Consider the following 57,400-nt stretch of genomic DNA (forward strand, 5'->3'; position numbering starts at 1 on the left):
GGAACATGGTGATGGTCCGCTTGACCGAGTCCCAGAGCTTGGGGTCGTTGGGTTCGAACACGACCCAGTTGGTGCCCTGCAGAATCGACTCTTCGACGTAGTTGAAGAGTCGGCGGACGCTGAGGTACCGCCACTCGGGGTCGCTGCTGAGCGTCCGGGCTCCCCACACGCGGATACCCTGGCCGGGGAAGACCCGGATGCAGTTGACGCCGAGTGGGTTGAGGTGGTCATGCTCCCGGCGGGTGATGGCGAGTTCGAGGGCGATGGGGCCGCGCAGCGTCTCGTTCGCCGGGGCCTTGTGGACGCCTCGAGTCTCGTCACTGCGCGCCCACACGCCCGCGACGTGCCCGCTGGGCGGGACCATGCGCGGCTTTCCGGTGGCCGGATCCATGACCTTGAGCCACGGCCAGTAGAGGGCCGCGTACTTGGAGTCGAATCCCGTCTCGGTGACCCGCCAGGCGCGGACCTCGCTGGCGTTCAGGGCGGGCGGGGTGTCGAGGATGGCGATCCGGTCGGACATCAGCTCGGCGTGCGCGATCATCGCCTGCTGGACGGCCCGTACGCCGTCCCGGTCGAGCAGCCCGCGCTCCAGCGCGGACATGACGTCGGGCACGGCCAGCATGGTGACGGCGTCGACGGCCTCCAGCCCGGACAGGCCGGTGCGCTCCAGGGCGTCGCCGACGAAGTGCTGGGGCCCGAAGTCACCGGTGCCCGAGTCGGCGCCGCTCTCCAGAGAAGTGAAGCCCGGTGCGGGAAGGCGGGGCCCGCCCGCGTCTGTGGCACCGGCGGATTCGAGGGTGATGAGCCGCGACTTCCGGCCGATGACGTCGGCCGCGGTGTCGGCAGTCAGGCGATCGTGTGTCTCGGCGGGCCGGCCGTCTCGCAGGACGACCAGCCTGAAGGTGCCGGGGGCGTCCTCGGCACCCACTTCGACCTTCACGCCGAGCGCGTTGCCGGCGGCACCGGGCTGGACGGCGCGGACGGTCCACAGTGGCGTACCGTCGGCGTCGGCGAGGGCCCGGGTGGCGTGGGTCGGCCCGTCGCCGGGTTCCGGCACACGGACCACGTAAGCGCTGCCGCCGCCGTTGAGGAAGTAGGCGTACACGGCATGGGCAAGGAGGCGTCCCTCACTGAACTCGCCGAACAGCTGGCCGAACTGGGTCCAGTTCGTGACGAGGCTCGGCTCGTTCAGGGGGCCCTTCTCGGCGAAGCCGACGAAGGCGGCGACGGCGGTACCGACGCCCTCGATGGGCCTGGAGCCGGAGGAGACCTCCTCCACGTAGACGCCAGGTGACAGGTAGCTGGGCATGGGTCCTCCGGAACGTCGTGGGCGGTGATTCCACCGTCCGCCTGCCCGGCCCGGCGCGACAGGGCGGTACGGCCAACCCCACGGCTCCAGCCGACTACCCGGCCGACTGCCCTTCCGGCCCTCCCCGGAAGGGCAGTCGGGCCCCAGCATCAGTGGGCATGGTCCTTTACGACACCACCGCCTCGTTGCGGCGCTTCCTCGGGTCGGTTCCGGCACCGGCGGACGGCATCGCGGTCTTCGCGGGTCCACCCACGCAGTGGGACACGTTCCGTGCCGTGAACCCGCGCGGTCTGGGGTTGTTCCTGCACGACGTGCGGGAGAGCCCGCTGGGCGTGCCCGGCGACTGGAGCGATGTCCGGAGCGCCGACGGAAGGGTGGTGGCGCGTCGGGCACCGGTGCGCCGGTACGAGCTTTCCTTCGCCCTGTGGGCGTGGGCGGACGACGACCCGATGGACGAATGCGCGCTGCTCAGCGCCGTCCTCGCCGCGGCGTCGGGCCGGCCGTGCCTGCCGGAGTGGTGTATGGAGGGCGCCCCCGCGGAGTACGGTCACCCGCCCCGGCTGCGGGTCGCCCCCGCCGAACGGGTGCCGCGCAGCCCTCTGTGGGAGGTGGCGGGGCTGCCCCCGCGCACCGTACTGGAACTCGTGGTCACCGCCGACCTGTGGCCGGACGCCACGACCGCGACCGATCCGGTGGTCCGCGAGCGCCGCGTCCGACTCGCCGACCGCCGCGCACCCCGTGGAGGCACGCCATGACGACCGAGGCTGAGGCGATCCACTCCGCACTGAAGTCATACAATGCGATCATTGACCGGAACGGGGGATACCAGCCCTGGTGGGAAAGCCTGAACGAGTTCAGACACGTGCTCAGGAGGGACGGGCTGCTGGCCTACTGCCCCGTCACGACGCAACTCACTGGTAGCGCGGACGAACTGCTGGCGGTGGCCACCGAGTCGGGTGGCTTCGTCCTTGAAACGTGCAGGGATCTCCTGTACGTCCCTCAGGCCTCGCTCTCGCGAGAGCGAGACCGCTTCGACGAAATGGTCCGCACGATGGTGCGGCTTACGAACCGGTTCACCGCGGAGCTGGAACAGTGCGGGACGGATGACTTCTGGCAGACGGTAGGGGAGACGGCGAAGACCACCCACCCTACACCGTCGGTACCTGACGCCTTGCAGGACTTTCATGCCGCCTTCGTCACCGTGTGGGCCGGCGCAACTGAGTGCATCCGCGACTTGGGAGGCGTCCCACGGTTCTTCGATGATCTCGAAGAACCGTGGAACGTGGAGGAGCTGCTGGAACCCCACCCGCAGCTGCCCATCTATACCCGCTCCCTCGCGGACAAGATGCTTTCGGATCTGAACCGGATACCGAAAATGGACGCGGCGCCCTCGCGGCCCCGGCCGGCTCTCGATCGACCGCATGCGGCGACCGGAGCCGTGGGCACGGGCACCTCACGCAACCGCGTCCGGCCCGCCGGCCGGACGGGGCGACCGGGCGCCGGGAACACCGCCCGGACCGCCGCCTCAGCCCGGCGCGATGCCGGGAAAGGCGGGGGAACCGATTCGGCTGCCAGACCGACCGGGGGCAGACGTAAGACCGCCCGCGTGTACAGAGACGGTCCGACCGGCGCGGTGGCCGTCTTCAAGGGGGTCCTCAGGTCCCTGAAGCGCGAGGCCCAACTGCTGAGCCCGGAGGAGGAAGAGCACGCCGCGGCTGTGGACGAGATCCACGCATACCTGACGGCTGCGGTCCTGTTGACCCAGTCAGCCACGGACGACACGCCTCTGGCCGAGTACGTCGGCTGGATCCGGAGCCGCTGCCACACGTGGTTCGACACGGACGCGTATGTGGACGGGCTCCGGAACGCCTACAACGACACGACGGCATCCTTCACGCCGCTCGAGAAGGAGGTACGCACCATCAAGGCGCTCCTCCGCACGACGCCTCCCGGCGAGGAATCCGACGCCGGAAACTTCCTGCACTCGATCGACACCCTGAACAGGCGGTTGCAGCGGGCCAACGAGGTGATGGCGGCCGGAATCGTCGAGGCACTTCGGATCGACGGCCTTCCGTTGAGCGCTGTGCGCAGTGGGCATGTCGAGCCGCGCCCCCAGTTGGTGCTGGGGCTCGCCGAACGGTACAAGACGGTGCTCGACTCGTACGCGACGCTGGCGCGGCGAATCGACCGGCTCACCGGCCACACCAGCGCGCCGCGTCTACGCGAGCGTTGCACAGCTTCCCCCGAACTGACGGTGGACTTCTCCGAGTACCGGGGACCGGTCATACAGCCCCTGGTCGCGTACGTGATGAAGGTTCCGAACGTGCCCACTGCCAGGTGGTGATCCGGGGCACGGCCCCAGGTAACGGTGATGGTGCCCCGGCATCGCCGGGCGGAGAGGAATGCCGGCCGGCGGCCTGTGGGCGATGGGCGCCCGGCTGTGTACCTGGCCCTCACCCCACGCGCGTAGGCGATGCCCGAGCGCGACGGCGCCGGCCGCAGACGTAGCGAGGGACGGGCGCACCACCCGACCGGTACACAGCGCGCGTCGGGGGCAACGCCGGTGGGTCACAGCACCCGGACGGCTCCGGTGGGCACGCCACCATGCGACAGGGGGCGCTCCACGACGCCGGTGGACGGGTTCTGCGCTCCGATGAACTTCCCACCGCCGACATAGACGGCGACATGGTGGGCGGAACCCTTGCCACCCCAGTAGAGGATGTCTCCAGGACGAAGCTCACCGAGGCCCACCTCCACACCGGCGGCCGACTGGGCTCCCGATGTGCGAGGCAGGCTTCTGCCGGCCGACTTGAACGCGGCCTGGACCAGGCCGGAGCAGTCCCACGAGTGGGGGCCGGTGCTGCCCATGACGTAGGCGTCGCCGAGCCGGGCCCTGACGAACGCCACGACGGCCGCGCCGGCACCGCTCGCCGCGGCGGCTTCCGGGGCCTGTTTCGGCACCGTCACCGCCGCCCTGTCGCTGCCCGCGGCCGGATTCGCCGTGCGCGCGGAGGCGCCCTCGGTCACCTTCCGGGCGGTGCGGGCGCGTGCCTCGGCCGCGGCGGCCTCGGCCCGGGCCGCTTTTCGAGCGGCGGCCTCACGGTCGGCAGCCTTCCTCGCGGCGGCCTTCGCCTCGGCGTCGGCACGGGCCCGCTCGGTGACCGCCTTGCGCATGAGCTGATCGGCGGTGGCGCGGACCGCCTGCCTCGTCACCTCACTGCTCCGGCCGGCCGGATCCAGGGCGAGGACCGTCCCGGTGTCCCCCGCGTCCGTCGACACCGCCTCGGCGGTCGGTGTTTCAACGGGGTTGAGGATCGCGGCGGCGCCCAGCACACCTCCGGCGACGGTGGCACCGACGCCAAGGGTGGGACGGAGCGAGGACGGCTTGCGGTGCTTGTTCGGGGTCCGGGACCGAGAGGGGGTCCATCGCACTCCGTGCGCGCCCTGCCGGTCCGGGAGACGACGGGATTCCATGCGTATATCTATGCAGTCGTGCGACGACCCCGGAAGGAACGAAGGGGCAGGCGTCAGGGAAGCGATCGGCCGGCCGCTCCCGTGCTTGGGCCCGGGGGCGCGCGGCCGGACACCCGTTCGCACCGCCCAGGTCGCCACCCGCTACCGGCGCCGCCTAGCGTGGCGGTCAGTCGTGGCGGCGCGCGTCCGTACGTGTGCCGTCCTGCCGATCTTGATGACGGGAGGCCCCGGCATGACCATGCGGACCCTGACGAAGACGGCCGTCGCCCTCCTCGCGCTGCTGGGCGGCGCGGCGGGCTGTTCCTCCGAGCGGGCAAGGATCGGCATTGCGGCGCCCGAACGAGTGACGCCGGGAATCTTCGAGGCCTCGCTCACTCCGGACCGCGTCACGGCCGGAGAAGTCGTGCGCATGACTGCTCCCGGCTGTGATGAGGACTTCGCCACCGCGGCGTCCCAGGCCTTCCCCGCGATCGCCATTCCCAAGGGGCAACAGGCGCGCGCAACCGTCCCCGTCGGTCTGCCTCCCGGGAGTTACTCCGTGTCGTTCGCCTGCGCGGGCGAGACGCTACAACGGGTGCTGACCGTGCTTCCCAGGTCAGGCACCGAATCATCCCCCCCGCGTCAGTCCGAGACGGCGCGGAGCCGACCGAACGCCGTGGACCGGACCTCGGCGGCTCCCACGCCCCCGGCTCCCGCTACGCCTTCGTCCCCGTCGCGGCCACCGGCTCCGGTGACCCCGGCTCGTACACGCACGCCGGCGGAACGAGGGAGCGCGTACGCCGTTCCTCCCGTTTCCCCGGTACCGGCCGAGACCCCCGGAATCCGCCCGCCCGCGCCGGCCCGCACCGGGGAGGCCCGGTCGGAACCTGTCCCTTCGTCGAAGGACGGACAGGCTCGCGGTGTGCGGGGCGGGCTGGGCGGCAGCATCGGCGCGAACGCCGGGCAGGTGGCCGCCGGGCTGGCCCTGATTCTGGCCGGCGTCAGCGCGGTGGTGTGGCGGTTCCACAGAACGCGCAGGCAGGGTGGCCGCCGGCACTGACCCCGGTGTCCAACCTCCGGAGCGCGCCGCCGGGGCCGTCCCCGTGACTCACCGTGGAGGTGGTGCCGGCGGCCCCGGACCGGACGCGAGCAGGACACCGACGGCTCAGGGTCCCCCCTCGTAGTCGGTTCCGGTGACCACGGTGACCTCGGCGGCACCGAGCGTGGTGGCCCGGACTTCCTGGACGTTCGCGATGCCGACGCTCCGGGCCAGTCGCTCCGCCTCCGCCCGGCGACTGGGCTGGTAGCGAACGAGCGACTGGGCCGTCTTGGCGGGAGCGTTGGCTACGGAGGTCACGGTGACGCCCGGGGCCTCCACCCGCCGAGCCACGGCGGCGGCCTGGCCCGTCACTCCGGAACCGTTGAGGACTTCGACGGTCACCGGGGAAGCCGGTCGGGCGGTGGCACCGCCGCCGGCGGCTCCGGACCCGAGTGCCGTGCCAGGGGTGGACGCGTGCAAGGGGACGCCCTTGTCGTTCACCGGGACGTCGTCCACGAGTGCGCGGAACAGCTCGTCGGCCTCCTTCTTGCGCCAGCTCACGTTGGACTTGTCCGAGGGGACCTCGACCTCCCTCGGCCGGTTGGGAACGGTCACGAAGGTGAGTCGGTCCGGGCCGATGCCCTGCAGCGTGCTTCCGAGTCCGGCGAGACCGGACAGCCCGCCGAGCTCTTCGTCCACGGTGAGGGCCTTGGTCACCGCCGAGGCGACCCGGTACATCGCCGCCGTGTCGAACTTCCTGTCCTTCACCTCCTTCGCCAAAGCCGACAGCAGCTGCTGCTGCCGGCCGATCCGGCCGATGTCGCTGCCGTCGCCGAGGCTGTAGCGGGCCCGGGCGTAGCCCAGGGCCTGTCGTCCGTCCAGTCGATGGCATCCCGCGGCGAGGGTGAGGCGCGCCTTCTTGTCGTCGATGGCCTTCGGCAGGCACATCGGCACCCCACCGACGGCGTCGACCATGTGCGCGAAGCCCCTGAAATCGATCTCTATGAAGTGGTCGATGTGGATGCCCGTGTTGTGCTCCAGCGTCTTGATGGCACACGCCGCCCCGCCGGTGGTGCCGCCGGACGCGCTGCCGAGGGCGAAGGCGGAATTGAGCTTGCCCTCGTGGGGCTGTGAGAACCGCCCGCCGCCGATGGCGCAGGCGGGTATGGAGACCCACGAATCCCGGGGGAAGGACGTGACGACGGCCCGCGTCCGGTCCGCGGAGAGGTGCAGCAGCATCAGCGTGTCGGACTTGGCGGCGCCTGCGCTCGCGCCGTAGCCACCACCGGCCCCCTCGCGGCTGTCGGAGCCGATGAGGAGGATGTTCTGGGCGGTGGTGCGCGCGGTGGGCCGGTCGCCGCCGAGGGCTTCGTTGACGCTCGCGGTGGTCAGGTTGGCGTCGAGTCGCATGTACAGGGCGTACGCGGCGCCGGCGCTGATCAGCAGCAGCGCTGAGGTGAGCCACAGCAGCCGGCGCCACACGGATCGAGGGCGCCGTCGGCCTTTCCTTGGAGCGGCCACAGGGCGGTCCGGCGCCCGACGGTGGCGGCCCGTCCCCGGACGCGCCGCGTGCCGCGTCCTTGATCGTGAGGTCATGCCGAGGCGCCGCACTTCCGGCCATGACACACCACGCGCCACAGGGCGCGCCGGAGCAGGCACAGGTCGCGCTTCGTCCGCCGTGCGGTCCGGTCGATGAAACGGTCGGGTCGCCTCATGGCGGTGGAACCTTTCGAGCTCGGTGAACGGGGTGCGTTGGAGCATCCTCGGTATCCGCCCCCCAATGCGGGCTCTTCAGGCGATTAGGGGAACCCCATCCCGGTGGGAGAGACCGCGTCACCGGCTTGGGCAAGGGCATGTGCCCCGGTGGCTGCCCGTGCGCCTGTCCTCCCGGCGCTGGCGCTGCCGGGTGCCGCGTCCGGAAGATGGCTCGACCCTCGCCCCTCGCCCCTCGCCCCTCGATGCCGGCCGCACCACCCGGCCGGCCCTACATAGCCCCTACGGGTCACCGGCTTCCCCGCCTCAACGACAGGAGTCAGACCCCCGTGTACCACTGGATATGGCGCAAGCTCCCGGGCAACGGGTTCATGCGGGCCGTCATCGCCCTCCTGCTGGTCGCCGCCACCGTGCACCTGCTGTTCGAACAGGTGTTCCCTTGGCTGGAGCCGTTGCTCCCGTTCAACGACGCCTCGGTGTCCGAGGCGTCGGCGGTGTCCCGGTGACAGGGCGCCGCAGAGCAACGCCTCCGCCGCGGTGGAAGCGCCGGATCCGGGGCGACCGGGCCGAACCGGCCGGAGGGCCGCATCCCCCGGACACGGGCCATCCCTACCCGCCCCTTCCCGGATCCGGATTCGGCGGTTCCGCCCGCCCGCCCGCCCCCGCCGACCATGAGTTTTCGCGGGGGCGCGCGATGCGCGTCGTACCCGGCCATGTGGACGCCCGGTTCCGGCCGGGGCCGCAACCGATGCCGCCGGGCGCCGGACGCGATCCGGAACGCCACGGAGGTACAGCCGGACGGCGTATCGAAGGCCCTGGACGGTCCGGGGGCCATGGCCGGTCGTCGGCGGGTGTGTCGTTCCTCGGAGTGGTCGGCGAGGTGCTGATCACCTTCGCCCTGCTCGTGGGCCTGCTGGCGGGCTACTGCCTGTGGTGGACGGACGTGGTGGCGGATCAGGCCGCGGCCGTGGCCGCTGAGAAGCTGCGTTCCTCCTGGTCCGCGCCGTCGCAGGCCGGGGCTTCCACTGGCGGGAGCTCCAGGGCCGCCGACGCGCACGCGCGGGCGGCGGGCGTCGGGTTCCTCCACGTACCCGCCCTGTCCTCGCAGGCGATGCCGGTGGCCGAGGGCACGGGACCGGACGTGCTCAACAAGGGCCTCGTCGGCATGTACACCTCGCCCGTGGTGTCCGCGATGCCCTGGGACAGGACAGGAAACGTCACCCTCGCCGCGCACCGGGACGGCCACGGGGCCCGGTTCCACGACATCCACCGGCTCAAGCCGGGGGATCCGATCGTGTTCGAGGGGCCTACGGACTGGTACGTGTACCGGGTCCACTCGTTGCTGCCGCAGACTGCCATCTCGAACACATCGGTGCTCGACGCGGTGCCCCACCAGGCGGGATGGACCCGTCCGGGCCGCTACCTCACCCTGACCACCTGCACCCCGATGTACACGTCGAAGTACCGCTACATCGTCTTCGCCGAGCTGGAGCGGGTCCAGCGGGTGGACGCACGTCGCACGCCACCGGCCGAACTGCGTTCCTGACCGGCCCGCCGGTCGGGGCGAGGTGAGTTCCGACCGGGGGATCAGGCGCTCCGCCGGGGCGGCGGCCGGCCGGGCGACGGAATCCGGTTCCGCGCTCCGTAGCGTCGTTCTTGTCAGCCCCTCGGGCCGACGAGCACAACAGGAGAGCGACTCGGCGCGCCAAGGCGGTCCGTGACATGAGGAGCATGCACGGCCGACACGGCAACCGCTCCGCGGGACCTTCAAGAGCCCGGCAGAACCCCTTCTGCGAGTAGACCCGTCCGGCACAGCCCGGCCGCCGAGAACGCACCATTCTCCTGGAAATCGTGGACCAGCCCGTCTCCATCGGCGCCCTGCCCCTGACCGTCGCCCGCGACACGGGCTGCCAGGTCGCCTATCTCCCCGGCCTCGCCATGCGGCGGATCGCCGACCTCTACCCCGGCGAGGCGAAGACCGACGCCAAGGACGCAGGCGTGATCGCGGACGCCGCCCGCACCATGCCCCCCACCCTGCGATCCCTGAGCCTCACCGACGAGATCACCGCCGAGCTCACCGTCCGGATGGGCTTCGACCAGGACCTCGCCGCCGAGGCCGCGCGCAGCAGCAACCGGATACGGGGCCTGCTCACCCAGTTCCACCCCATCCTGGAACGCATCCTCGGCCGCCTCGACCACCAGGCCGTCATCTGGCTCCTCGAGCGCTACGGCCCCCCGGCCACCCGGCTCATCGACGACGTCGACGAACAGACTGCCGTCGTTCCGGGCACCGGTACCCTCGGCATCGTGATCCCGTGCCTGGTCCGCCGGCTCGCCGCCGTCCGCGAGTGACGCCGGGTCGGAAGCCCCGATCAGCGACCTGCTGGCGGCCCACCCTCTTTCCCAGGTCTTGACGTCTCTGCCCGGCGTCGGCGTCAGGACCGCCGCAGTCCTCCTGGTCACCGACGGCGACGGCACCAGCTTCCCCACCACTGTCCACCTCGCCTCCTACGCCGGCCTCGCCCCCGCCACGAAGCAGTCGGGCACCTCGATCCACGGCGAACACGCATCCCGAGGCGGGAACCGACAGCGCAAACGCGCGATGATCCTGTCTGCGTTCGCCGCCCTGCATGACCTCGCCTCCCGCAGCTCCTATGACCGATGAAGGGCCCGCGGCAAGACCCACACACCCAGGCATCCTCCGCCTCGCACGCCCACGCATCAGCCTCCTGTTCGCCATGCTCCGAGACGGCACGTTCTGCCAAACCCGCACTTCGAGAAGCCGCCGCATGACGCCCTCAGTCGTGACGAAGGAGATGGCGGCCCCCTCACGCAGCCCGGCGCGGCTGCCCACTTGTGCGACGTCACTGCCAGCTTCCTGACCGTCCCCTTCACGGCAGCCGCCCTCGGACGGCTGCCGCGGTCGTGCGTTCGGTGCACCTCTCTGCCGAGTGCCGCGTCAACGGCTCGATCCGGCTGGCCCCGCTCCCCCGGCCTGATCCGCCAGTCGCCCGATCCGGACCCTCCGGGGGCTGGGCCATGGTGGTGGGGACACCGGACGTCGGCCCCGCGCCGGCCCCAGTCCGCCCGTACAGGAGGCACCGCGCATGACCTCGGACACCACTGCCCCCACCCTGTGGGGCCACCCCCGGGCTCTGGCCACCCTCTTCATGACGGAGATGTGGGAGCGGCTCAGCTTCTACGGCATGCGCGCGCTGCTCGTCTATTACCTGATCTCGGGCGGGCCGGACGGGGTCAAGGCTCACCTGCACGGCGGCGGACTCGGCATGACCCTCGCGGCCGCCACGGCGGTGTACTCCGTCTACTCGGCGACGGTCTACCTGATGACCATGCCCGGCGGCTGGGTGGCCGACCGGCTCTGGGGGCCCCACCGCACCGTGCTCGTGGGCGGCGTCGTGATCATGGCCGGCCACTTCACCCTCGCAGTACCCGGCCCGGCCGCCTTCTTCGCCGGCCTGGCCCTGGTCACCGTGGGCACGGGCCTGCTCAAGGCCAACGTGTCGACCATGGTGGGCCACCTCTACGACGGCCTGTACGACCACCGCCGCGACAGCGGCTTCACCCTGTTCTACGTCGGCATCAACCTCGGCGCCTTCCTCGCCCCGCTCCTGATCGGCACGGTCGGCGAGCTCGTGAGCTGGCACCTGGGCTTCGCGCTGTCCGGAGTGGGTATGGCTCTGGGCCTGCTGCAGTACCTGCTCGGGGCCCGCCGACTGAGCCCGAAGAGCCGCGTAGCGGCCCGGCCGCTGAGCGCCGCGCAGCGGGCGTCCGCACTGCGCCGCACCGTACTGGGCTGTGCCGTGACGGCCGCCTTCTACCTCGAACTCGCCCAGCGGGGCTGGTTCTCCCTGACCTGGGTGCTTGCCCCGCTGATCGTCGCCGGGCTGGTGATCCCGGTCGCGGTTCTGGTGCGCATCCGCCGCGATCCGACGCTCGGGTCCGAGGAGCGGTCGCGGCTGCGGACGTACACGTGGTTCTTCGTGGCGGCGGCCGTGTTCTGGATGATCTACGACCAGGGCGGCTCGACACTCGCGGTCTTCGCCGGTGCACACGCCTCCGACACCCTTGGGGGCTTCACCTTCCCCTATTCCTGGTACCAGGCGCTCAACCCCCTGTTCATCATGGCCTTCTCCCCCCTGCTGGTCGCCGGTTGGACGTGGCTGGCCCGCCGCCGACGCGAGCCGGACGCGAATGGCAAGTTCACCCTGGGGCTGGTGCTGATCGCCGTATCGCTCCTGGTGTTCGTCGCCGCCATGGTCCTCGCCGAGGGCGGCGTGATGATCAGTCCGCTGTGGCTGGTCATCATCTACGCCGTCCAGACGGTCGCGGAACTGTGCCTGTCGCCCGTCGGACTGTCCGTAACGACCCGGCTGGCCCCCCGGGCCTACGGCAGCCAGATGATCGGCGTGTGGTTCCTCGCCGTCACGGCCGGAGACAGCGTCACCGGTCTGCTGTCGTTGACCGGTGTCGGCCTCAACAGCCTGGGCGCGGTGTCCGCGGAGGCGGCCGTCGCCCTGGTTGCGGCCGGTGTGTTCCTGTTCCGTCGCCGCCTCAAGGGTCTGCTGCGTTCGCCGCAGCCGGCGCTGGCCTGACAGACGTCCCCGCACTCCCCTCCTTCTCCCCACGCAGAAAGGCTCTTCATGAGCAAGCAGAAGTTCACGGCGCATTCCATGCCGTCGATGAAGGACAAGACCGTCCTCGTCACCGGTGGAAGCGGAGGTCTCGGTGCAGTCACCGGTCGGGAGCTCGCTCGTGCCGGAGCCCATGTGGTGCTCGCCGTCCGCGACACGGCGCGCGGCGAAGCAGCCGCCCGGACCATGCCGGGAAGCACCGAAGTACGCCGGCTGGACGTGTCCGACCTGGACTCGGTACGGGCGTTCGCTGAGGAGTGGAACGCACCCCTGGACATCCTCGTCAACAACGCGGGCGTCATGGCGATCCCCCGGCGTGAGTCCGCGCAGGGCTTCGAGATGCAGTTCGCCACCAACCACCTCGGCCCCTTCGCTCTGACCAACCTGCTCCTGCCGCACATCACCGACCGGGTCGTCACGGTCTCCTCCAACGCCCACCGACGACCGGGCGCCGCGTTCGACTTCGCCGACCCCAACAGCACCGTCGCCTATCAGCCTTGGCGGGCCTACCAGGCTTCCAAGCTGGCCAACCTCCTCTTCACCCGGGCACTGGAGCGGCGACTTCGCGCTGTCGAGTCGACCGTGTCCGCGCACGCCGCGCACCCCGGGTACTCCGCAACGGGGCTCCAGGGCAAGACCGGGCACGCAGTCCAGGGGCTGCTGCTGCGGGTGACCAATCGGCTGCTGGCACAGCCCGCCGAGATGGGTGCGCTGCCCATCCTGTACGCGGCTACGCAGCCGCTGCCCGGAGCCAGTTACACGGGTCCAGCAGGGCGGGGTGAGCTGCGGGGCCACCCTGCTCCGGCCCGCATGGCGCCGGCCGCGCTGGACGACGAGGCGGCGGAGCGACTGTGGCTGCTGTCGGACGAACTGACCGGGGCTCACTTCCCGTTCACGGGATCCGGGGCCACCTGACGCCGTCGAGCACGTGAACCTTCCCGCGCCGGGACGACAAACCCTTGTTGTCCCGGCGCAGTTGTTCGTCTAGGGCACGGCTAAGGCTGCACTGCGTAGGTTCGGTGGAGCACCCCGCCCCGGGACGACCGACGGTGGGGAGGCCCCGCCCTTTCCAAGCGGGCGGGGACCGCCGAACCACGTCGAAGGGACACGCACCATGGTCATGAAGGGCACCGGCCGACGCCGACGCGTCCAGCCGAGCAGCAGCCGCAAGCTCGCCACCGCTGCGGGCGCCACCGGCGCCGGGATCGCCATGCCGTTGCTGGTGAGCTCGCCCGCCTCGGCGGCCCCTGTTTCGGTGTGGGAGGCGGTCGCGGAATGTGAGAGCGGGAAGAACTGGAGCATCAACACCGGTAACGGATACCACGGTGGTCTGCAGTTCTCCCCCGCCACCTGGACGGCTCACGGCGGCACTGAGTACGCCCCCACGGCGGACCTGGCCACGAAGGAGCAGCAGATCGCGGTCGCCGAGAAGGTGCTGGCAAACCAGGGTCCCGGGGCTTGGCCCACCTGCGGCGCGAAGGCCGGACTCAGCCGGGGCGGCCCTGCCCCGGAACTGAACACGTCCGGGTCCCAGGAGGCCTCGGGTTCCACGGAGGCCGCCCCCCGGTCGGCACCGAACGGCCAGTCCGCGGGGGCGTCCGATGGCACGTACACCGTGCGCGTGCACGACAACCTGTCGACCATCGCCCGGGAACAGACCCAGGGCACCTGGCAGGACCTCTACGAGATCAACCGTGACGTCGTCGGGGCCGACCCGAACCTCATACGAACGGGTATGGTGCTCGACCTCGGTGGAAGCGGTGCGGCACCGGGCGCGGCGGCCACGCAGCCGTCGACCGCACCGGCGGCGCCGGCCCCCGCCAAGGAGGCGGCCGCGAAGGCGGCCGCTCCCGTGGGGCCGTCGGTGCAGACAGCCTCGTACGGCCAGACGGGCAGCATGTGGTCCAACAGCCATACAGGCGTCGACTACGCGACGGATCACGGCGCTCCCGTCTACGCGGTCACGGGCGCCACGGTGGAACGGGTCGGGCCGGACGGGTCGTACGGCAACACCGTGCTACTGAAGACCGACGGGGGCCAGTACCTGCTGTATGCGCACCTGTCGGCCATGGGCGTCAGCGAGGGTGAACGCGTGACCGCAGGCCAGGTCGTCGGAAACGTCGGCAGCACCGGCAACTCCAGCGGTCCGCACCTGCACTTCGAGGTCCGGAGCAGTCCCGAGTACGGATCCGATATGGACCCCACGGCGTACCTTCGTTCGCTGGGCGTCTCCGCCTGAGCCGACAGACCCGGGAGAGGGGACGGGGGCCGCGCGGAGCGGCGCCCGTCCTCTCGGCGTGCGCGAAACACCCACGGCCCGACCGGAGACGCCTGTGGGGGTGCGAGGCGATCCGCAGGGGATCGCGTGGCCCGGAGCACGTGGACGGCCCGGCCGGGAACGCCCGGCCGGGCCGTCTGGCGGAGGCGGTTCAGTAAGGACCGTTCACGTTGTCGATGGAGCCGTATCGATGTGCGGCGTAGTTGGCGGCCGCCGTGATGTTGGCGACCGGGTCGTGCGGGTCGAACTTCGTCCCCGGGACGTGATACGCACGGAACGTCGGGTCGATGACCTGAAGGAGTCCCTTGGACGGCGTGCCCTTGCGTGCATTGCTGTCCCAGTTGTTCACGGCATGGGGGTTGCCGGAGGACTCCCGCATCACATTGCGGTGGATGCCGTGGTAGGAGCCGGGAATTCCTTCCCGCCGCATGATGTCGAGCGCCTCGCGGATCCACCCGTCGAGGTTGGAAGTGTGCGAGGGGGCGCGTTCTGAGGACCGCGCGGCCCGTTCGTTCGTCTTGGCGCGGCCCGTACCACCGGCCTTGCCTTCCGCGCCGTCCAGCTTGATCTTCATGCCGGGGTGGATGAGGCTCGGATCACCGCCGATGACGCTGCGATTTTCCTCGTACAGGCGCTGCCAGCCGCCCTTGACATGGTGCCGGCCCGCGATCTCGGTCAGTGAGTCACCGAGCTTCACCGTGTACGTGGCTTCGGTGGCCTTGGCAGCACCCGACTGGTGGGCCGACACGGGAACCGCCGCACGGACTGTACCCGTTGACGCCGCGAGCGCGGGGGCGGCGACGGGCACGTGCGGCAGCGCCGCGGCCTGGGCGCCACTCGACGCGAGCAGCGGGATGACGATCGCGGCCCCGCCCGTGCCCGCCGCGGCGAAGCCGCGGGCGAGTCCGCTCTTGCGGATCCGGCGGTGCTTTCCCTTTTCACGCATTCTTGTGTCTCCAAAACGAATTCGAGCGGTAATACGAAGAACCTAGCCGCCGACCCTTTCCCGGCACAAGAATTCAATCCCTACGCTCAAGAAAAATCCGCATGCCGGAAACCTCTACGAAGCGCCCGAAATCACAGGGGTTTAGTTAAAAACTATCAACCCCAACCGAATCTGCCCTTGGAATTAGGCTTCCGCTGTCCGATTGTGCGTCTAAGCCGGTCGATTTCTTCTCCCCCGACCACGACACCGATCGGGGGACAACGCGTGGGAACGAGGCCACTAGCGTGGTCAACACGGACCCCGGCGCGAAGGGAAGAGTAAGCAGAATGGCCACGTACACGCCCCGTGCCGCTATGTCGGCCGAGCACCGCGCACGCGAGCGACGGGAGGCTAAGCGACGGAGGATCCTCACCGACCGCGGCACCCCGTCTCGCACCAGGAACATCGCGGACATCCAGCGGCACGTCCGTCATCTCTACTACGCGGGCGGGATGTCCTCGCAAGCCATCGCCGAGCGGAGCGGTGTGGGCCGGCACACTGTCATGCAGCTGATCACCGGCCACCGCACGGTAGGAGGTGAGATCACAGAGGTTTCGTGCATGCTGCGGTCCACCATCGAAAAGCTGTGGTCCGTGCGACTCGACCCCTCGCCCGAACCGTCGGGCCGGGGGGCGCGGATCCCCCCGCTGGGGACCAGGCGCCGCCTACAGGCGCTGAACGCGCTGGGCTACGACTTCGTCTGGATGGCCGAGCGACTGGGCATCTCCCCAGGCAATCTCCACGCGATGGTCACCAGCTCACGCAGCCGCTCGTTCGTGTACGCGTCCACCGCTCGGCGGGTGGCCGACCTGTACGCGGCCTACCAGCACGTGGATCCCGCCCTCGCGGGCCGGAGCGCCTGGCACGTCAGTACCGCCCGCACCCGCGCCCGCAGGGCCGGGTACGCCCCGCCGTGCTGCTGGGACGACGAGACCATCGACCTCCCCACGGCCCAGCCCGAATGGACCGGAGCCTGCGGCACCCCCCGGGGGTACGGCATCCACCTCCGCGAGAGGATCCCGGTCTGCCCACGCTGCCGTGCAGCCCGGCGGCAGGGCCCCGTCTCCGCCGCCCCAGCAGACGCGTGCTCCGCTGACGGAGCAGTGGCCTGGTCCGGTGTCCGGACCCTGTACCCCGGCGGCCACGAGAGCGGGCGCCGCACCCCCCGATCCGCCCCGCACCGGCCAAGCCTTCGCCGCGAGATGGCCCGCCCGCTGCCCCCCGTCGGAAGATCCGCGTGACGCGGACGCCAAGGCACGAAAGGCTGCACGGGCCGTACGCAAGCGGCCTCGACGACCCGCAAGGGCCGCCGGACATCGGTTCGGCGGCCCTTGCCGCGTGCGGCGGCCGTACCTCTCGCACACGGGCTCAGGGGGGCCTTCGAACCCCTCGCCGCCCGAACCTGCGACGTCGACGCGGCAGAAACCGACCAACTCGTTGCGATGTCGAAATCGTCCGCTCGTGCAGTGTGCATGCTGATGAGCGCAGGGCTTCTCGCGTACTTGCCGACAGGCCTGTGCCGTTCAGGCCGGGTGGGACGTCACGATCGCTTCGACACCGACCTCTCCGGTGGCCGGGGATCGGACCTCTCCCGGTAGCGCTTCCGCGCCGTTCCTCCGCCGCCCTGGGCTGAGCAGCCCGGTGACCTCCAATGAGACAGGTCTGCCGAGATGTCGGGAGAGGGCTGCCTCGACGAGCTCGGGACCAGGAGGGCGTGCGCGGCTTCCGGCCAACCAGTGGGCGACCGTCGAGCGGTCGTAGTGGAGCGGTGTGCCCTGGGCGGCTCCGAGCGCGTTGACCCGGCGTGCCAGTTGGGCGCCGCTCCATCCGGCCTCGGCCAGGAGGATGCGCGGGGCCGGGTTCGGAGTGAGGGGGGGGATCGCACGCTCCTCCTCCCGCCCCGCCCCGCCGATCGTCACTGCGCGCGTTCAACGTCCTCACAGGTTCAACAAGTTCGCCTGTCGTGATGGTGCTGGAAGGGCTGTCGGCCAGGCAGGCTCAGGTTACGGCTCCCTTGGTGGCCGTGCACAGCACGCACGAGTCCAGCACCCGTTGCAGCCGTGCGCCCCTTGCGCACGGCTGACCAGTCCCGACGGAGGGGCCAGATGCAGAACAACCCCGGGTGTGGAGCGGATCGTCCGTCCGATCCATGGCGCTCCGTCCATCTCTTCCCAGGGCAAGGGGACTTCTCCGTCGGCTCCCTGGTTCGCGCGGCCCGCGCCGAGGGGCGGGTGTTCACGGCCATCCGCCAGGTGTTCCGCGAGGTCGACGATGTCGCGGTGGGGTGCGGTCTACCGCCGCTCGGTCCCTGGCTGTCGGGCCCGAATCCGCCGAGCGGGCGGGAACTCGCGCAGGCGCCGACGGGCACTTCCCAGCTTGCCGTCTACGGTGGTGCGGTGGCGGTGCACCGGGCGTTGTGCGACAGCTACGGAGCGCCGTCGGGCGTCGTCGGCGTGAGCTTCGGCGAGATCGCCGCGCTGACCGCCGCCGGAGTCCTCACCATCCCCGACGGCGCCCGCGCGGCCCTTGGCCTTTCCCTCGTGCTCGCCTCGTGCCCCGGTGGGCTGAGTCTGCTCTCCTGCTCCGAGTCGTCCGCCCGTCGGCTGCTGGAGTCGTCGGGGGCGGTGGAGGCGGTGGTGGCCGTGGTCAACGACGACCGGTCGGTGGTGGTCTCGGGGCCCGTGTCGGACCTGGTCAGGGTCGAGAAGACGGCTGCGGACTCGGACGTGACCACCGTGCGTCTGCGCCTGCCGTTTTCCTCCCATCATCCTTCGCTCACCTCCCAGGCCCGTGCGTTCGCCGTGTCGCTGCGCGCCTGTATCTGGTCCGAGCCGCGCTTTCCCGTCTACTCCGCCGTGGCCGGCCGCCGCTACCGCCCGAGCGACGACCTGGCGAGGTGCCTGGCGGACTGCCTGGTCCGGCCCGCCGACGTGCCCCACGTCCTGCGTCAAGTGGCCCTGCGCCGTCCGGCCGTCCTCTTCGAAGCGGGCACCGGAGATGCTCTGGCGTCCAGCGCCCGCAGGGTGCTGGACGCGTGCACCGCGCCGCCTGTTCACGCGCCCCTCGCCGAACCTGACTTCCCCTGGTGACCTCGCCCCGACCTGGAGGACCGGCAATGGCCCTCGCGTCCCTGCCCACGACCACCCGTGACGAGATTCGACACCTTCTCCACGGCCCCTGCGACCCCTCCGTCCTCTCCGCGTTGCGCAAGGCGCTGGCCACCGACGCACGACCCGATACGGGGAGATCCGAGAAGTCCGGCACCCAACTGAGCCTTCGCCATCTTCGAACGTGCTGGTCGGAGGGCCTGGCGTGAGGGTCGGTGATGCTGCTCGTGCTGGTCGTGTGCGGGTGACTGGGCTCTTGATCATCCGGCAGCGTGCGGTCAGCGGTTGACTTCGAGGTCGGTCAGGACGAGCAGGGCGCGCAGGAGGGCGGTGGCACGGGCGGGGTCGATGCGGAGCCTGGTGAGGATTCGCCAGTTCTTCAAGTGGGCGAAGCCGTGTTCGACCGGAGCGCGCCCGGCTGCCAGCACGCGGTTGGCCTGCTTCTGGTTGGGGGTCAGCTTGCGGTACCGGGTGGCCTTGTAGCCGGTGACGATGACCTGGTCGTCGGGGTTCTCGGGGTTGTCTACGCCGAGGAAGCCCAGGTCGGCGAGCGCACCAAGGCCGGCAGCCTTCAGCTGCTCGACGATGTGGTCGTGGCGGGCGGCCTTCGCATCGTGGGTTCGCCCCTGTCTGGCCGCGGAGATCCAGATCAGGCGGCCCCTCTCGTCAGTCAGGGCGAGGAAGTGCAGGCCGTGGCGGTGGTGCTTGCCCGAGTAGTTGCGCCGGTCCTCGCTTCCGGTGCGGCGCTGTGTGGGTATCAGGGTGCCGTCGACCAGCACGACCTCCCCGCCGCGCTTCGCGATCCTCTTCAGGGCGCGGTCCAGGCGCGGAGCCTTCGCGGCGAGCAGGCCGACCATCTCGTCGCGCCAGCGCCGCAGGGTCGATTCGGGCACATTGTTGCCGCCTCGAGCACGCGCTGGTCGTGCCGCAGCATCGCCAGGACGAGGACCGCGATCCGGCCCGGCGGCAGCGAGCGGAACGGGGAGCTGATCGCCTTGAGGTGCGAGCGCAGCAGGTCGGCGAGGTAGTCGAGGGTGTGCGTGGACACGTTGAGGCGGCACTGGTAGACAAGGGAGACGCCCTCGGCCGGCTTGTTGGAATTCGTCACACAATCTCAACGGCCGCCGGGGGACCTGTGGTTACGCCCGGCATCACCCGATGGGCCGACCGTGGGTTGCGTTGCAGGTCACAAGCGCGTGGTGAAGCGGCCGTCGGGCAGCTTGCGCAGCCAGCCCCGGTCGGCGAGCTTGGTCAACTTCCCGCGCAGCGGCTCCAGTTTCCCGCGCACGCCGGTGTCCAGGCCCAGCTCCTCGCCCACCGCGCGAGTCGCCACCGGCGCCCCGGCCTGGCGGACGGCGGCCCAGATGCGCTGGTACTCCGGCGGCAGCACGCTCTCGGCCATGCCGGCCTCCCGGTGCGGGACCAACAGCACCGCACGGCCCGCGACCTGGGCCGTTACCGGGGCGGGAGCCGCGGCCTCGTCGGCGAGCTGCTCGGCCATCCGCTGCCAGACCCGCTCGGCGACGGCGAGCTCGTCGCGCTCAGCCCGCACCTCCGACAACTGCTTGACCAGGCCTTCTTCGAGTTCGTCCAGCTCCGTGCGCCGCGCGGCGATCCGTGCCACGATCTCGGACTCCGTCATGCAGCGGATGGTAGGCGGTGCCACGGCCGGTGCACGGAGGAAGCCGAGAACCCGCCCCGATGGATCCTGCCAGACGATCAAGGCCGCAGACTCCCGCCAACGACCAGCACGAGTACCATCACCGACCCTCACGCCAGCCCCTCCGACCAGCACGTTCGAAGATGGCGAAGGCTCCGCGCATCAGGGCCTCCACCCACGTCGGGTCCAGGAACTCCCGCCGGTCGCCGAGGAAGGCGCGCTGGACCCCGGCGAACGGGTTGCCCGGGTGAGGATGCGTGCCATCGGCGCCGTCACGGGCGCGGAGGCCGCCCGCGAGGAGGATGCGGACGTCGCGCCAGGGAGCCGGTTCCTCCTCAAGGAGCCGTGGCTCGACGGGTACCGAATGCCCGGCCCGGTCGTGGACCGGGCCAAGTCCGGCGAGCACCTCGTTGACGGTCCCGTCAGGCACCTGATCGCACAGCCAGGCACGCAGCTCTACCGCCGACATGTCCTGGCCGCCGTCTTGCCCGTCCTGCGTGCCGACCTCCGTCACGAGGTCCGCCCACAGCCGGCGCCACGCGGACACCGAGTAGTGGCGCAAGAGCAGACCCCGCCAGCGGGCTGCCTCGGGGGCAGCGGAGAGTACGGGGTCGTCGGTCAGGCTCGTGCCGAACGCGACGGTCTCCCGCAGCGCACCGGTGTACGAGCGCCCTCCGTGCAGAGCGACTGCCCGCGCGAGCACGCGCAGCGTGGCCCTCCGCGTCCGGTCGGTGGCCTGCCAGTCCTCCGGATGGTGCATCCCGTCGCGGGTCGCGGTCAGCAACGAGGCGAGCCAGTCCCGCTCCTCGGCACACGGCTGACCCAGCGCTGCAGCCCCGGCTTCCTGCAACTCGGCGGTCCGAACCTCGGTCCGCCTGGAGCCTGCGAGGGCGAGCAGTGGCGCGAACAGCTCGCGGACTTCTGCGGGGCATTCGTGCCGTCCGGGCCGGATCCTGCCCCCGTCGTACCCGACGATGCCGAGGACCTGGGCAGGCGCACCGTACTGGGACCAGAAGCCCCACGAACGGGGCGAGTAGACCCGGGCAGTCCGGTCAAGGTCGAGCCCGTCGTCGGCAGACAGCCGGGGGTACACGCCGTCATGGCCGTGTGGGAAGAGCCCGTCGGGGATGCCGCCCGGCGACTGCGCGATCTGTACCGCTGCCAGCAGCACCTCGGCGCGGCGCAGCAGCTCACGGCAGCCCTGGGCGTCAAGGTCCCGGCGCTCACCCTCGACGGCGGCCGCGGCATAGAGCGCGTAGTAACGCGCGTACTTGGTGACGCTGGACACCCCCGGCACGAGCCGGTCGACCAACCTCCGGACAGGCCCCTCGACGGACAGGGGGAACTTGGGACTCCGATGCCCCAGCCCCTCCTTGGCCCACGCCGGCCCCACTGCCTCCGCCCGCAACCTGCTGCCTTCCCCCTCGGCTGCTCCAGACCATACATCGGCCGCCTGACACCGACTCAGGGGGAGCCGGTAGTACGATGGACGTCAAGTGCGGGTCGAGCTGCGCCACGCAACCAGATGGCGTCCAATTAGCGCCCGGAATTGTGCGGCATCCGGCCCGCCCACCGCAGCTCCACCCTCAGGCGGCCTCCCAGAGGCCGGCGTCAAGCACACGGGCCGCCTTCGTGATACTGCCCGGCATAAGATGCCGATAGGTGCGATAGGTTTCCTCGATGGACTTGTGCCCCATCCACTCGGCTACATCGGTGATCGGTATGCCTTTACCCAGGGCATTTGACGCGAAGTAGTGACGGAAACCATACATGCCCATGCCGCTCACCGGGGGAAGGTCTCTGAACAGCTTCTGCACGCGACGGCGCTCCATACCTTCGGTGTAATAGCCGCCCGGACCTCTGAGGAGATAACCTTCCTCCGTCGTTCCATACTTCTCTTCGAAACGCTCCATCGCCTCTCGCACGGTACGCGGCAGCGGTACCTCTCTGAATTCACCGACCTTTCGGTGCTTGAGCTTCGCCGGCTTAAGCAGGTTCGAATGGATCTGCTCGTGGACTCGGTAGACATCGTCTGCGACCACGTTGTTTATGTTTACCGCCCGCGCTTCACCATTGCGGAGACCACACCCGACCATCATCGTGATCTCCAGTGCGAGGTCTTTGTCTGCCACCGCAAGGGCCTTGGTGCTGTAGTCGAGCTTGGGAATGACCACCTTGCTGCGCACGTATTCGGGATCCTGCACGCCTTTCACCGGATCCTCAGCCATCGCACCCTTGTCGTAGGCATCTCTCAGGATCGACTTCAGGGTGCGATATATATTCATCTGATTGCCGCGCCCGACACCATTGGCCTCAAGGTCATCAAGGAACTGCTCAACGACGGTCGGGGTGACCGAGTTCAGCTTTCGGGAGCCGATGGCGGGATTGATGTGGACCTTGATATAGCTGCCGACATGCTGCGTGGTTGAGTAATCAGTCATCTTGCGCTGCCGAGGCAACCACGTCTCCGCGTACTCCTTGACCGTCTTCTGCCCCAATTCACGACGCGCTTCGGCCACAGTCGGGGCCGTCTGCTTCTTGGTCTTATAGAGCGCCGCGAGGCGGTCTATCGCGTCGTCCTGAGTGCTGAAACCAGTCTCCTCGCGCTGCTTCCCCAGCGCGTCGCGGAAGCGAATCGTGTATGTGTGAGAGCAGCGCGTTTGCCTGGCGCAGTCACAGGGCTTGAAGAACGTGCCCATGCCGCGGGCGAGCTGTCGAGCCATGAGTGGGAGCCTTCCGGAGCCGTGCGGGCGACCGCTGGCCCGGCCCCCGCTGTCTCGCCCGGAGGTCAGCATCGCCGGAACGGGGTCCGGTCTCATGCTGAGTGTTTGCTGACCTGGGCCCGGCCATCATGGCCCTGACCTGCACAGATGACCAAATGTCAGATGTTCGACTTGAACATCTCTCGGTACAGCACGTTCTCTCCGTTCACCAGGTCACCGGTAGCTCTTGGACGCCGTAGATGATCGCGTCCGGGCGGGTGCGGACCTCGTCGGCGGGCACGCCGAGGCGCAGTCCGGGGAAGCGTCCGAACAGGGCCTCGAAGGCCACCCGCAGTTCCAGCCGGGCGAGTTGCTGGCCCACGCACTGGTGGACTCCGTGCCCGAACGCGAGGTGCGGTACGGGCTCGCGGGTCACGTCCAGCACGTCCGGCCGGGCACAGAGCACCGGATCACGGTTGGCGGCCGCGAAGGAGAGCGAGACCGCGTCCCCGGCCGCCATCCGGTGCCCCTCGAACTCCAGGTCCTCGCCCGCCGCGCGGATGCCGCCCGCGTGGACGACCGTCAGGTAGCGCAGCAGCTCTTCGACCGCCCGCTCGGCCAGCGAGGTGTCTGCGGCCAGCGCGGCCGCCTGCTCGGGGTGCTCCAGCAGGGCGAAGGTGCCAAGGCCGATCATGTTCGCGCTGGTGTCGTATCCGGCGGTCAGCAGCACGCTGCCGACCGTGACGAGTTCCTCGTCGGTGAGCCGGCCCTCGGTGACGAGGGTGGCGAGCAGGTCGTCCGCCGGTTCGGCGCGCTTCGCCTCGACCAGCCCGCGCAGCAGCCCGGTGATGGCGTGCCAGCCGGCGATGGCCTCCTCGGCGCTGGAGTGCACCGCGAAGAGGGCCTTGATGGCCCGGGCGAACGCCGGGCGTTCCGACACGGGCACGCCCAGCAGCTCGCAGATGGCCGACGCGGCCATGGGCTCCGCGAACCCGGTCACCAGGTCGACCGGGCCCTCGCCCTTGCCTTCGGCCATGGCGTCCAGGTGGCCCCCGGCGAGCTCCGTCAGCCGGGGTTCGAGGGTGCGGGTGCGGCGCGCCGAGAACCAGGCGGCCACCGCCCGCCGGTAGCGGGTGTGCTCCGGCGGGTCCATCGCCGTGAACATGCCCGGGGCCGGCTCGGTGCGGTCGGTCGCCATGGGCAGCGGGATGGGCGAGCGCAGCGCGTCCCCCCGGGAGCTCATCCGGGGGTCGGCCAGCAGCTTGCGGACCTGGGGGTAGCCGGTGACCAGCCAGCCCACGTGCCCGTCCGGGAACTCCATGCGGGCGACCGGGTGGTCGGCGCGGAGCACGCCCAGTTCGGGTGCGGGGTCGAAGGGGCACCGGCCCCGGGTCATCGGGAGACCCGGGACCGTGGGAAGGCCGTCGGTCATCACACCTCGTTCTCCGGAGACAGTCGGACGGGAAGACGCTGCATCGAGAGCAGGTAGCGCGGCTCGATCTCCTGCGGGTCGACGGCCAGCGACAGGTCGGGGAACCGCTTGAACAGTGCCGTCAGGGCGACCTCGCCCTCGATCAGGGCGAGGCTGGCGCCCAGGCAGTAGTGCGCGCCCCGGCCGAAGCCCAGGTGCGGGTTCTGCTCGCGGGTGACGTCGAGGCGTCCGGGCTCCTCGAAGACCTCGGGGTCCCGGTTCGCGGCGGCCAGCACCACCTGGATGGCCTCTCCGGGCTGCACCTTCACTCCGCCGATCTCGACGGGCTCGGTGGCGAAGCGGCGGAAGGTGTGCTTCACCGGCGCGGTGTGGCGGACGAGTTCGGCGACGGCCCGGCTGCCGAGGGAGGGGTCGTTCTTCAGCAGGTCCAGCTGGTCGGGGTGTTGGAGCAGGGTGAAGGCCCCGAGTGCGACGAGGTTGCGGACGGTCTCGTGGCCGGCCTGTACGAGGACCATCGCCAGGGCGGTCAGCTCGTCGTCGGTCAGCCGGTCGCTGTCCGCCTCGTGGACCTGCACGAGTTCGGAGATCAGGTCGTCGCGCGGCTCGGCCCGGCGGGCGGCGATCAGTTCCCGGGTCACCCGCGTCATGCCCCGTACGGCCGGGGCGAACTGCTCGGGGTTCGGGCGCAGGGCCTGGGCCAGGGACTCGCTCCACTCGCGCCACTGCTCGCGGTACTCCTCGTCGACGCCGAGGAGTTCACAGATGACGATGATGGCCAGCGGGTGCGCGTAGTCCGCGATCAGGTCGGGCTCGGACTTTCCGGCGAGGCCGTCCAGCAGGCGCTCCGCCACGCGTTCGACGGCCGGGGTCAGGGCCAGCATCCGGCGGGCGGACAGGGCCCGGGTGACGAGGCCGCGGACCCTCATGTGGTCCACGCCGTCCATCGTCAGCAGGGTGGAGTCGAACATGTCGACGATGTCCTCGGGGATGCCCCGGCTGAGCATGCTCTCGCGGTGGGAGTCGCCCGGCGGGCGGCTGCGCAGGGTCGGCTCGCCGAGCACCGTCTTGACGTCGTGGTGTCCGGTGACCACCCAGACGTCGCTGCCGTCGGCGAACTTCCCGCGGCAGACGGGCCGGGGGGCGCCGAGCCAGCGCTCCCCCGCCTTCGGGTCGGTGATGAACTTCGGGTCGGACAGATCGAACTCGCTCGCCAAGCCGTCCGATGCGGTGCTGAGTTCCTGGGTGGGGGTCTCGGTCATGCGGTCTGCCTCGCTCGTTACTGAGAATGTCGGTCGTGCGGGTGGTGCCGTGTACGTGGTCGCGCCGCCCCTGTGAGGGTCAGGAGCTGCGGCTGCGGAGCCCGTCGCCCACGACCTCGGCGGCCTCGGCCATCAGGCGTTCGGCGAGCACGTCGGCGTGCCGGTCCCGCCAGGCGTGCAGCGGTGTGCCGGCCAGCCACCGGTTGCAGGCGCCGAGGGCCGGTCCGCAGGGGATCTGGTAGTCGGCGACGCGGCCCGGCGCGCCCTCGATCGCCCAGGTGGCCGCCTGGGCGCAGTACCAGCGGAAGACGAGCGCCATGCGCCGCTTGGGGTCGAGGGCGGACGCGGCGGAGTCGCCGAGGCGAGCGAGGATCTCCTCGAAGGAGGCTCCCAGGTAGTCGCGCTCCACCTTCGCGCGCACCGCGGCGGGTACCGCCTCCCAGGAGTCGTGGTTGCGCCACAGGTCGTGGAGCTTTCCCGCGCGGGCGTGGAACAGTACACCCTTGCGCAACACCCGGGCCCGGCCGCCCAGTTCGAAGAGGTCTCCGTAGGGCGCGAAGGCGGTGTCGTGGACGTCGGCCTCCTGCAGGAGGTCCTTGGCCGCCGCGCTGGTCCCGCTCTCGGCCGTGCACGCGTTGATGGAGCCGGTGAGGACGAAGTCGGCGCCCAGGACGAAGGAGGCCGCGGCCGACTCGGGGGCGCCGATGCCGCCCCCGGCCCCGACGCGCACGGCCCCGGCCACTGCGCCGAGCTCCGCACGCAGTCCGCGCAGCGCGGGCAGCAGCGCCCACAGGGTCGCCATGTCGGAGTGGTCCCCGGCGTCCCCCACCGCGCAGACGTCGTCGGCCAGCGCGACGCGCGCGCCCGCCTCGGCCTCCTCGGCGGTGAGCAGCCCCTCCGCCACCAGCCGGCTCACCAGGGCGGCGGGCGGTGGCTCCAGGAACAGGCGGGCGGCGTCCGGCCGCGTCACCTTCGCCAGGATCTTGCGGGGCACGTGCACGGTGCCGTCCGCCAGCACCCGGGCGCCGGTCAGCCGGTGCCGTACGAGGGCGGGCGTGGCCTCGACGTGGGTGGAGGCCTCCACGAACCGGACGTCTTCCCGAATCAGTACGTCGACCAGCTCGGACTCGGCCCGCGGGTCGAAGGGGTCGTGGGTGACGTTGACCCCGAACGGCGCCCCGGCCGGGACGCGTGCGCGGATCGCGGCAACCGCCGTGGCCACGTCCCGGGCCGGGAGCCCCGAGGCTCCGTAGTAGGAGAGCAGTCCGGCCCCGGCCATCCGGGCGACCAGGTCGACGGAGCCGATCCCCTGCCGCATGCCTCCGGCGGCGTAGGCGAGGCGGACGCCGTAGTCCCGCCGGAAGTCCTCCGACCCGAGCGACCCGGCGGAGGCCGTCGCGGGGCGTACGGGCGCGGCCGGCGCGGGCTCGGTGCGTACGGGTTCGGACCGGACCGGCTCGGTGCGTACCGGCTCGGTGCGTACCGGCTCGGACCGCCGGGGCGCGCCGGCCCCGGCGGACTCTGCGGCGGGCAGGGGGGTCGCCTCGTTCCGGATCCGGTCGATGAGCTTGGTCAGCACCTGCCCGGGACCGAGCTCGCGCACCCGGAAGTCACCCTGGCCCATCAGGAGCCGGACGCTGTCGGTCCAGCGCACCGGCGAGGCGATCTGCCGTCGCAGGGTGGCGGCCACCTCTCCCGCCGCGTAGGGCCGTCCGTCCACGTTGGCGATCACCGGGATCTTCGGCGGCGCGAACGCGGTGGCGTCCAGCAGCCGGCCGAACTCCTCGGCGGCGGCGGCCATGTACCGGCTGTGGAAGGGTGCGCTGACGTTCAGCGGCGCGCACCGCGCCCCGGCCGCCTTCAGCGCGGGCAGCGCCCGGTTGACCGAGTCCGCGGGACCGGCGATCACGGTCTGGGTGGGCGCGTTGTAGTTGGCGATGTCGAGGTCGGAGAGGCCCTCGTCGCGCAGGACCCGCTCCACGAGCGCGGCGTCGACGTAGGAGACGGCGGCCATGGTGCCGCCCGTGACCTGCCCCATGAGCCGGCCGCGCTCGGCGACCAGGCGCAGGCCCGTCTCGAAGTCGTACACCCCGGCGGCGAACAGGGCGGAGAACTCGCCCAGGCTGTGCCCGAGGACGTAGTCGGGCAGGCGCCCGCCCTCGCCCACGGCCGCCAGCCAGGTGAGGGAGTTGACCACGTACAGCGCGGGCTGGGTGTAGCGGGTGTCGCGCAGGTTGCGGCCCGGGTCCTCCAGGCACAGTTCCCGGACGGAGTAGCCGAGGACGGCGTCGGCGCGGGCGACGAGGTCGGGGAAGCGGTCGAACACCTCCCGGCCCATGCCCTTGGCCTGCGCGCCCTGCCCGGGGAAGACGTGGACGTCGAGCGTCGGTGCGGCGGCGGGCCGGTGCGCGGCGGTCGCTGCGGGAGCGCTCACGGGGTTCACCTCGATTCTTGCGGGGGTGGCGGCGAGGTGGGGGCGCGCGTCGAGGACGGCCCGGTACAGCACCTCGTCGCGGGCGTACGGGGACAACAGGGGAAGCACGCGGGAGCCGCTGCCCTCCGGCAGTGCGGCCCGCACCAGGTTGGCCATGGACCCGGAGGGCCCCAGGTCGAGGAAGAGCAGGTCGTCCCGTTCCAGGAGCGGGCCCAGCGCCAGGGTCAGGTCGAAGGGTTCGCGGAGCACCCGCCACAGGTGTGCGGGGTCGGGTATCCGCACGGTCGTGCCGGTGGTGCCGGAGATCAGCGGGATCGTGGCCGGCTTCATGGCCAGGTCGCCGATCAGGTCCTTGAACACGCCCTCGACCGGGTCGATCAGGGGCGAGTGGAAGGGGAACAGGACGGGCAGCCGCTGGCAGAGCGTGCCGGTGGCGTGGAGGTGCCGTTCGATCCGGTCCAGAACCCCGGCGGTGCCGGCCAGGACGAAGTTCTCCGGCGAGTTCACGGCGGCGACGTGCGCCCCCGCGAGGGCCGGGTCGCGGTCGGCGAGCCCCGCGTCGGCCAGGACCGCGAGCATTCCGCCCCGCGGGCCCTCGGCCTCGAACACGTCGACCTGGCGCAGCAGGGAGCGCAGGCACTCGTCCGGGTCGACGGCGCCCGCGACGGCCGCCGCCGCGATTTCCCCGAGGCTGGCGCCGAGCACCGCGCCGGGTTCGAACCCGTGGGCCCGCAGCATCCGCGCCAGCGCGTACTCGACCATGAAGATGGCCGGCTGGGTGAGGGAGAACTGCGTCATCGGGTGCTCGGGGCCGCGGCCGGCGCCGTGGATCGCCTCGATCACCGAATCGCCGCGCACGTCGCGGACCGTCGCGTCCAGGGAGTCGAGGGCTTCACGGAAGGCGGCGTCGGCCCCGTAGAGCCACTTGCCCATGCCGTGGTATTGGGAGCCCTGCCCCGCGAACAGGAAGACCGGCGTGAGCATCAGGAGACACGCAGGGAGGATTCGAACACCTTGTGCTGTGTGGGCAGTTGCCCTACCGACTCCACGACGAAGCCGGCCTCCTCAAGGGCGCGCCGCATGGCGGGCTCGTCCAGCCCGGTGGTGCCCTCGTCGCAGGCCACGGCCTGGAACATCGCCCGCCAGCCGTCGATGTCGTTCTCCACCAGCGGCTCCACGACGAGCAGCCGGGCGCCCGTGGGACTGTCGGCCATGGCGGTGGCGACGGTGCGCAGGATCCGGACGCAGTTCTCGTACGTCCAGTCGTGCAGCACGTTCTTCAGCAGGTAGCGGTCGGCTCCGGCGGGGAGCCCGACGAAGAAGTCGCTCGGGGTGAAGTCGATGCGGTCGAGCACGTCCTCCTTGGCGACGCGCTCCAGGGCCGTGCGGCCCCTGGCGCAGACGCTGGCCCGGTCGGCGACGGTGCCGCGCAGGTCCGGGTGGGCGGCCAGCAGTCCGGGGAGCAGGCCGCCGCTCCCGCCGCCCACGTCGACGACCGTCTTCACGGCGCTGAAGTCGTGCAGGCCGAGCAGGCACTGGGCCACCGGCGTCGCCAGGTCGACCATGCCCTTGTCGAACAGGTCCGCCGTCTCGGGGTGGGTCTCCAGGTAGCCGTAGAGAGACTCCCCGAACACCTCCTGGAAGCCGGACTTGCCCGTCTTCACGGTGTGCATCAGGCCGGCGAAGGCGTCGTCGTACAGCTCGGCGGCGAGGATGGCGAAGTGGCGCTGGGTGAAGGGGTGGTCCGCGCGCAGCGGCGCGTAGGCCTCGGCCAGCCGGAACTTCTCCCCGTCGCGCTCCAGGACTCCCGGCACGGTGAGCATCTGGAGGAGGCGGTACAGGATCTCGGGGTCGGTCTCGGTGCGCTCGGCGAGTTCGGCCGAGGTCATCGATCCGCCGTCGAGGATGTCGGCTATCTCCAGTCGGGCGGCGACCGCGAGGGCCCGGGCGAACCAGCCGCTGACGGCGAGCTTGAGGATTTCCATGAGAGCGTCTCTTTCGGTTCCGTCAGGCGAGCCGGCGCAGCCGGTCGGCCAGGGCGGCGGGGGTGGGGGTCTCGAACACGTCGGTCAGCGCGAGCCGGACACCGGTGATGTCCTTGATCCGCTGGGCGAGGGCGACGGCCAGCAGCGAGTGGCCGCCGTTGGCGAAGAAGTGCGCGCCGGCGTCGAGGTCGCTGCGGTCGAGCAGTTCGGCGAAGAGGCCGACGACGGTGGCCGTCAGGTCGTCCTGGGCCCCGCCGTCGGCATCGCCGCCGTGGCCGCCGACGGCCGGACCGGAGTGCCGGGCCGCCTGTTCGGCGAGGGCCAGGTGGTCGACCTTGTCGCTGCCGGTACGGGGGAAGGCGTCCACGGCGATGAACCGGTGCGGGACGACCGAGCGCGGGAGCTGCCCGTGCGCGTGGTCCCACAGCTCGTCCACGGCCTCGGGGCGGCCCGGGACCCGGACGAAGGCGGCGAGGTAGCCGTCCGCCCCGGGATCGCCGACGACCACGACGGCCGCCGCCTCGACATCGGGGTGGGCGAGCAGGACCGCCTCGATCTCGGCGGGTTCGATCCGGTTGCCGCGCAGCTTGACCTGCCGGTCCATCCGGCCGAACAGGTCGATCCTGCCGTCGGTCCGCCAGCGGGCCACGTCTCCCGAGCGGTGGAAGCGCCCGTACTCGGCGTTCTCCCCGAAGCGTTCCGCGGTCAGGTCGGGCCGCTCGTGGTAGCCGGAGGCCACGCCGACGCCCGCGACGCACAGTTCACCGCGAAGGCCGACCGGGAGCGGCCTGCCGTGCGGGTCGGCGATGAAGATCCGGGTGTTGGCGACGGGCGAGCCGACGTCCACCCGTCCGCCGTGGCCGGCCGGTACGCGGCCGGCGGTCGCCCAGATCGTGCTCTCGGTGGGGCCGTAGACGTTCCACAGTTCGGCGCCGGCGTCGAGCAGCCGGGTGGCCAGTTCGGCGGGCAGGGGTTCGCCGCCGGTGAGGAGGACGCGTCCGGCCGTCACCTCGGCGGCCTCGTCGGCGACGAGCCGCCACGTCGTGGGGGTCGCCTGCAGCAGGCCGATGTCGTGGGCGGTGACGGCGGCCGCCAGCAGGGTGCCGTCCGTGCGCGCCTCGTCCGGGAGCACCACCGTGTGGCCGCCGTGGAGCAGCGGCATCATCAGTTCGAGCGAGGAGGTGTCGAAGCTGTACGTGCTGAGCCAGCCGGTGGGGCGCGTGGAGCCGGCCACGCCGAAGCGTTCGGCGTAGTCGACGATGTGGTTGACGAGGCTGCCGTGCCGGATGGGGATGCCCTTGGGCTTGCCGGTCGAGCCGGAGGTGTGGATCACGTACGCGAGGGCGTCGGCGTCGGCCTGCACCGCCGCCTCGTCCACCGGGACCTGAGGCACCTGCTCCCAGTCGGTGGCGGGCACGGCGGCGTGGCCCTCCGGGGCGGTGATCCCGGCGCCGACGATGACGACGCGGGCCCGTGTGTCGTCGAGCTGGTAGGTCAGCCGCTCCACGGGGTGGTTCGGGTCGAGCGGCAGGTAGGCCGCGCCCGCGAGCCAGGTCCCGAACACCGAGGCGGCCAGCGCGGCGCCGCGCGGCAGGAGGAGCGCGACGACGTCGCCGGGGCGTACGCCGGCTTCGGCCAGCCGGGCGGCCGTGTCGACGGCTGCGGACCACAGGGCGCCGTACGTGGCCGTGCGGTCGCCCTCCCGTACGGCCACGGCCGTGGGGTCGGCGGCGGCGCGGCGGGCGAAGCCGGTGAGCACCGACGGCAGGCCGATCGCGCGGTCGGTGGCGTTGGCGGCGCCGATGACCTCGTGGTCGCGGGCCGACCAGGACGGCAGGGAGGCGATCGGGGTGTCCGCCCCGGTGCCCAGCGCGACCAGCAGGGCGTCGTAGCGCCGGACCATCAGTTCGACGTCCGACCGGTCCAGCACGCCGGTGTAGAACGCGGCGCGGACCGTTGCGGTCTCCTGGTTGGCCGAAACGAAGAATTCGAGGTCGAACTGGCTGAAGCCGTTCTCGACGACGAGGAGTTCGGCCTCGGCGCCGGCGAGGGTGAAGGTGCGCTGGTCCTCGGCGAAGGGGACGTAGTTGAAGACGTGCTTGAACAGCGCGTTGCGCCAGCCGGAGCCGTCGCGTTCGACCATGTCGAGCACGTCGTCGGTCGGTACGTCCTTGTGCGCCATCGCCTCCATGAACCTCCGCCGGGTCAGGGCCGTGAGGTCCCGGAAGGTGGCGTCACGGTCCAGCAGCAGGCGCAGGACGACGAGGTTGCTGTGGTAGCCGACCGCGTCCACCGCCTCGCGGGGGCGGGTGTTGACCGGCGAGCCGATGGTGAGGTCGGGCCCGGCGCCGTGCGCGGCGAGGAGGACCGCGTAGGCGGTGAGGAGGACGACGGACTCCGGCGCCCGCAGCTCGCGCTGGAGGCGGCGTACGACCTGGTGGGCCTCGGGTGACAGGACGTGGGTGACCTCGTCGCCGCGGAGGGTGGTGACGGGCTGGTCGCGCTGTTCGCAGAGGAGCTCCAGGCCCGAGGAGCGGAAGCCGGCCATGCGCTCCTGCCAGTAGCCGCGGCTCTCGGGGGACGGTGCGGGCTCGCGCAGGGCGGGCACCTCGGCGGGGGCGGGGTGCCCGCCCTCCAGTACCGCCTCGTACAGGGTGGCGAATTCGGCGCGCAGGATGGCGGTCGACTGCACGTCCGACACGGCGTGGTGGAGGACCAGGCACAGCACGTCGGCGTCCGGCCCGTGCAGCAGCAGGGCGCGTACGAGGGGGCTGCCGTCCGGGGTGAACGGGCGGGCCACGAAGGCCGTCAGGACGGCCGGTTCGTCCTTCGTGCCGCCGTGGTGCTCCGCCTCCTCCAGCCCGACGGTGAGGGACGGCACGACGGTCTTGGTCAGTTCGGCGCCCTCGCGGTGGTAGACCGTGCGCAGCACCTCGAAGCGCTCCGTCAGGAGCCGCAGGGCGTGCGCGGTGGCAGCGGCGTCGAGGCGGCCCCGTACGCGCAGGGCCAGGGACAGGTTGTTGGCGCCGCTGCCGGGGACCAGCTCGTCGAGGAGCCAGAGGGTGGTCTCCTTGCGGCTCGCCGGTACGCGCCCGGCAGCGGGACCGGCCGCGGGACCGGCCGCGGGATCGGAGCCGTCCTGGGCGGGGGTGGCCGTGGTTCCGGCACTCACGCGTGCTCCCCCGGGCGTCCTGCCAGGACTCCGCCCACGGCTTCGGCGATGGCGGGGGTGCGCAGCAGGTCTCGGTGCTCGACCTCGAAGCGCCGCTCGTCCGCGACCTCGATGGGGGCAACGCCGGGCGTGGTGCGCATCCGGTTCAGTCCGCTGGTCACACTGGCGGAGGTGACGACCGTGGCCTCCTTCCAGCCGGGGCGCGGGTCGAGACCGGCGGCGGTGGCGAGGTAGGACATGAACGAGCCGACCAGCCGGACCAGTTCGCCGGCGTAGTCCTCGTCGAGTCCGGCCCGGCGCAGCGCCGTGGTGCCGATCGGGCGGAAGGCCGCGTACAGCCCGGCGGCGAAGGCGGCCGGGGCGATGGCGGGCTGCGCGGCGAGCCGCTCGGCGGCGCCGGACAGCTCGGCTATCTCCTCCGGGGTCAGCACGGTGGTCATGTTGCCGACGACCCGGCCGAACTGGAGGTGGACGGTGGGCGCATCGACCAGTTCGGGGTCGAAGAGCACGACGCGGGGGGTGGTCGCCTGCCGTGCGCCGATCTTCTCGGCGAGCACGCCGGCGAAGACGGAGCCCGCGCAGTAGCCGAGTACGGCGCGGACCGTGCGACCGGAGGCGGCCACCTCGGAGAGCCAGGGCTCCAGGTAGCTGTCGTCCAGGGCGTCGGTCTCGGGATCGCGGACCGGTGCGACGGTCTGCCACAGGTCGCAGTCCAGCTTCAGACCGGGCGCCAGATCGGCGAATCCACCCTCGTTCCTCCCCGTCACCGGGAAATCGGCCGCCAGCACGATATCGGTGCCAGCGTCGGATCCTGCGTTCGAAACGATATTCCACACGGTGGGGTTGGGCATATCAAGATCCCCCGAAAGTCAAAGTTTCATCGATTTGTTTTCACGACCATCTCCGGCCAGACCAGGCCAGATCCTAAGGTCACCAATCGACGCTGTCCACAAAGAATCGATCATGGACCGCCCGCCATCCGGCCGGGGAAACTCCGAACCGCAAGGGAATCACGCCAAAGAATTTCGGACACAAGGGAAGGAGTTTCCGCCAACCCGCATCACCTCCCGGCCCCATTTCCAGGAAGTTTCATAAGGCACATACCTCCTTGAGCGCATGGGGACCCGCCTTGGAGGCCGACCGAAGCCCCCGGGGGGAACTTCCCGGATGTCCCGATTTGCCGTGTGACAGCCACCATACGAGACAGCTTCCGACCGCAATCGCCGACTCCGGAACCTCTGACGCGGCAGAGGCACCGGCCGCCCAGGGCCCCGCAGAGCGGCGGAAACGAGGGCCACGGCGGGCGGTGCACCCCGCCCCCGGCCGCAAGTCTGCCGTTTCGCCGGAATCAGGTGCCGAGCCCCCCGATCCACCCGCGGCCCGCAGCAGGTCGGCCGGGGCCCCCGCCAGTGCCGCCATGCGGTCCTGTTCGCAACAGATGGCGGCCCATCAGAAGATATTCAGCCAGTTCACATCCATTGCGAGCGCCACCCACAGAATGCTTTCGTCGAGATATTCGAGGACACATCAACCGCATGGACGACCAGCGGCGACAGGGGTACCCGACCGATCGACGCACGCCAAGCAGCACAGCAAGGCCTTCCGGGACCACGTCTCGCCCGACTTCGAGTACCAAGCCATCAATCCGAAATATCCGCTCCGGACCTGGGGCCGCGAGTGGACCGACCGCGTCAACCAGGTCTTCCGGCTCAAGAACCGCCGGCAATGGATTTCCGCACTCCTGACCGAAATCCGAGGCCGTGATCCAAGACTGCCGACGCCCGGCCGCGCACACGACTGCCCGCGGCGGTCTACCGTGGCGCGCTCGACGTCCCCACCGCCGACCTGCCGTTCGGCGGGAACCGCAACGCCCTGACCCGGGCGGCCGGACGCGAAGTAGCGCATGCGCCGCGCACCCTGTCCACATCCGCACGTCGCGGCAAGCCGGAACGAGGCGGCGGTTGTCGAGCAGCGGCGGCTTCCCCCACCTCGCCTCCGGCGACCCGAGTGCCACGGGCGGACGGCTCGGGCCGCCGGAACACCGCCTGTCGGTCAGACCTACGCCTCGGCCACGGCGGCCGCCCGGGCGATGGCTTCACCCAGGCGCTCCCCGGTGTAGGCCTGGCCGCCCATACCCCAGCCTCCGTCGGGGGCGTTGACGATGTTGACGCGGATGTCGTCGCGATCGTGACCGGGCGTCATGTGCTTGTACGCGATGCCGGTGGCCTTCTCGATGAAGTCCGCCCGCGCTTCGACGGACGCCAGGCCGATGTCGGGCAGCTTGAGTTCGATCAGCACGAGGGACCGGTGGACTCCCCCCGCATACACGTGCTCGGGGTCGAGCAGGTGCAGTACGCCGGCGACCATGGGGGTGAAGAAGGTGTTGCCGGTCAGACCACTCACCTCGATGAGCGCGTCGCTGAGCTGCGGAATGATCTCCCGCTCTCCGGCCGGAGTGAGGGCGCCGGTGGGTGCGATGACGGCGATGGGCATGGTTGTACTCCTCAAGATCGACCAACGACTAGTACGTACGTCCTAGCGAGATGAACTCTGGAGTAGGATAGGCGTCCTAGTCAAGCGGGACGTCACAGGGAGGGCGGGCGGGATGGCCAAGGAGACCCGGGGTCGGATGGTGGATGCCGCGGTGGACGCGCTGCGGAAACACGGCTTGCAGGGCATGTCGTTCACCGATGTCCTCGCGCAGAGCGGGGCGGCCCGCGGCGCCATCTACCACCACTTCCCCGGTGGCAAGAACCAGTTGGCCACCGAGGCCGCCGCCCAGCACGGGCGCGAGGTACGCGACCGGCTCGCGGAGCTCGGCGCGGCGGACCCCAAGGATGTCGCCACGGCTTTCATGGACTTCGCCCGACCGGTCGCCCAGGCTGCCGCACAGGGGGCCGGGTGCGCCGTCGCCGCCGTGACCGTCCCCGCGAACGAGGAGAGCGGCGAGCTGTGCCGCGCCGCCGCCGCGACCTTCGTGTCCTGGACGGAACAGCTCGAACGGAACCTGCGACAGGCAGGACTCGCGGCGACCGACGCGGAGGAGAAGGCCGCCCTGCTGGTCGCTCTCCTCGAAGGCGCGCAGGTGCTCTGCCGGGCGAGCGGCAGCACGGAGGCCTTCGAACGGGCCGCCCGGGCCGCACTGACGCTCTTCGCGGAGTCCTGACGCGCGACGCACACACCTGACCGCCGCCGGACTCGCCCCGATCGTTGACCGCAGGGCCATCGGCGCCCCGGTCGCCACGACCTGCGCCCCCGACGGGAAGGGCGATGTCGGCGTAGGCCGCGGCGGCCGGCCGCCCCCTCGCCGGGCAGGCCGGTTCGTCACACCGAACCGACACCGGAACACCGCCGGGCTCCCCGAGGCCACCAGCCCGAATGCCCCCGGACATGCCTCCCGACGCAGTGGAACCCCGGCCCGGCACTCCCTCCTCGACGGCGGCGCCGCCCCCGGGCACGTCGTCGGGAAGCACCCTCGACATCCGCGGTCGACGGTTCCGGCCTCGCACCCAGGAGGCTTGCCCCGTCGGACGGTGAGCGCAGACTGCCGGCCACCCCTTCACCCGTGGACACCCTGCCGCCGGGGAACCGGACGGCAGCAGCCCCGGCGACGCAGGACCAGTAGCGTCATTCACGGATTTGGAAAATGAATCCGTGGCAAGTTCGAGGGGGGAAGTCTCACGCTCCCAGCCGAATGGGAAGCCCCACGCTCCTCGGCGAACTCCTCGACCGACGCACGGAGCCAAGTGCGACTCCTCCGCGGAGCGCCGGCGTGGGCTCAGCCCACGCCACCCGCCCGGCGGGCGGCACGCGCCCTGTTGCCGCACCCGATCGAACACCACGCCTGATCCCGCCTGCGCGCGAGGAAGAACATCCCGCAGCTCGGCGCCGGGCACCGGCGCAACCGCGCCTGCTCCGGCCCGGCGGCCAGCACGAGCGCCTGCCTGGCGACCGCCGCCGCGACCGGCCCACCGGCCTCCTGCTCCGCGAGGTGGCCTGCATCGTCGACCCGGAACGTCACCGGGGCCCGCGCGGCCAACGCGTTGAGTCGCACCCTCGCAGGCTCCGGCAGCGGCGCCTGCCGCGCCGCCGCGTCCAGCGCGGCCCTGACCGGGACCCGCAGCTCCACGAGATCCTCAAGGGACAGGCCGACGAGTTCCCGGTCGCACGCCTTCTCCCGCCAGGACGCCAGCAGCTCCGGGTCGGCCAGCAGGTCGACGTCCCCGCCCGCGCGACCGGCTCCGACGACGACGGTGTTGGCCAGGTCGAGGACCGGCCGCTCACCGATCCACGGCATCTCGCGCAGGTTCTTGAGGGACATGCCATCAACCTACCGGACCCACGGATTCCCTGCACCGAATCCGTGATAGCTTTCACTCACGGATTCAGATGTAAGAATCCGTGATTCGACAAGGGGAGGGTTCCCATGAGCACGACCATCGAATACGTCCGCTTCGCCTGCACCGACCCCAAGCAGCTCACCGCTCACCGCGCCAGGCTGATCGCCCTTCTGCGCGAGCGGTACGGGTCCGACTTCCTCGGCGCGCACCTCGCCCGCTACGAGGACGGCTCCCTGATCGACCTCATCCTCTGGGCCTCTCCGGAAGCCGCTGCCCGCGCGGCGAAGGAGATGCCCGGGGACCCGGCCGCCGCCGAGTTCTTCAGCCTGATCGGCGAGGTGCACGAGATGCGCCACGCCGAAGTGCTGCACAGCACCCAGCAGTAGCCGAACCGACGTCTGCGGCCCGCTGCCACGCGTGGGCGGCACGCCGCAGACGCCACCGCCGCCCGCTGGCTCGCCGAGCCCGCGCCCACCACACCGGCCCTGGTCCGGCACGGCCTGCGGACCCTCGTCAAGGCCGGCGACCGTGATGCGCTGAGCCTCCTCGGCCACGACCCCGACGTCCGTGTCCGGGTCGTCGGTCCCGACGTCCGCACACCCCACGTGCGCCTCGGTGAGGAACTGGTCTTCGAATACGAGGTCACCAACACCGGGACCCGTACGGCGCGTCTCGTCATCGACTACGTCGTCCACTACCGAAAGGCGAACGGCAGCCTCTCCCCCAAGGTCTTCAAACTCACCAGCCGCGACCTCCTCCCCGGCGAGCGCCGCTCGGGCGTCCGCCGCCACCCGCTCCGGCCACTCAGCACACGCCGACACCACCCCGGCGCGCACCGCGTACAACTCCAGATCAACGGTCGGCCCTACAACTCCTGCACCTTCACCCTCCACATCCCACCGGAAACCGCCCTCGGCTGAACGCCCCCAGAGGTCTTCCGTGCGAGGCGCGTCAGCGCCGCCACCACTCGCGCCCCGCCCGGGGCGCCGACCCGCTCCCCTCGCCCCCGCCTCCATCCCACCCGTTCCCTGTCCGAGAGGATCGACGATGCATGGCATGGCCCCTGCGTTTCGGCGCGTGATTCTGGTGATCGCGGCCATCGGCCTGGTCACCGGCTGTTCCCAGCAGTACAACGACGAGCGCGGCAAAGGCGACGCGCCGGTCCAGGGGCGCTCGGGGGACAACACCCCGGCCGAGGTCTTCAACATGCCGGACGGCTTCGGCAACCTCGCCACCAAATGCGTCGGCCACGGCTTCCGTGCCTACGTCACCACCAACGGGGGTGGTCCGTCGAACCTGGAGATCGTTCCGGACAGCTCGTGCGCGAACTGACCGCGACACGTGAATCGGCCGTTCCGCCCGGGCCTGCGGCGCACAGGTCCACCACAGGAGCGGCGCCCGCGCGCCGGGCGAGGGCGACCGCCCGGCACTTCCGCCGCGCTCTCGTCGCCTTCGCCCTCGCACTCCTGCTCTCCGCTTGCTACGCCCACGTCGAAGTAGAACCAGGGGAAGCGGATCCCCTGGTCCGGGGAGGCGCGGGCGAGAACACCCCGGCCGAGGTCTTCAACATGCCCGACGGCTTCGGCAACCTCGCCACCAAATGCGTGGGAGTCGGCAAGCGCGGCTACGTCACCACCCGCTGGTTGCGGCACGAAGATCCGCCCGTCTTCGTCCCCGCCAACACCGTCGTCGTCGACGACCCGACCTGTCAGGCTCCTTGACCTCCCCGCGCCCGGAAGTCGTCCATGAGCAAGCTGAGGTAGTCCCGCGCCCCGCGTGCGCCGCCGGCAAGTGCCGCGGCCTGGCCGGCCCACAGGCTGCTGAGATCCTCCCTCCCTTGGGTACCGGCTTCGCGGCGGATGGACTGCATCAGTGCGCTCTGCACGGGGTACGCGGGCACGGTCTCCTCGTACGGAGTCATGTCACGGACGAACCGGTTCACGATTCCTCGGGCGGTTCGGCCCGTGAAGAGGCGCGTGAGGGCGGTGGTGCGCGCCTCGGGGGAGCTCAGCGCCCGCCTGTGGGCTTCGCTCGCCCCCGATTCGCGGGTGGCGAGGAATGCGGTGCCGATCTGTACGGCGTCGGCGCCCAGGGCGAGCGCCGCGGCCATCCCCCGGCCGTCGGCGATCCCGCCGGCTGCGATGACGGGGACGCTCACGGCGTCGGCGACCTGGGGCACGAGCGAGAACGTCCCCACGAGCGACTCACGAATCGGCCGCAGGAAGGCGCCCCGGTGGCCGCCTGCATCGGCGCCGGAGGCCACGACGGCGTCGACGCCGGCGCGCTCCAGTGCGACGGCCTCGTCCACGGTGGTCGCCGTGCCGATCACCTTGATGCCTCGGCGGCGGGCCTCGTCCATCACTTTTTGGGGCGGGATCCCCATCACGAAGCTGATGACCGGGGGCACGGCTTCGAGCAGCGCGTCCACCTGGGCGTCGAAGTCCGGTCCCGACGTGACGTCCTCGGCCGGCATCGCGGGCAGCCCGAGTTCCTGGTAGTACGGGCGCAGCCGCCGGATGTGCGGGGCCAGTTCGGCAGGGTCCGGCCATGGTCCGGCCTCGTCCTGCTGGGGGACCCAGAGGTTGACCGCGAACGGGCGGCTGGTCCGGGCCTTCAGCTCTCCGACGAGGTCCGTGATCTCCTGCGGTTCAAGGATGTGCGCGCCGTAGGAGCCCAGCCCTCCCCCCTCGGACACGGCCACGGCCAGCGCGACTGAGGACAGGCCCCCGCCGAACGGGCCCTGCACGACGGGAAGGGCGATGCCCAGCAGATCACCGAGGCGTCCGGCTCTCATGCCGTCACCGCCAGAGCGTCGGTGGCCTGGCGGCCGTGCACGAACTGCAGCGCCGTCCGGGCGACATGCTCGCCAAGGTGCCGCGCGGTCCGCAGATCGGCCTCTGCAGGGGACTCTTCCGGGCCGAGGTCGGAGGGCGACTGCGCCATGGCTCCCACGAACGATCCCAGCCGGTTCAGGTCCTCGTCGAGCGTGGAGACATCCCGCAGATCAGCCAGGACACCGGGCACCGTCGCGGCGCCCTCCGCCACGGCTGCCGCCTGCCGGGCCGTGTGCCCGTATCCGCTGTGGTAGGCGATGACGACAGAGATGGGTACGGACATGCAGCCCTCCATGAAGTGGTGTATGCCCCGGAATCGAAGCAAACGATCAACTGGACGCGGGTGTCGGGCCGCCTCCGAAAAGCACCCTAGACGACCGGTCAACTACTACGCCACTCAGTGCGCCTCCGGATTAGTTGACCGACCGTATACTTGCGCCATGGGACGCACCAGCACCGCCCGCGAGCGGCTCCTCGACGCCACCGGCGAACTCATGCAGCACCGGGGGTACAGCAGCCTGGGAGTGGCGGAGATCTGCGCCGCGGCAGAGGTCAAGAAGGGCAGCTTCTACCACTTCTTCACCTCGAAACAGGACCTCACCCTCCAGGCGGTCAACGCCTACTGGGAAGGCCAGCGCGGCGCCTGGACCCTCGCGCTGGACGGCCCGGACCCCGCCCTGGTCCGACTCCGCCGGCTACTGGAGGGCATGGCGCAGGTCCAGCGACACAGGAAGGAGACCTGCGGCACGGTCGACGGCTGCCTGCTCGGGAACCTCACCCTCGAACTCAGCACCCAGGAACCTGACGTTCGCGCCAGGCTGGAAGAGATCTTCGACGAGCAGACAGCACTGATCGGTGCCGTGCTCGGCCAGGCCGCGGACGAAGGCGGCATCCCTCGCGAGCACGCCGAACAGTCGGTCGCACGCGCGGTGATCGCCCACCTGGAGGGGCTGGTGCTGTTCGCCAAACTCAAGAACGATCCCGCGGTCCTCGACACCCTCTGGCCGCACACACTGCTCCTCGTCAGCGGCGAAGGGCCGTAGACAGCCCCGGTGCACAGGGGATGATCCATACCCGTCGCGCAGGAGAGCCAGGGGCTGCGGACCGGCTGCCCGCGCCGCGAATCCCGGTGGGCCGCCATGGCCGGTGCCTCCCACTGGGAACATCGCACCACCCTGCCGTCGACACAGCGGCCCCACGTTGTGGGCCTGAGTCCAGGCGGACGTCAAGTCGTTCAGCGCTCCCCGAAGGGCCGCCGCGGTCGCCGCGGTCGCCGGCGCAGCCTCAGCGACCCCGGGGGCATCCGACCGACGAGGAGCTGGCCGCGGTGGCCGCCGTGCTCGCCGCCACCGTCGGCATGCGCAACTCGCTTACTTCACAAGGACCTTCCAGCTCCCCGCGCGGTGCGCGATGGCCCGAACTCTGGCCCGGAAGCCCTTCGCCCCGCTCCTGGGTCACCCGGCAGGGCGGGCCGGCCGAGGACCGACCGCCACGCGCGCGAAGGGTTTGACCGCACATGCGTCTCCCCCATACGGGGGAGGCGGATAGCCCCGTTGGTTGAGGTGCGGCGACGCCCCCGTGAGGAGAATGGGCCCGCTCACCCGGCAGCCCCCCGGCCGCACGGACGTCCCGCCGTGGCCGGGGGCGCTCTCCACTTCTCCCTCTCGCACAGCGAGGACGTGGCCAATTTCGCCTTCGCCCGAGTGCCGGTCGGTGTCGACGTGGAGGGCATCCCGAGCGCGGCCTCGGTGGCCGACGTACTGACCGCCCTGCACGCGGCGGAGACCGCCGAGCTGACCGTCCACCCTGAGCCGGACCGCCGTACGGCACTGGCCCGGGTGCGGTCCCGCAAGGAGGCGTATCTCAAGGCCACGGGCATCGGGCTTGCACTCGGCGTGGCCGACCCGTACGTCGGCTCCGCCCCCGACCCGGCCCGTCTTCCGGGCTGGACCCTGACGGACATCCCCGCCCCCACCGGCTACGCAGCGGCGCTCGCCCTGCGCGGCCAGTAGGGCTTGTCCGCAGGCCAGGGCTCAGCCCACAGACCGGCCCACACGCACAACGGCCTGAACCGACGCGCACCCGGGCACGGTGCCCGCGGACGCGGCCACGGCGCTCCGGGCCGTCGGCCGAGCTCACCCCCGTGAAGCTCGACCCCGACCCGGCCGGCGCCGCCACCCCCCTCGACACTTCAGTGGCGAAGAAGCATTGGTAACGTACACCAGAGTGACTGCCCGGCGTCAACCAAAGTGTTGCCGGGGCCGGCCCAAGTGGCTTCGAGAAACACTGTGGTGGGCAAAGACTCGGCATCACGCCAAGGAGGTCGTGTACGTGAAGGATGACCAGTCGCCCACCTTCGCCCAACTCCTGGACCACCTCTTCCGCGAGGTGCACCCCCCGTCCCGGGGGCCCTACACCTACGCGGAGGTCGCCGAGGGAATCCGCAAGGCTGCAACCGGAGAGGGGCGCGGGGTGACGGCGAGCGCCATCCAGCAACTGCGCACCGGCGCCAAGCGGAACCCGACGCGACACACCATCAAGGCCCTGGCCGACTTCTTCGGCGTACCGGCGGGCTACTTCGTCGACAGCGCGGCGGCCGAACGCACCAAGGCGGAGATCGGCCTCCTCGCCGCCATGCGCGATCAAGACGTCCGCAAGGTGGCCCTGCGCGCCAACGGTCTGAGCGTCGACAGCCTGAAGATGCTGTCCACCGTGATCGAACAGGCCCGGAAACTCGAAGGACTCACCACCGAGGACAGCTCGCAGGACCTCAACCTGGACGACTGAGCCGCGCACCGGGCGACGATCGCGCGATCCCCGCCCCCGACACGACACCCCCCTGTGGCCGATCCTCGGCAGGGGGGCATCAGCCGTTTCCCGGGACAGGCCCGGCATCCCGGGCCGCACGGCACGTCCGCGGCAACACCCCGCCCGCACCGCGGAGTCGCGAACATGTCAGCATGGGGCGCGCATACCGGGCTTCCAGGGAGAGGCTCGCAACGGCCGCCCGCCCCCGACCGGCGTCACCAGAGTGAGGACATGGACTTTGAGCAGCTTCGCGCCGCGTGTGAGGCACGCGTCGAGGCGCTTCGACTCCCGCACCGCTTCAGCACCCGCGACCTCCGCGACGCCGTGGCCGAACAACGCGGACGCCCCATCATCCTGCGCCCCCTGAGCACCCTGGGCGCCATGGACGCCCCGTGCGGCATCCGCCTGGAGACCCCGGACGCCGACCTGTTGTTCTACGAGGAGGCGACCTCCCCCCTCCACCAGAACCACATCCTCGCCCACGAGATCAGCCACATCATCTGCGATCACCCCGGCAGCCTGGAACTGGACCAGGACACCCTGCGCGCGATCGGGTTCAACCCCACCCTCGTGCAGCGCATGTCCGGCCGGACCAGCTACACCAGCGAGGACGAACGCGAGGCCGAGGTGATGGCCAGCGTGATCCGACAACTCATGTACCGGGGACGCGAAGGCCCGTCGAGCCGGCCCGCCAGCGGCGCCGAGAGCTGGGACGCGCTGTTCGCCAAGCCACACAGGAAGAAACGCCACCGGAAATGATCAACATCCTCTTCACGGGCACGGCCGTCGTGCTGCTGTGCTTCGCCGCCTACTGGGTGCGAGGACGCGGCGGACACCGCCCTACGGGCACCTGGGCGATGGCGGCGCTGCTGACCTCGTTCGCCCTCGCCTTCGCCTCCTACGCCCCCGCCGTGGAGCGCGCGGTCGAATCGGTGGTCCCCCACGTCGCCCGACTCCTCAGCAACACCTTCACCCTGACGGCGGCCACCTCGGTCCTCGCCTTCCTCTTCCAGCTCAATCTGGACCGCGAACGGGCCCACCGGCAGATCCGACTGCGCCTCATCGCCCTCGCGATCTCCGTCGCCGGCATGACCGCCTTCTTCGTCGCCGAACAACTCACCGGACGAAACCCGGTGTTGTACGCGTGCTACGTGCTCATCTACATCTCCTACCTGGGGTACACGGCCAAGGACTTCCTGCTGCAGACCTGGGCCCAGTCCACGCGCTCGACCCGTCGCAGTCAGCGCTGGGGCCTGCGCACGACCTCGGTCGGCTGTGGCTTCGCCCTCGTCTACGCCGCGTACAAGCTCTTCGCCCTGGTCTCCATCGGCCTCGGTCTGGGGCTCGTTCCCGACCACGCCCGGTGCTCGACGCCGCTGACCCCCTTCCGCTGCGCGTTCAGCGTGACCGCGCCCGCCATCGCCGTGCTCCTCATCACCTCTGGACTCACCCTCCCCGCCCTGCTGTGGCCGCTCAGCCAACTGCGCCGGCGTCGCTGGGAACGGAATTCGTTCACCGCGCTGGAACCGCTGTGGCGGGAGGTCACCGCAGCGGTCCCCGAGGTCGTGCTCGACCCGGGGAACACCGGGGCCGACACCCACGACCTCGACTTCCACCTCCACCGCCGGGTCATCGAGATCAACGACTGCGTGCTGGCCCTGCGCCGGTATCGTCAAGCGTCGGTACGGGACGCCGCGGCCGCCGAGGTCGCCCGCCGGGGCACGGCCGACACCCCCGAGGGCGACGCCGAGGTGGAGGCGGCGGTCATCGCCGCGGCCGTCGCCGCGAAGCACGCCGGAGCCACCCCCGAAGGCGACGAGGCCCCACCCGCCACCGGCACCACCTCCCGCAAGGGCGACCTCCAGGCGGAGACCGCGTGGCTGCTGCTCGTGGCGGACGCCTACGCGCGGCAGCCGGCACCCGCGAACGTGGGCGCGGCCTCGTGACCGCCCCCCGGCAGGACCCACTGCGCGACACGCGCTTCTTCGCCGACCCCTACCCCACCTACGACCGGCTGCGCGGAGGCTGCCCGGTCCAGCGGATCCCCACCGGCTCCGGCGGCCACCACGCCTACCTGATCACCGGCCACCCCGAGGCCCGCGAGGCGTTCACCGACCCCCGCCTGTCCAAGGACACGGCCCGCTTCTTCGCCGATCGTCCCTCGAACCGCGACCTGCACCCGGCGATCTCCCGCAACATGCTGGCGATCGATCCTCCCGCGCACACCCGCCACAGGCGGGTGGCGACGCCGCTGTTCACCACCGGACGCGTCCGGGCACTGCGCCCGTACATCACCCGGGTCGTCGAGGACCTCGTGGCCGCGTGGCGACCGGGCGCGGAGGTCGACTTGGTGGCGGAACTGGCGGTACCCCTGCCGGTCACCGTGGTCTGCGAGCTGCTGGGGGCGCCGGAATCCGACCGCTCCACGCTCGCCGGCTGGTCCCACGACCTCTTCGACGCATCCGACACCGACCGTGTCGACGCCGCATCGCACAGGATCGGCGAGTACCTGACCCGTCTCGTCGACACGGCCCGCGTCGGCTCCGGCGACGGCGCGCTCCACTCCCTCCTGCGCGACTGCGACGAGGGCGGACTCGACCAGGACGAGACCGTCTCCCTGGCCGCCCTCCTCCTGGTCGCCGGGCACGAGACCACCACCCACTTCATCGGCAACGCCGTCCTGGCCCTGCTCCGGCACCCGGAGGCCTTCGACCGACTGTGCCGGGACCCGGACTTGATCCCCGGCGCCCTCGACGAACTGCTCCGCTTCGACTCCCCGGTGAGCGTGGCCACCTTCCGTCACAGCACGGAGGACCTTCGCGTCGGCGGGGTCGACATCCCGGCGGGCTTCCCGGTGCTCATCGCCATCGGGGCCGCAAACCGCGACCCGGCAGCGTTCCCCGACCCGCACCGCCTCGACCTCGACCGCGACGCCGGCGGCCACCTCTCCTTCGGCCACGGCATCCACCGCTGCCCGGGCGCCCCCCTGGCCCGGGCCGAGGCGGAAATCGCCCTCCGCACCCTGGTGAGCCGCTTCCCGAACACGCGCCTGGCCATCCCCGCAGAATCCCTGACCTGGCGCCAAACCCGCCTCACCCGCGGCCTGACCACCCTCCCCCTCACCCTCGCCTGACCCACCCCAACCACTGCGCCCGCCCCCGCCCGGAACCTGTGCGGGCCCCGAACTCGACGAACGATCCACTCCCGCGCCTCGAAGCGGTCCATCAGCTTCGACAGCCGCGGGAGCCGCGAGGGCTGCGACACATACCTCGACCACCGGCAGACCGTCGTGGCTGTGGGCGCGCTGTCCGGTTCGGCGTCGTCGCCGGACTGCCCGGTGGCGTGGTCGTTGCGCTCGTGACGGACCCGCCGTGGGTCCAGTGGGCCGGGCACACGGTGGTGCTGGGAGCCGTGCTCGGCCTCCTCTTCGGCGGGGGCCGGCAGAGCAACGGCTCGGCATTCTCCGTCGGTCTGCTCGTCGGCCTGCTCGACTGGGTGACCTGGACCCTCACCCTCGCCCCCGTCCTTGAGGGGGACACGCTGTCGTGGTCGATCGCGGTGGCCGTGGCGCGCTTCCCCGAGCTCGTCGGCGCTGCCCTGTTCGGCGCGATCACCGGACTCGTGTTCCACACCCTCTCGACCTGGCTCCCCCCGCGCCCGGCACCCCAGCGGGCCAAACCCCGTGTGGTGATCGTCGGTGGTGGCTTCGGCGGGGTCGGGGCCGCGCGCGAACTGGACCGGCGAATCGGCCGTGGGCTCGACGCCCATGTGACGCTGATCAGCGACTCGAACTTCCTGCTCTTCACCCCGCTCCTCGTCGGCGTCGCCTCCAGCACGGTGGAGGCCAGGCATGTCAGCGCCCCGGTGCGTATCGGGCTCGACCACGCCTCCTTCCTGCACGGGCGGGTGGCCTCCATCGACACGCAGGAGCGCAGCGCGTACGTCTCCGCCGGCAAGGAGGGTGAACCGCGTCCCGTACAGGACCGCTCCAGGTCAGCCTGGCTTGGTGCCGAAGACAAGCTTGCTCAAATGGACCGACGATCTCCCGGCGGCACGGTGATCAACCTCGGCATGCCACGCATAGCCGCGGCTCAACCTATCCGGAAAGAGGGAACGGCTTCGCTGAGACAATCACTGGATGACCAGCAATGAGATCCGGTTCGACTGCCGGCACCGGGGCGACGGCGGCCCGCTCGTGATCGTCCCCCGCATCGACGGAGCACGACTCACCGAGCTGATCGACGGGTTCGAGATCGCCGCCGGGATGCAGCCCGCAGGCGCCGCCTACGGCGGTCTGATCCCGGAGTTCTTCCGGTTCGGCCCAATTCAGGACCACTTCCTCGGACGGTCCACCAACGCCATGGGGCCGGAGACACCCGTTCTCGGTTGTGAATGCGGCGAGTGGGGATGCTGGCCACTCATGGCCCGCATCACCGCGACAGCAGACCTCGTGACCTGGGACACCTTCGAGCAACCGCACCGCAAGACCCGCAACTATGCGGCATTCGGCCCGTTCCAGTTCGACCGCCACCAATACGATGACGCCTTGCGGGCCCTGAGCACGGTTATCGGCTCCAACATCGACGACACGCGCACATGAGCGAAACCAGGCGGGGCCTGCCGGACTAAAGAATGGGGAAGCGGTTCATGGAAAGGTTCGAGACGGACAGTCTGGCGCTCATGCCTGGCCAGAAGGTCCAGGCCACGGTCCTCAGCCATCACCCATGGGGTGTGGTCGTTGAGATCGTCGGTCACGAGAACGCGGGCCTGTCGGCCTCCATCGACATGATCCAGCAGTTCTCCCGGGCTACGAGCAGCCATGACGAACTACTCGCGCTCTTTCCACCCATCGGTTCGCAGATCGATGCAGTGATCGAGCGAATCCACCGCTGGCATCCGCCGGTTTCAGTGCGGCTCAGTATCCGGCCTGCCGACCTGGAGTCGCTCGCCTGGAGCTGCGACTTCTGTGGTGAACGGATCACGTTGAGCCCAGGTGGAGACGCCCTCGTCCTGGACTCGCGGAGCAACGACGGTCCAGGAAGCCACCCCCTCATCTCCCACCGGCACTGCCTGGCCGAGCGAATCGAGAACCACGGAGAGCGGGCGCGAGCATTGAAGATCGGGAAGATTCACTGAGGGTCGTCAGGCCCCGCCTACCGGCCTGGCCGAGCTCGACAGCTCATTCGGCGGGAACCAACCGGTAGTTCAGAGAACACGTCGGCATCCGTGCCCCGCTTGTACTCGACTTTACCGACCGCAGGAGCTCGTGAACCGGCTCTGAACTGCGACGACTCATAGAGTACATGTCCGCGACGCGGAGTTGGGGCCGTTGCTGTAGCTCGCCTGGGTGGTCTCATGGGACGGCCCGTCCACCGGGACGGTGGACGGGCCGTGAAGTGGTTGGGCGGGAGGGATCAGGACTTCAGTACCGGTTCGGCGATACGAGCTTCAAGGTCGGCGACCCGCCGGTCCTGGAAACGTAGGTTCGAACGGGCGGCCTTGAGTCGTTCGTCGAGGGTGCGGTTGTCGGTGGTGAGCTGGCGGACGCGCTGCTTGAGCGTGGTGTTCTCGGTGGCAATCCGCTGGATGGCGCCCTCGGTCCACTCAGCCTGCAAGTCGCCTATTTGGCCGAGGAGTTCGCCAATCCGGGTGCGTTGGGTGAAGATCTCGGTGTGGGCGGCCCTGAGGGCGTCCTCGGCGTTCAGAGCGCGTTCGCGCCAGGTCGCCTCGCGTTCGTCGTCCTGTCCAGAAAGCGCGCGGGACTGGTGTTCGTCGGCCTGCGTCATCGCTGCGGAGACCGCAGATCTGGCCTCGACGTTGTCGTAGAGGAAGGTGCGCGAGACGTCCGCTCGGCGGGCGACGGCGGCGACGCTGACCTGGGCTTTCTCGCGTCGGAGCCGGGCGATGGCCTGGTGGACGCGCTGAAGGGCGGCTTCGGTCTTGCGGCGGCGGGCGGCCAGGGCCGCCGCGGTGCGGGGTTCGGGAACAGTGACGGTGTTCATGCGGCTTCCTGTTCGGGGTCGTCTCCGTCGGCTGTGCACGTACCGCTGTACTCGTCCGGCTCGCCGTTGGCCGCGTCGGCGAGGTCGGCGGCGCGGAAGGCGGTGGACCACACGCGGTGGAAGTAGTCCTGGGGTTTGCGCAGGTCCAGGGCGAGGGCGTCGTCGAGGAGGCCGAGGCCGGCCAGGGCCCTTTCCAGGCCGTCGATGGCGCGTGCGGTGGGTTCGAAGTAGCGGTGGAGGTAGTCGGCGGTGGCGTCGTCGGGGGCGCCTTCGGCCAGCAGCCGCCACTGTTCCCGTTTGCGGCGCCAGTAGAGGAGGTCGGCGCCGGACAGGACGAACTTGTCGCAGTTGTGGCAGTCGAGGTTGAAGGGGCAGGCGCCGCCGTTCACGACGGGCTGGAAGGTGCAGAATCCGCCCTCGGCGGGGGTGCTGCGGCGAGAGAGGTCGATGGCCAGGGCCTGGGCCTGTTCTCGGGTGAGCGGGGTGGTGTCGCTGGTGAGGGGTTCGCCGGGGTGGGCGGCGCCGGGTCCGGCGACCCACACGTGCTGGAGGACGTTGTCCAGGTCGCTGCTGGTCAGGTGGACGTAGTGCTCGGCCATGCGGTCGGAGACCTGGCCGAGGTAGCGGCGGATGTGCGTCAGGGTCGCGCCGTGCCGCAGCAGCCGTGTGGCCAGGGTGTGCCGGGCCTGGTGGGCGACGTAGTGACCGCCGAGGTCAAGCTCGGCGAGCCAGCTGCGGAAGCCGGTGTGGAACCAGGTGTAGGACAGAGCGCGGCGGCCGTCGGGGTTGAGGATGTTGGTGGGGAACAGGGCCAGGTGGGCGCGTTCGGCAGCAGTGGGCGGACGACCGGCGTGCCGGTCGGCATAATGCGCCAGGGTCTTGCGGCGGCGTTCTTCGAGCCGGTCCAGGAGCTGGTCGGGGATGCGGACGGCCGCGTTCAGGTTGCCGACCTTGGTCTGGTCGTGCCAGAGCAGGGGCAGCCCGCCGTAGCGGCCGACGCAGTCCAGGCGGAGCTCGAGGACCTCTCTGGCGCGCCGGCCTGTGACGATGATGGTCTCCCACACATCCCGCAGACCCCGGTCGTGCGGGTCGTAGCCGTCGGCGAGCTGCTGCAAGTTGGTCTCGTCCGCAAGCGCCCGGGCGACCTCGTCTGGGAAGGGGTTTCGGCTGCGGGGCGTGCCCCGGCCTCCGACCGGCATGGCGGCTATGAAGGTGCGGTCCAGGCCGATCTGCTCGGCGCTGCCGCTGTCCAGCGCGCCGCGCAGAAGAGACCGGCCATAGTTGAAGACCATCCGCCGCTTGTTCTCGGTGACTTTCGACCTTTTGCCGTCCAGGCGGGCCTGGCCGCGGAACGTGAGGCCGAGGCGTTCGCGGTTGCGCAGGTCCGCAACGAAGCGGTGGACATGCTCGCCGCGCAGCACGGTGGGGTCGTGGCCGCCGCTGGGCGCCTCGGCCTCCAAAAACGCAGACAGTTCGGCGCCGGCGCGGCGTACGAAGTCCACCGGCTGGGCAGTGCGCGGACAGGTGGGCGAGCGCAGCACGTCGACGATGTGGTCCCACAAGAGGTCGCGCAGCCACCGCTGGGTGACGCAGGTCAGGTCGACGTAGCTGGAGCGGTGCGGGAAGCGCACCCCGAAGTGCTCGGTCTCGATGTAGCCGGCATCCCGGGTGTCGGAGGGGGTGAAGTAGATCTTCCGCAGGGCCTGCTGCATCTCCTGGACCATGCGCTGGTGGTAGGCGCGGTGGAAGACGGACGCATCCAGGCCGGCCAGGGACGCCACGTCGCGGCGCTGGCACTCGTCCGCGAGCGACTGCACCCACGTCAGATGCCACACCGCGACGGGCTGCATGCCGTGAACGTGCATGCCCCACTGAAGCTCGGCCCTCAGCAGGGGCCGCAGCCCGCGCAGGTTGACCGTTCCGGTGCGGTGCACCGGCAGCTGTGCGCGGCACCAGGCGCGGAAGGCGACCTCGTCCTCGCAGGTCACCGGGACAGGGCGATCGCGGCGCTCGTAGGTGGCGAAGAAGTTCTTCGGAGGCTTCGCCCCGCCCGGCCGCCCGGCCCGGTTGTAGCCGCGCTCGTGCGCGCCGCACAACCCCAGCGGCGAGGCGGCCAGTTCGTCGCACACGTCCGCCCGGCACTCACCATAGCCCGGCAGCGCCGGCTGGTCGACCAGCCACCGATCGAACTCCGCCTCGCCCCTGCCGGGGAGCCGCTTCCGGTAGCTCAGCCACCGGTTGCGGTGCCGGAAGCACAGCACCCGCTGCAGGCTGAATGCCGGACGCTCGGGGCAGATCCGGCACATCATCGCCTCCGGTATCTCCGTGGCCGGCAGCGGCTCCGCACTCCGCAGGAACTGAGCCCGGCTCATCCCGCGCGCCTCCGCCTCCTGCCACTGCCCGGCGTGCACCGAGCACATCGCGTAGCGCCGCCAGCGGGGCCGCTCGCAGTCGACGACCGTGCAGCTCCACGGATAGACCGGGTGCGTCGGCGGGATCTTCAGCACCCCGCCGCGCAGCACCGGGTCGAACTCGGGCCCGTTGACCAGCGCGGTGAGCACCTCCAGCCGGTCCCGTCGCATGCGGGCATCCTGGAGCGGCAGCTGCGACGGCGCCGTCACTTCGTCTCACCCCAGACCTTGCGCAGGGCGGCGTCGAAGACCGGGTCGTGGACATCGACGTGTCCGTAGACCTCATCCACCATCGTGGCCGAGGCCCAGCCGCCGGCGTCCCGGGCAATCAACGTGTTGCCTTCGGCGGCGTCGAGAACCGCGGACGTGAACGAGTGCCGGAAGGCATGGGGTTTCACGACCCCGAGTCCGGCTCGTATCCCGGCCCGGCCGAGCATCCGCCTGGCTCCGACCGGCGCCCACGGCTGTCCGGCATCGGCGCCGTGCAGCTGGACCATGAGCATTCCGTGCCCGGCGCCGCGCGGGTACTCGTTGGTGACGTACTCGAAGTAGGTGTGCACCATCGCGGGGCTGACCCGTTTGATCAGACCGCCGGTCACGATGCCGTGCTCGACCCGCCAGGGGTGCTTGCTCTTGGCCTCGGCCCGGTTCGGATTGCCGGGCCGGTGGCAGACGTGCAGGTGAGGGGTGCGGCACTCGCCGCAAGCCGCGTTCTCCCGCAAGTGCAGGTCGACGAGATGAAGTCCGCAGAGCTCTCCGATGCGAAGCCCGCCGTCGGCGAGCCAGGTGACCACCAGCCGGTCCCGGGCGGCGTTCACCGTCTCCAGCAGCCTCTCCCGGGCGCCCTCCGGGAGCATCTTCGGATGCCGGCGGTGCGGCCCCTTCGGCGCCAGCGGGTTGGTGGGCAGCGACGTCTTCACGTGCCCGAGGAACGAACGGCGCCGGTCCACCCGCGACGGCAGCCGCGACTTGTCGAGCTTCTTGCCGAGTTCGCCGTTGATCCCGAGGGAGGACTGATGCAGATAGAAGCCCTTCAGACAGGCCGCCGCGATCGACAACGCGGAGCGGCCGTAAGGGCGCTTACCGACCCGCCACGGCTCGCCGAGCGGCATGCGGACCTCGGCACCGACCATGCCCATGTACCGTTCCAGGTCGCGCAGTTGTACTGCGGTGAATGTCAGGCACTCCCGCTCCAGCCACCGCAGGTGGTCCACCAGCAGATACGCGTACGTCCTCTGCGTTTCCGAACCGTCATGCAGACGCAGGAACCGGTCCGCCTCCGTGTGCACCGTCCCCTCGGGCCACACGATCGTCCACGACCGCCGCCCGCCCTTCCGCTCGATCTGCTGAACCCTCAGGTCCCCGACCACCACGTGCCGTGCCACTCGTCCTCCGTACCGACTCCAGAACATGACAGACGTCCCGGACACGGTCGGTAAACAAGCCCAGGATGTGCTGGTCACAGTCCCAGACGGACATCACGGGCAGGACTACCTGCGGTCGGTAAACTCGACCACGACGGGTGCGCCGTTCTCGTCGATGCCCAGCGAGTCGACGCGGCCTCCGTGCACCGGTCCGGTGCTGTACTCGCTCGCCAGGAACGTCACTCCGAGCATGGCCTGCATGTGTGCCTCGACGAGGTCCTGCACATCAGCCTCGACCTCGGCGAGCCGCGGCGCGACCTCCGTCACGCCATCCTTGAGGTTGAACAGTCTCAGCCCCGTCACCTTCCCTTCCTCGGTTACGGGGCTGCAACAACGGACGGTGATCGAATTGTTTCCATCAGGGTCTTCGAGCTTGTGAAGATGGTGTGAGAGGCTACCTCCGGCCAGTCGGGGGCGTCCGCGTCCCACGACACCGCAGGGATCCGCGGATCCCACATACGTCCCACAGCATCACGGGACGAGCGCCAGGAGGACTGCGTTTTCGCAGGTCAGCCCCCGTAGCTCAGTGGATAGAGCAGGTGCCTTCTAAGCGCCAAACCCATCTGACAGAACTTTGCTCGACGCCTTCGCCACCCCGTCCCGCACGCACAGGCCGCCCATGCGTGGAGGCTGAGGGGCGGCGACAGCGCCGAGCACGCCAGCTAGGCCATCCGGTTCTCTCCGAACGCCCCCGCCAATCTCCTCCAGGACCTCACCGCCGAACTCGCCCACGGCTTCGCCACCCGGCCCTTAGCCGCTGCTTCCGAGCCCCAGCTGGCCCGCCCCTCTGCACACCCTCTTCCGCCGGCGCCTTCCCCGCAGCGCATTCCCGGTCCAGGGCGCCGGTGACGCACGCCAGCCTGCGGGTCCGCCGGACAGGGGAAGAGCGCGGAGCGGTGCCGCACCCACGCTGGTGATCGGCCCTGCACGCTCCGGCATCTCCACAGGTCAAATGACCCATACGCCGGGATCGAGAAGCAATGTCAGACCGGCTTGTTATACAGACAAAATGACATACAGAGATAAAGGCGAGGATGATCCATTTTGGGTGGATCTTGAGGACTGTAGATCCGAGGCGTTGACGGCTGACGAGCGCGATCTCTTTGATGATCTTGAGCATTCCTCGGTCGACGCGCCCGAGTGGCGTGAACTGGTCCGTGATCCCGGGTTCGTTCGGCGGCGTGTGTCTCTGGCCGTGTCCGGAGCGCTCCACGACTTGGCTAGGCGTCCGGGGCCACAGCCGTTCCCAAGAGAGCGATACGACCTGGTGAGTCTGGCGCTGGCGGCTCTGGATGCCGTGGTCTCGCGCCAGGGGCTGGAGGATGAGGCCACCACTGAGGAGGTCGTGCGCTTCCTGACCGAGCTGGCACGCCGGTCCGCTCCGGAGCGTCCCCGTGACGAGCACGTGGTGGTGGCCCGGTTCGTGTGGCGGGGGCTGCTCAACGACGATGCCCGCGGGGCCGACTTCACCGTGGACTGCAGCGACTTCCGGGACGGCCACCAGATGCAGCCGGTGCGGTTCCACCTGGTCCGCGAGGAGCCGCACCGTTCCGGGAATCCGGTGGTCCGAGCCAGCAGTGAGGCGATCAACGTACTGCTGAGCGGTCTGGACCTGCCGGTGGAGGACGCGCAGGCGGCTATGGACACGGTGCTGCGCCGCCAGATCGAGCACGGCCAGTGGAGCCGTGCGGAACAGAGCGCGGCCCAGAGCCTGCGGCTCTCGGTCGCGTACGCCGAACGGGTCCGCACCGTGCTGGTGGCGACAGAACGCGATGTGGCCTCGGTGGACTGGAACCAGCGGGCGCCGGAACTGCTGCGCGATGCGCGCGAGCATCTCGCCGAGCGGCTGACGGCCGAGGGAGATCTGATCGACCGGCTGCGCCAGGCCCACAGCGGCTTCGGCGACGAGGAGGTGCGGCGGGCCTGCGGCCGGGTCCTCGATCTACTGCAGCGCGCCTACACCCGGCACGTGGAACTCCACGGGCAAGTGATGCGCGCAGAGCCGACCTTCCTGGACGCGCAGGCCGCCCAGCGGTTCAGGCCCCCGGCGCAGCTGCACACAGTGGCGTTGAAAGGCGACGTCTTCGTCCCCCTGTTGAACCTGGACTGGGCCGAGGCCCTAGAGGTGGCAGAGGCCTTCGCGCAGGCGGTGAGCGGGCCGGTTGTCGGCGCGCTGCCCGTCCTGGCGGAGCTGTATCCCCTGCTGCTCACCCCTCCGAGGGAGAACACGGCCGCCTTCCCCGAGGACGAGGTCCTGATCGTCCACGACGATCTGGACACGGCGCCGGCCTACGACAGCGCCGCCTGGGAGCAGGCCCATGCGGTGGTCGCCCGCGCCCTGTCCGGACCGGTGCGGCTGTCGCAGCTGCTGGAGGAATCGGCGGCCTTCGGCCCCGTGGTCACCGACCTCGTGGCGCTCAGCATGCTGAGGGCGTTCGCACCCGGCCCCGAGGACACCGAGAGCGACGCCGACGACCCGGACCCTGCCGTCCGGCTCCGGCGCCTGCTGTCCCACCGGCTCATCGTGCTGGACGACGGCACACCTCTCACCGGCCACGGCCACCTCGGCAGCGACCTGCTCGCCGTCCCCGCACCCGAAGCCCACCACCATGCGATCCAAGAGGCCGCCTGATGCACACCACCCTCTCCCGTACTGAGCAGATATCCGATGCCGCCCGGCTGGTGCGCTATGCGTGCCACCCCCGCCGAAAGCCGCTGGGCGATGGCGACTATCACGAGCTCGTCGAGCGTTACCGCGCCACTCCCGTCTTCCGTGAAGTCGTCGATGCCATCGCGGAGGGCATGTCGCTGCATGTCATCACGGCGCACTCCGAGGAAGGGCTTCGGGTATGGGCCGTGCCGGGGGGCCTGTTCGCCTTCAAGCTCGCCGACCTGCCGGCCAAGATGCGTGACCCCAAGGACCGGATGGTCTACGGGCTGATCCACGTGGCAATCGCCGCGCACGCGTATCCCACCGCCGCCGACCTGGAAGAGGAGACGATCAAGCGGGTCTCGGTCAAGGAGATCGATGCGTTCGTCCGCCACCTCGTCCACCGGCTGCGTGAGGAAGCACAAGACGACGCGGGGCTGCTGCCCGCAGCGGCTGCCGCCCAGGCCGCCTGGAACTCCTACGACGCGCTCCCGCCGCACCGTCTGGGCAGGGGTGGAGGACTGGCCCCCTCGTCCAGCTTCGGCCGAATCAAGTCCGTCCTGGACTGGCTCGTCGGGCAGGGCTTCGCCCAGAAGGCCAAGGCCCTGGGTCCGCTGGAGTACCGGCTGTTGAACAGCTTCCGTCTGCAGGTGGCCGGCGCCGCCGCCCTGCCCGCCTTCCAGAAGATCACCGATGTGCGCCGCCAGCAGATCGCGGACACCCACCCCACCACCGCCGAGGATAACTGACATGCTGCGCGTGCGCCGAATCCGTCTGGAGAACATCGGGCACAAAGACGCCCGCTTCCACGGCACCGTGCTCGACCTCACCGACCCCAGCGGGCAGGTGAGCGACGGCATCCTCTGGCTGCGCAACGGCGGCGGCAAGTCCAGCCTCCTCGCGCTGTTCTTCAGCCTGCTGCTGCCCGGCAAGGCAGACTTCATCGGCTACACGAAGAAGAAGGGCCTGATCGACTACATCCTGGAGGGCAAACCCGCACACGTCATCGTGGAATGGGAGGACGACGCCACGCCGTTCGGGATCCCCGCTCTGATCACCGGCGCGGTCTACCAGTGGCCCGACGGGCACCGCCCCGCCAGCGACGACGACGCCTGGGACAAACTCCAGCGCGCCTGGTACACCCTGCGCCCCTCCGGCACCACCGACCTGACCACCCTGCCCGTGCACACCGTGGGCGGCTGGCGCAGCAAGGAGGGCTACGTCAAGGCCCTCACCCAGCAGATGGCCGCGGACCACCGGCTGGACCTGCAGATCGTCAACGACCGCAACCAGGGCACATGGGAGAGGATGCTGTCCGACCGGGGGCTCGATCCGCGCCTGCTGCACGTCCAGCGCAAGATGAATCTCGACGAGGGCGCGATCACCGAGCTCTTCCATTTCGACACCGCCGAAGGCTTCCTGGAGCTGCTCATCGACCTGGTCATCGACCCCACGCAGCCCATGACCGTGCGCACCAACGTCAAGAGCCAGGCCGAACGGCTGGCCCGTCGGCCCGCCCGGGAACTCGAACTCCGTTTTCTAACCAGCGCGATCACCCGTCTGCGGCCACTGCAGCAGGCCGTCGCCGACGAGAGAGCCCTGCACGGCCGGATGGGCTCCGTACACGCGGCCGGTGAGCTGGCCTGTACGTGGATCCGTGCCCGCCGTACCGCACTGACCGAGCAGCAGGCCGCGGCGGACCTCGGCGCCGTGAAGGCCCAGCGGCAGGCGGGACAGTCACGTGCGCGGGC

At 70.7% G+C, this 57,400-nt stretch carries 50 protein-coding genes and 2 pseudogenes (2 of these 52 only partly in view); 29 read left to right on the top strand and 23 right to left on the bottom strand.

Annotated features, from left to right (window positions below; genetic code table 11):
• Positions 1–1,309, bottom strand: partial view of a phage tail sheath family protein gene (locus ACIPXC_RS22080; protein WP_401620784.1) — the 5' portion only. 206 nt of this gene lie to the left of the window's left edge; only the first 1,309 of its 1,515 coding nucleotides appear in the window; the start codon lies at positions 1,307–1,309; the stop codon falls past the left edge of the window.
• Positions 1,310–1,467: 158 nt separating this feature from the next.
• On the opposite strand from ACIPXC_RS22080, the gene ACIPXC_RS22085 reads away from it, so the two are divergent.
• Both ACIPXC_RS22085 and ACIPXC_RS22090 read left to right on the top strand, forming a co-directional pair.
• The gene (locus ACIPXC_RS22085; protein ID WP_401620787.1) at positions 1,468–2,064 is read left to right on the top strand and encodes a Pvc16 family protein; all 597 of its coding nucleotides are present in this window, start codon (positions 1,468–1,470) and stop codon (positions 2,062–2,064) included.
• Positions 2,061–3,653: a hypothetical protein gene (locus tag ACIPXC_RS22090; protein ID WP_401620790.1), complete on the top strand. Its 1,593-nt coding sequence runs from the start codon at positions 2,061–2,063 to the stop codon at positions 3,651–3,653. The genes ACIPXC_RS22085 and ACIPXC_RS22090 overlap by 4 nt, the downstream gene beginning before the upstream one ends.
• 224 nt (positions 3,654–3,877) lie before the next feature.
• Here ACIPXC_RS22090 and ACIPXC_RS22095 read toward each other — a convergent pair whose 3' ends face one another.
• Positions 3,878–4,783 carry a C40 family peptidase gene (locus tag ACIPXC_RS22095; RefSeq protein ID WP_401620792.1) on the bottom strand — a complete coding sequence of 302 codons (906 nt, stop codon included), beginning with the start codon at positions 4,781–4,783 and terminating at the stop codon, positions 3,878–3,880.
• A gap of 901 nt (positions 4,784–5,684) precedes the next feature.
• Between ACIPXC_RS22095 and ACIPXC_RS22100 the strand changes: the two genes are divergently transcribed.
• Entirely contained in the window at positions 5,685–5,822 is a 138-nt protein-coding gene (locus ACIPXC_RS22100) for a hypothetical protein (protein WP_401620795.1), read from the top strand.
• 105 nt (positions 5,823–5,927) lie between these two features.
• Here ACIPXC_RS22100 and ACIPXC_RS22105 read toward each other — a convergent pair whose 3' ends face one another.
• Positions 5,928–7,283 carry an LCP family protein gene (locus ACIPXC_RS22105; RefSeq protein ID WP_401620798.1) on the bottom strand — a complete coding sequence of 452 codons (1,356 nt, stop codon included), beginning with the start codon at positions 7,281–7,283 and terminating at the stop codon, positions 5,928–5,930.
• A gap of 560 nt (positions 7,284–7,843) precedes the next feature.
• Between ACIPXC_RS22105 and ACIPXC_RS22110 the strand changes: the two genes are divergently transcribed.
• From ACIPXC_RS22110 to ACIPXC_RS22135, 6 genes and pseudogenes are all read left to right on the top strand, one after another.
• Positions 7,844–8,020: a hypothetical protein gene (locus tag ACIPXC_RS22110; protein ID WP_401620801.1), complete on the top strand. Its 177-nt coding sequence runs from the start codon at positions 7,844–7,846 to the stop codon at positions 8,018–8,020.
• A 347-nt stretch (positions 8,021–8,367) separates the two neighbouring features.
• Positions 8,368–9,060: a class E sortase gene (locus ACIPXC_RS22115; RefSeq protein ID WP_401620804.1), complete on the top strand. Its 693-nt coding sequence runs from the start codon at positions 8,368–8,370 to the stop codon at positions 9,058–9,060.
• 293 nt (positions 9,061–9,353) lie between these two features.
• Positions 9,354–10,297, top strand: a pseudogene (locus ACIPXC_RS22120) (IS110 family transposase); the annotation flags it as partial.
• Between the two features lie 324 nt (positions 10,298–10,621).
• Entirely contained in the window at positions 10,622–12,127 is a 1,506-nt protein-coding gene (locus ACIPXC_RS22125) for a peptide MFS transporter (protein ID WP_401620807.1), read from the top strand.
• Between the two features lie 48 nt (positions 12,128–12,175).
• The gene (locus ACIPXC_RS22130) at positions 12,176–13,081 is read left to right on the top strand and encodes an oxidoreductase (protein WP_401620810.1); all 906 of its coding nucleotides are present in this window, start codon (positions 12,176–12,178) and stop codon (positions 13,079–13,081) included.
• A 199-nt stretch (positions 13,082–13,280) separates the two neighbouring features.
• Positions 13,281–14,405, top strand: coding sequence for a transglycosylase family protein (locus ACIPXC_RS22135; RefSeq protein WP_401620813.1), 1,125 nt, complete (start codon positions 13,281–13,283; stop codon positions 14,403–14,405).
• A gap of 190 nt (positions 14,406–14,595) precedes the next feature.
• Here ACIPXC_RS22135 and ACIPXC_RS22140 read toward each other — a convergent pair whose 3' ends face one another.
• Positions 14,596–15,390 carry a transglycosylase SLT domain-containing protein gene (locus ACIPXC_RS22140; protein ID WP_401620816.1) on the bottom strand — a complete coding sequence of 265 codons (795 nt, stop codon included), beginning with the start codon at positions 15,388–15,390 and terminating at the stop codon, positions 14,596–14,598.
• A gap of 326 nt (positions 15,391–15,716) precedes the next feature.
• Here ACIPXC_RS22140 and ACIPXC_RS22145 point away from each other — a divergent pair, with 326 nt between their 5' ends.
• Both ACIPXC_RS22145 and ACIPXC_RS22150 read left to right on the top strand, forming a co-directional pair.
• On the top strand, positions 15,717–16,670 hold the full coding sequence (locus tag ACIPXC_RS22145) for a hypothetical protein (protein ID WP_401620819.1): 954 nt from the start codon (positions 15,717–15,719) through the stop codon (positions 16,668–16,670).
• Positions 16,671–17,660: 990 nt separating this feature from the next.
• Positions 17,661–18,518, top strand: a complete 858-nt coding sequence (locus ACIPXC_RS22150; RefSeq protein WP_401620822.1) for an acyltransferase domain-containing protein — start codon at positions 17,661–17,663, stop codon at positions 18,516–18,518.
• Between the two features lie 296 nt (positions 18,519–18,814).
• On the opposite strand, the gene ACIPXC_RS22155 is transcribed toward ACIPXC_RS22150, so the two are convergent.
• From ACIPXC_RS22155 to ACIPXC_RS22210, 12 genes are all read right to left on the bottom strand, one after another.
• Positions 18,815–19,429 (bottom strand): transposase family protein, encoded by a 615-nt coding sequence (locus ACIPXC_RS22155; protein WP_401620825.1) that lies wholly within the window; start codon positions 19,427–19,429, stop codon positions 18,815–18,817.
• The gene (locus ACIPXC_RS22160; RefSeq protein WP_401620827.1) at positions 19,345–19,644 is read right to left on the bottom strand and encodes a hypothetical protein; all 300 of its coding nucleotides are present in this window, start codon (positions 19,642–19,644) and stop codon (positions 19,345–19,347) included. Before ACIPXC_RS22160 ends, ACIPXC_RS22155 begins: the two co-directional genes overlap by 85 nt.
• Positions 19,645–19,722: 78 nt before the next feature.
• Positions 19,723–20,178, bottom strand: a complete 456-nt coding sequence (locus ACIPXC_RS22165; protein ID WP_401620830.1) for a hypothetical protein — start codon at positions 20,176–20,178, stop codon at positions 19,723–19,725.
• Positions 20,179–20,296: 118 nt separating this feature from the next.
• Positions 20,297–21,484, bottom strand: a complete 1,188-nt coding sequence (locus ACIPXC_RS22170) for a hypothetical protein (RefSeq protein ID WP_401620833.1) — start codon at positions 21,482–21,484, stop codon at positions 20,297–20,299.
• A gap of 298 nt (positions 21,485–21,782) precedes the next feature.
• Positions 21,783–22,919, bottom strand: a complete 1,137-nt coding sequence (locus ACIPXC_RS22175; protein WP_401620836.1) for a tyrosine-type recombinase/integrase — start codon at positions 22,917–22,919, stop codon at positions 21,783–21,785.
• Positions 22,920–23,124: 205 nt separating this feature from the next.
• The gene (locus ACIPXC_RS22180; RefSeq protein WP_401620838.1) at positions 23,125–24,330 is read right to left on the bottom strand and encodes a cytochrome P450; all 1,206 of its coding nucleotides are present in this window, start codon (positions 24,328–24,330) and stop codon (positions 23,125–23,127) included.
• On the bottom strand, positions 24,330–25,589 hold the full coding sequence (locus ACIPXC_RS22185; protein ID WP_401620840.1) for a cytochrome P450: 1,260 nt from the start codon (positions 25,587–25,589) through the stop codon (positions 24,330–24,332). Before ACIPXC_RS22185 ends, ACIPXC_RS22180 begins: the two co-directional genes overlap by 1 nt.
• A gap of 79 nt (positions 25,590–25,668) precedes the next feature.
• A complete protein-coding gene (gene fabD / locus ACIPXC_RS22190) occupies positions 25,669–29,007 on the bottom strand; it encodes an ACP S-malonyltransferase (RefSeq protein ID WP_401620841.1) in 3,339 nt (1,112 codons plus the stop codon).
• Positions 29,007–30,008: a methyltransferase gene (locus ACIPXC_RS22195; protein ID WP_401620843.1), complete on the bottom strand. Its 1,002-nt coding sequence runs from the start codon at positions 30,006–30,008 to the stop codon at positions 29,007–29,009. Before ACIPXC_RS22195 ends, fabD begins: the two co-directional genes overlap by 1 nt.
• A 22-nt stretch (positions 30,009–30,030) precedes the next feature.
• Entirely contained in the window at positions 30,031–33,180 is a 3,150-nt protein-coding gene (locus ACIPXC_RS22200; protein ID WP_401620845.1) for an amino acid adenylation domain-containing protein, read from the bottom strand.
• Complete coding sequence (locus tag ACIPXC_RS22205) at positions 33,177–33,947, bottom strand: hypothetical protein (RefSeq protein ID WP_401620848.1); 771 nt, start codon at positions 33,945–33,947, stop codon at positions 33,177–33,179. Before ACIPXC_RS22205 ends, ACIPXC_RS22200 begins: the two co-directional genes overlap by 4 nt.
• A gap of 1,291 nt (positions 33,948–35,238) precedes the next feature.
• Entirely contained in the window at positions 35,239–35,673 is a 435-nt protein-coding gene (locus ACIPXC_RS22210; RefSeq protein WP_401620851.1) for a hypothetical protein, read from the bottom strand.
• 112 nt (positions 35,674–35,785) lie between these two features.
• Here ACIPXC_RS22210 and ACIPXC_RS22215 point away from each other — a divergent pair, with 112 nt between their 5' ends.
• A complete protein-coding gene (locus ACIPXC_RS22215; RefSeq protein WP_401620854.1) occupies positions 35,786–36,346 on the top strand; it encodes a TetR/AcrR family transcriptional regulator in 561 nt (186 codons plus the stop codon).
• Between the two features lie 612 nt (positions 36,347–36,958).
• Here ACIPXC_RS22215 and ACIPXC_RS22220 read toward each other — a convergent pair.
• Entirely contained in the window at positions 36,959–37,501 is a 543-nt protein-coding gene (locus tag ACIPXC_RS22220; protein WP_401620857.1) for an ABATE domain-containing protein, read from the bottom strand.
• Between the two features lie 105 nt (positions 37,502–37,606).
• Here ACIPXC_RS22220 and ACIPXC_RS22225 point away from each other — a divergent pair, with 105 nt between their 5' ends.
• From ACIPXC_RS22225 to ACIPXC_RS22240, 4 genes are all read left to right on the top strand, one after another.
• On the top strand, positions 37,607–37,906 hold the full coding sequence (locus ACIPXC_RS22225; RefSeq protein WP_401620860.1) for a hypothetical protein: 300 nt from the start codon (positions 37,607–37,609) through the stop codon (positions 37,904–37,906).
• Positions 37,907–38,125: 219 nt separating this feature from the next.
• On the top strand, positions 38,126–38,440 hold the full coding sequence (locus ACIPXC_RS22230) for a hypothetical protein (RefSeq protein ID WP_401620863.1): 315 nt from the start codon (positions 38,126–38,128) through the stop codon (positions 38,438–38,440).
• Positions 38,441–38,576: 136 nt separating this feature from the next.
• Positions 38,577–38,852 (top strand): hypothetical protein, encoded by a 276-nt coding sequence (locus tag ACIPXC_RS22235; protein WP_401620866.1) that lies wholly within the window; start codon positions 38,577–38,579, stop codon positions 38,850–38,852.
• A complete protein-coding gene (locus tag ACIPXC_RS22240; protein WP_401620868.1) occupies positions 38,840–39,241 on the top strand; it encodes a hypothetical protein in 402 nt (133 codons plus the stop codon). Before ACIPXC_RS22235 ends, ACIPXC_RS22240 begins: the two co-directional genes overlap by 13 nt.
• Here the strand turns inward: ACIPXC_RS22240 and ACIPXC_RS22245 are convergent.
• Together ACIPXC_RS22245 and ACIPXC_RS22250 are read right to left on the bottom strand one after the other, a co-directional pair.
• Positions 39,229–40,314 (bottom strand): NAD(P)H-dependent flavin oxidoreductase, encoded by a 1,086-nt coding sequence (locus tag ACIPXC_RS22245; protein ID WP_401620871.1) that lies wholly within the window; start codon positions 40,312–40,314, stop codon positions 39,229–39,231. The genes ACIPXC_RS22240 and ACIPXC_RS22245 overlap by 13 nt on opposite strands.
• Positions 40,311–40,637, bottom strand: a complete 327-nt coding sequence (locus tag ACIPXC_RS22250) for a hypothetical protein (RefSeq protein ID WP_401620874.1) — start codon at positions 40,635–40,637, stop codon at positions 40,311–40,313. The genes ACIPXC_RS22245 and ACIPXC_RS22250 overlap by 4 nt, the downstream gene beginning before the upstream one ends.
• Before the next feature lie 157 nt (positions 40,638–40,794).
• On the opposite strand from ACIPXC_RS22250, the gene ACIPXC_RS22255 reads away from it, so the two are divergent.
• The 10 genes from ACIPXC_RS22255 to ACIPXC_RS22300 all read left to right on the top strand — a co-directional run bounded on the left by ACIPXC_RS22255 (position 40,795) and on the right by ACIPXC_RS22300 (position 48,298).
• Positions 40,795–41,397, top strand: a complete 603-nt coding sequence (locus tag ACIPXC_RS22255) for a TetR/AcrR family transcriptional regulator (RefSeq protein WP_401620877.1) — start codon at positions 40,795–40,797, stop codon at positions 41,395–41,397.
• 20 nt (positions 41,398–41,417) lie between these two features.
• On the top strand, positions 41,418–41,864 hold the full coding sequence (locus ACIPXC_RS22260) for a hypothetical protein (RefSeq protein ID WP_401620879.1): 447 nt from the start codon (positions 41,418–41,420) through the stop codon (positions 41,862–41,864).
• Between the two features lie 124 nt (positions 41,865–41,988).
• Positions 41,989–42,366, top strand: coding sequence for a 4'-phosphopantetheinyl transferase family protein (locus ACIPXC_RS22265; protein WP_401620882.1), 378 nt, complete (start codon positions 41,989–41,991; stop codon positions 42,364–42,366).
• A 319-nt stretch (positions 42,367–42,685) separates the two neighbouring features.
• Positions 42,686–43,141 (top strand): helix-turn-helix domain-containing protein, encoded by a 456-nt coding sequence (locus ACIPXC_RS22270; protein WP_401620885.1) that lies wholly within the window; start codon positions 42,686–42,688, stop codon positions 43,139–43,141.
• A 252-nt stretch (positions 43,142–43,393) separates the two neighbouring features.
• On the top strand, positions 43,394–43,921 hold the full coding sequence (locus ACIPXC_RS22275; protein WP_401620888.1) for a regulator component: 528 nt from the start codon (positions 43,394–43,396) through the stop codon (positions 43,919–43,921).
• Positions 43,918–45,108: an MAB_1171c family putative transporter gene (locus tag ACIPXC_RS22280; RefSeq protein WP_401620891.1), complete on the top strand. Its 1,191-nt coding sequence runs from the start codon at positions 43,918–43,920 to the stop codon at positions 45,106–45,108. The genes ACIPXC_RS22275 and ACIPXC_RS22280 overlap by 4 nt, the downstream gene beginning before the upstream one ends.
• Complete coding sequence (locus tag ACIPXC_RS22285; RefSeq protein ID WP_401620894.1) at positions 45,105–46,295, top strand: cytochrome P450; 1,191 nt, start codon at positions 45,105–45,107, stop codon at positions 46,293–46,295. The genes ACIPXC_RS22280 and ACIPXC_RS22285 overlap by 4 nt, the downstream gene beginning before the upstream one ends.
• 224 nt (positions 46,296–46,519) lie before the next feature.
• Positions 46,520–47,314 carry an FAD-dependent oxidoreductase gene (locus tag ACIPXC_RS22290; protein ID WP_401620897.1) on the top strand — a complete coding sequence of 265 codons (795 nt, stop codon included), beginning with the start codon at positions 46,520–46,522 and terminating at the stop codon, positions 47,312–47,314.
• The gene (locus ACIPXC_RS22295; protein WP_401620900.1) at positions 47,301–47,762 is read left to right on the top strand and encodes a hypothetical protein; all 462 of its coding nucleotides are present in this window, start codon (positions 47,301–47,303) and stop codon (positions 47,760–47,762) included. The genes ACIPXC_RS22290 and ACIPXC_RS22295 overlap by 14 nt, the downstream gene beginning before the upstream one ends.
• Positions 47,763–47,809: 47 nt before the next feature.
• Positions 47,810–48,298, top strand: a complete 489-nt coding sequence (locus ACIPXC_RS22300) for a hypothetical protein (protein ID WP_401620903.1) — start codon at positions 47,810–47,812, stop codon at positions 48,296–48,298.
• Positions 48,299–48,576: 278 nt separating this feature from the next.
• On the opposite strand, the gene ACIPXC_RS22305 is transcribed toward ACIPXC_RS22300, so the two are convergent.
• From ACIPXC_RS22305 to ACIPXC_RS22320, 4 genes and pseudogenes are all read right to left on the bottom strand, one after another.
• Entirely contained in the window at positions 48,577–49,164 is a 588-nt protein-coding gene (locus ACIPXC_RS22305) for a DUF6262 family protein (protein ID WP_401620906.1), read from the bottom strand.
• A complete protein-coding gene (locus tag ACIPXC_RS22310; protein WP_401620909.1) occupies positions 49,161–51,746 on the bottom strand; it encodes a tyrosine-type recombinase/integrase in 2,586 nt (861 codons plus the stop codon). The genes ACIPXC_RS22305 and ACIPXC_RS22310 overlap by 4 nt, the downstream gene beginning before the upstream one ends.
• Before the next feature lie 35 nt (positions 51,747–51,781).
• Entirely contained in the window at positions 51,782–52,960 is a 1,179-nt protein-coding gene (locus ACIPXC_RS22315) for an integrase (protein ID WP_401620912.1), read from the bottom strand.
• 120 nt (positions 52,961–53,080) lie between these two features.
• Positions 53,081–53,302 (bottom strand): annotated as a pseudogene (locus tag ACIPXC_RS22320) (transporter); the annotation flags it as partial.
• Positions 53,303–54,266: 964 nt separating this feature from the next.
• On the opposite strand from ACIPXC_RS22320, the gene ACIPXC_RS22325 reads away from it, so the two are divergent.
• The 3 genes in view from ACIPXC_RS22325 to ACIPXC_RS22335 are tightly spaced (at most 1 nt apart) and all read left to right on the top strand, a layout consistent with a single transcriptional unit that may run on beyond the window.
• A complete protein-coding gene (locus tag ACIPXC_RS22325) occupies positions 54,267–55,631 on the top strand; it encodes a hypothetical protein (RefSeq protein WP_401620915.1) in 1,365 nt (454 codons plus the stop codon).
• Positions 55,631–56,398 carry a hypothetical protein gene (locus ACIPXC_RS22330; protein ID WP_401620917.1) on the top strand — a complete coding sequence of 256 codons (768 nt, stop codon included), beginning with the start codon at positions 55,631–55,633 and terminating at the stop codon, positions 56,396–56,398. Before ACIPXC_RS22325 ends, ACIPXC_RS22330 begins: the two co-directional genes overlap by 1 nt.
• 1 nt (position 56,399) lies before the next feature.
• A protein-coding gene (locus tag ACIPXC_RS22335) for a hypothetical protein (protein WP_401620920.1) crosses the window boundary here: on the top strand, positions 56,400–57,400 show its beginning. Its footprint extends 3,613 nt past the window's final position; the window shows 1,001 of its 4,614 coding nt (coding positions 1–1,001); the start codon lies at positions 56,400–56,402; the stop codon falls past the right edge of the window.

It is taken from the genome of Streptomyces sp. NPDC090021 (assembly GCF_044748225.1).
Classification (GTDB): Bacteria; Actinomycetota; Actinomycetes; order Streptomycetales; family Streptomycetaceae; genus Streptomyces.

Coding starts and splice junctions, on each gene's coding strand:
- ACIPXC_RS22210 (WP_401620851.1), bottom strand. CDS start 35,673: ATGCCCATCGCCGTCATCGCACCCACCGGCGCCCTCACTCCGGCCGGA.
- ACIPXC_RS22175 (WP_401620836.1), bottom strand. CDS start 22,919: ATGGCTCGACAGCTCGCCCGCGGCATGGGCACGTTCTTCAAGCCCTGT.
- ACIPXC_RS22085 (WP_401620787.1), top strand. CDS start 1,468: ATGGTCCTTTACGACACCACCGCCTCGTTGCGGCGCTTCCTCGGGTCG.
- ACIPXC_RS22140 (WP_401620816.1), bottom strand. CDS start 15,390: ATGCGTGAAAAGGGAAAGCACCGCCGGATCCGCAAGAGCGGACTCGCC.
- ACIPXC_RS22135 (WP_401620813.1), top strand. CDS start 13,281: ATGGTCATGAAGGGCACCGGCCGACGCCGACGCGTCCAGCCGAGCAGC.
- ACIPXC_RS22130 (WP_401620810.1), top strand. CDS start 12,176: ATGAGCAAGCAGAAGTTCACGGCGCATTCCATGCCGTCGATGAAGGAC.
- fabD (WP_401620841.1), bottom strand. CDS start 29,007: ATGCTCACGCCGGTCTTCCTGTTCGCGGGGCAGGGCTCCCAATACCAC.
- ACIPXC_RS22215 (WP_401620854.1), top strand. CDS start 35,786: ATGGCCAAGGAGACCCGGGGTCGGATGGTGGATGCCGCGGTGGACGCG.
- ACIPXC_RS22280 (WP_401620891.1), top strand. CDS start 43,918: ATGATCAACATCCTCTTCACGGGCACGGCCGTCGTGCTGCTGTGCTTC.
- ACIPXC_RS22255 (WP_401620877.1), top strand. CDS start 40,795: ATGGGACGCACCAGCACCGCCCGCGAGCGGCTCCTCGACGCCACCGGC.
- ACIPXC_RS22235 (WP_401620866.1), top strand. CDS start 38,577: ATGGCCCCTGCGTTTCGGCGCGTGATTCTGGTGATCGCGGCCATCGGC.
- ACIPXC_RS22145 (WP_401620819.1), top strand. CDS start 15,717: ATGGCCACGTACACGCCCCGTGCCGCTATGTCGGCCGAGCACCGCGCA.
- ACIPXC_RS22225 (WP_401620860.1), top strand. CDS start 37,607: ATGAGCACGACCATCGAATACGTCCGCTTCGCCTGCACCGACCCCAAG.
- ACIPXC_RS22310 (WP_401620909.1), bottom strand. CDS start 51,746: ATGCGACGGGACCGGCTGGAGGTGCTCACCGCGCTGGTCAACGGGCCC.
- ACIPXC_RS22275 (WP_401620888.1), top strand. CDS start 43,394: ATGGACTTTGAGCAGCTTCGCGCCGCGTGTGAGGCACGCGTCGAGGCG.
- ACIPXC_RS22095 (WP_401620792.1), bottom strand. CDS start 4,783: ATGGAATCCCGTCGTCTCCCGGACCGGCAGGGCGCGCACGGAGTGCGA.
- ACIPXC_RS22300 (WP_401620903.1), top strand. CDS start 47,810: ATGGAAAGGTTCGAGACGGACAGTCTGGCGCTCATGCCTGGCCAGAAG.
- ACIPXC_RS22180 (WP_401620838.1), bottom strand. CDS start 24,330: ATGACCGACGGCCTTCCCACGGTCCCGGGTCTCCCGATGACCCGGGGC.
- ACIPXC_RS22165 (WP_401620830.1), bottom strand. CDS start 20,178: ATGACGGAGTCCGAGATCGTGGCACGGATCGCCGCGCGGCGCACGGAG.
- ACIPXC_RS22090 (WP_401620790.1), top strand. CDS start 2,061: ATGACGACCGAGGCTGAGGCGATCCACTCCGCACTGAAGTCATACAAT.
- ACIPXC_RS22305 (WP_401620906.1), bottom strand. CDS start 49,164: ATGAACACCGTCACTGTTCCCGAACCCCGCACCGCGGCGGCCCTGGCC.
- ACIPXC_RS22125 (WP_401620807.1), top strand. CDS start 10,622: ATGACCTCGGACACCACTGCCCCCACCCTGTGGGGCCACCCCCGGGCT.
- ACIPXC_RS22220 (WP_401620857.1), bottom strand. CDS start 37,501: ATGTCCCTCAAGAACCTGCGCGAGATGCCGTGGATCGGTGAGCGGCCG.
- ACIPXC_RS22250 (WP_401620874.1), bottom strand. CDS start 40,637: ATGTCCGTACCCATCTCTGTCGTCATCGCCTACCACAGCGGATACGGG.
- ACIPXC_RS22295 (WP_401620900.1), top strand. CDS start 47,301: ATGACCAGCAATGAGATCCGGTTCGACTGCCGGCACCGGGGCGACGGC.
- ACIPXC_RS22185 (WP_401620840.1), bottom strand. CDS start 25,589: ATGACCGAGACCCCCACCCAGGAACTCAGCACCGCATCGGACGGCTTG.
- ACIPXC_RS22195 (WP_401620843.1), bottom strand. CDS start 30,008: ATGGAAATCCTCAAGCTCGCCGTCAGCGGCTGGTTCGCCCGGGCCCTC.
- ACIPXC_RS22245 (WP_401620871.1), bottom strand. CDS start 40,314: ATGAGAGCCGGACGCCTCGGTGATCTGCTGGGCATCGCCCTTCCCGTC.
- ACIPXC_RS22260 (WP_401620879.1), top strand. CDS start 41,418: ATGATCCATACCCGTCGCGCAGGAGAGCCAGGGGCTGCGGACCGGCTG.
- ACIPXC_RS22330 (WP_401620917.1), top strand. CDS start 55,631: ATGCACACCACCCTCTCCCGTACTGAGCAGATATCCGATGCCGCCCGG.